Source organism: Hansschlegelia zhihuaiae (genome assembly GCF_004103825.1).
GTDB classification, from domain to species: domain Bacteria; phylum Pseudomonadota; class Alphaproteobacteria; order Rhizobiales; family Methylopilaceae; genus Methylopila; species Methylopila zhihuaiae.
Genome location: NZ_RYFI01000017.1, coordinates 56692 through 111552 on the forward strand (window position 1 = coordinate 56692; position 54861 = coordinate 111552).

Sequence of the window (54861 nt, forward strand, 5' to 3'; positions counted from 1 at the left end):
CGCTCAGGAACCAGGTGCCGCCGCCCGTGATCGACGAAATGGTGCGGATCGTCTCCTACGACGTCGACTTCAACCGGCCGGTCGGCGCGGGCGACGGCTTCGAGGTGTTCTTCAGCGATCCCAACGAGCAGGGGGGCGACGGCGAGGTCGCCTTCATGTCGCTGAAGCTCGGCGACGAACAGCGCCGTTTCTACCGGTTCGAGACCGACGACGATGGGCTCACCGACTTCTACGACGAGGCCGGAAAGTCGGCGAAGAAGTTCCTGATGAGGAAGCCGATGACCGGCGGCGTGATGCGCTCGGGCTTCGGCTTCCGCCGCCACCCGGTGCTCGGCTATTCCAAGATGCACACCGGCGTCGACTGGGCGGCGCCGACCGGCACGCCGATCGTGGCCTCGGGCAACGGCGCGGTCGAGAAGGCCGGCTGGATGAGCGGCTATGGCCGCCAGGTCGTCCTTCAGCACGCCAATGGCTACGAGACCACCTACAACCACATGTCCGGCATCGCGCGCGGCGTTCAGCCGGGCGCGCGGGTGCGGCAGGGACAGGTGGTCGGCTATGTGGGCTCGACCGGCCTCTCGACCGGCGCGCACCTCCACTACGAGGTGATGATCAACGGCCGATTCGTGAACCCGATGACCGTGAAGCTGCCGCGCGGCCGCGAGCTCGACGGCGAGCTGCTCGCCAGGTTCGGCGAGGAGCGCGCGCGGATCGACGGCCTGCTCGGCCGCGGGCCGTCGACCGCGCAGAAGGCGACGCTGGCGAACGGCGGAGGGTAGGACGACAGATGCCTGCGCGCGTCAGCCCCCTCCACCGCTTCGCGCTCCCCTCCCCCGCTGACGCAGGGGAGGAGCAGAGGCGGCGCCGTGTGTGATCCTCCTCCGCATCGCGGAGGAGGGGGACCATGCAAAGCATGGTGGAGGAGGCGCGAGGCTCAACGTCGAACGCTTGACGCGACCTCTGGCCGTCACGCCGCCGCGGCGACCAGCCGCTCGCCGACCTGCAGCCCCGAGCCGACCGCGTCGACCGGCACCGTCGCGCCGTCCTTGACGTCGCCCGCGAGGATCAGCTCGGCGAGCGGGTCCTGCAGGTATTTCTGGATCGTCCGCTTCAGCGGCCGCGCCCCATAGGCCGGGTCGTAGCCCTTTTGGGCGAGCCAGTCGCGCGCCGCAGGCGTCATCTCCAGCGTGATCTTGCGATCCTCGAGCAGGCGCTTCAGCCGCTCGAGCTGGATGTCGACGATCGCGCCCATCTGCTCGCGCCGGAGCCGGTGGAACAGCACGATGTCGTCCACGCGGTTCAGGAATTCGGGCCGGAAATGCGCCCGCACCTGCCCCATCACCAGATCGCGCACCGCGTCGGTGTCCTCGCCCTCCGGCTGGTTGACCAGATACTCCGACCCGAGATTCGAGGTCATGATCAGCAGCGTGTTGCGGAAGTCGACCGTGCGCCCCTGCCCGTCCGTCAGCCGCCCGTCGTCGAGCACCTGCAGCAGGACGTTGAAGACGTCCGGATGCGCCTTCTCGACCTCGTCGAACAGCACGACCTGGTAGGGCCTGCGCCTGACCGCCTCGGTCAGCGCCCCGCCCTCCTCGTAGCCGACATAGCCGGGAGGTGCGCCGATCAGCCGGGAGACCGAATGCTTCTCCATGTATTCGGACATGTCGAGGCGAACCATCGCGCTGTCGTCGTCGAACAGGAACGCCGCCAGCGCCTTGGTCAGCTCGGTCTTTCCGACGCCGGTCGGCCCCAGGAACATGAACGAGCCGATCGGGCGATTGGGATCCTGAAGACCCGCCCTCGCCCGGCGGACTGCGGTCGACACCGCCTGCACGGCCTCGCCCTGTCCGACGACGCGCTTGGCTAGCTCGTCCTCCATGCGAAGGAGCTTGGCGCGCTCGCCCTCGAGCATCTTGTCGACCGGCACGCCGGTCCAGCGCGACACGACCTGGGCGATTCGGTCCGGGGTGACGACCTCCTCGACCATGGAGCCCGCCTCATTGGCGGCCTCCTCGGTCTCCTTCAGCTCGCGCTCGAGCTTCGGGATCACGCCATAGGCGAGCTCGCCGGCGCGCGCGAGGTCGCCGTGCCGCTGCGCGAGTTCGAGCTCGGTGCGCGCTCTGTCGAGATTCTCCTTCAGCGCCTGGGCGCGGCCGAGCTTGTCCTTCTCGTTCTGCCACTTGGCGGTGACGGCGCTCGCCTCCTCCTCGAGATCGGCGAGTTCCGCTTCGAGCCGGTCGAGCCGATCCCGGGAGGCCTGGTCGGTCTCCTTCTTCAGCGCCTCGCGCTCGATCTTGAGCTGGATGATTCGCCGGTCGAGCTCGTCGAGCGCCTCTGGCTTCGAATCGACCTGCATGCGCAGCCGGGACGAGGCCTCGTCCATAAGGTCGATGGCCTTGTCGGGCAGGAAGCGGTCGGTGATGTAGCGGTTCGAGAGCGTCGCGGCCGCGACCAGCGCCGAATCGGCGATCCGCACGCCGTGGTGCAGCTCGTACTTCTCCTTGATGCCGCGCAGGATCGAGATCGTGTCCTCGACGGTCGGCTCGGAGACGAAGACCGGCTGGAAGCGCCGGGCAAGCGCCGCGTCCTTCTCGACATGCTTCCTGTACTCGTCGAGCGTGGTCGCGCCGACGCAGTGCAGTTCGCCTCGGGCGAGCGCGGGCTTCAGCAGGTTGGAGGCGTCCATCGCGCCGTCCGCCTTGCCGGCCCCGACCAGCGTGTGCATCTCGTCGATGAACAGGATGATCTGGCCCGCGGCGGAGGTGACCTCGGACAGCACGGCCTTCAGCCGCTCCTCGAACTCGCCGCGATATTTCGCGCCGGCGATCAGGCTGCCGAGGTCGAGCGCGAGCAGGCGCTTCTCCTTGAGCGATTCGGGCACGTCGCCGTTGACGATGCGCAGCGCCAGCCCCTCGACGATCGCGGTCTTGCCGACGCCGGGCTCGCCGATCAGCACGGGATTGTTCTTGGTGCGGCGCGACAGCACCTGGATGGTGCGGCGGATCTCCTCGTCGCGGCCGATCACCGGGTCGAGCTTGCCCTCGCGGGCCACCGCCGTGAGGTCACGGGCGTAGCGCTTCAGCGCGTCATAGGCGTTCTCGGCCGTCGCCGAATCGGCGGTGCGGCCCTTGCGCAGCTCCTCGATCGCGGCGTTCAGCGACTGCGGCGTCGCGCCCGCGGCGGCGAGCGCCTTGCCGGCCTCGGTGTCCTTCTCCATCGCGAGCGCGGTGAGCAGCCGCTCGGCGGTGACGAACTGGTCCTTGGCCTTCTTGGCGAGCTGCTCGGCCGAATTGAACACCCGCGCGGTCGCGGGCGCGAGATAGAGGTTGCCGGCCCCGCCGCCCTGGACGACGGGGACCTTCTTCAGCGCGGCCTCCACGGCGAGCCTAGCGTCGGCCGAGCGGCCGCCGGCGCGGTCGATCAGGCCGGAGGCGAGGCCTTCCGGGTCGTCGAGCAGCACCTTGAGGATGTGTTCGGGCAAGAGCTGCTGATGCCCGGCGCCCGCCGCCGCCGACTGCGCCGACTGCAGGAAGCCCCGCACGCGTTCCGTATAGATTTCAGGGTTCATGACGTCTCCTTCCGAGCGCGCCGGCTTTCGCAGCCACCAAAATGGCCCACGCGGCCGACGCCTCAATCCTCGCCCGCCGTCCGGAGACGACGTCGCAGGTCCTCTTTTAGCGACCTGCTGGCGGCGATATGGGTGTTGCCATTGAGCCACAAAAGGGGATGGTAGGCGTCGCTTGTTCCCTGCGCTTTGATATTTGTCACAGGAGAGATCGTGCGTTCCGAAGGCCGCGTCGCAGCGCTCCGGCGCTTTCCCGTGAAGGGACTCTCGCCCGAAGCTCTCGACGCCGTTGAGGTCGAACCCGGCCGTCCGATCGCCGGAGACCGGGCCTACGCGATCGAGAACGGCCCCTCGGGCTTCGACCCCGAACGCCCGGCGAAGCTGCCCAAGGTCAAGTTCCTCTGCCTGATGAAGAACGCCCGGCTCGCGGGACTTGAGACCCGCTTCGACGCCGCGACCGGCCGTCTCGAAATCTCCCGCGACGGCGCGCTTGCGCTCTCGGCGGACCTCACCACAGAGGCAGGCCGCGAGAAGACGGCGGCATGGTTCTCGGATTTCATGGGCGAGGAGCGGCGCGGCCCGCTCAAGGTGCTGCCGGCGCCCAAGGGCCACACTTTCTCCGACACCTCGAAGGGCGTGCTGTCGCTCATCAACCTCGCGAGCGTCGCGGCGATCGAGGATTTTGCGGGCGCGCCCGTCGATCCGCTGCGGTTCCGCGGCAATCTCGACTTCGAAGGGTTCGGGGCCTGGGACGAACTCGAATGGGTCGGCCGCGACCTCCTCGTGGGCGAGGTCCGGTTCCGGGTCGTCGACCGCACAGTCCGCTGCGCCGCCACCGAGGTCGACCCGACGACGGCGGCGCGCGACATGCCCGTGCCCCGGCTTCTGCAGCAGCGCCTCGGCCACGCCGATTGCGGCGTCTATGCGCAGGCCGTCACTGCGGGCCGCATCGCGGTCGGGGCGCCGGTCCGGCTGGTCTGAGACGCTTGCGAGCCAAAGCAAAAGGGCCCGAAGCGACGCTTCGGGCCCCGAAATGGGCTGGAGCCTGACAGCGCGACCTCAGTCCGAAGACGTCTCGGGCTCCGGCTGGGCCGCGGTCTCGCCCGCCTCGTCCGAGGAGGGCGACCGGCCGTAGCGGCCGTAGCGGCGCCGGCGGCTGCGCGAGGGCGCGGCGCCGTCCTGGCCGCGCGGATCGCCGTCTTCCGACGCAGTCTCGACGGCTGCGGGCTCGGCGGCCGCGGGGGCGGTCGCCTCGGGTTCGGGCTGCGGCGCGGGGACTTCGGGCCGGGTCCGGGCCTGGACCGGCGCCTTCTCCTCGGGAGCCGGCTGGGCCGCCGGCTCGGGCGAGGCGCTCGCGCCGCCGCCGGTGATGAAGGCCGGCAAATCGCCGACGGAGGGCTGGTCGCCCATGCCGTTCACGCGCGGCCCGCGGTCCTGGCCGCGCTCTTGCCCGCGCTCCTGGACCCGATCGTCGCGCTCATAGGGACGATCGCCGCGGTCGGGGCGACGGTCGTCGCGACCGCCGCCCTCATGCCGGTTGGCGTCGTAGCGGTTGTCCGGCCGGCCGCCCTGCTGCCGGTTCGGATCGTTGCGGTCGTAGCGATTGTCCTGCCGGTTGTCGGGACGACCGTCCTGGCGGTTGTCGGGACGCCGGTCGTTGCGGTCGTAGCGCGGCTGCTGCTGGGGATAGCCGTTGTTCGGCCGGCCGCCATTCTGCTGGCGCGACTGCTGCGGCTGGTTGTTGGGCTGTCCGCCCTGCCCGGCCTGACCCTGGGGCGCGCCGTTCTGGCCCGCATAGGGCTGGCCGTTGGCCTCGCTCTGCTGCTCGCCGCCCTCCTCGTCGAAATCGACGTCGTTGAAGTCGTCGGCGTCGGCCCGCACGAAGGTCTGGTGCGGCTGGTACTGCGCCTGCGCGGCCGCCAGAAGGCGATAATAGTGCTCGGCGTGCTGCATGTAGTTCTCGGCGCCGACCGGGTCGCCCGCCGTCAGCGCGTCACGCGAGAGCTGGACGTATTTGTCCGCGATGGTGCCCGCCGTACCGCGGATCTTCACGTCCGGGCCGTTCGACTCGTAGGTGCGGCTGAGCGGGTTGGGACCCTTGCCGCCGCTGCCGCCGCCGCTGTTGCTCCCGCGGCTGCGACCGCGGATGCGCTTCGACTGTCCTTGCCTCATCGGGTTCAAAATCAGTTCTCGCCTTAAGCTAAGGATGCCCCGAAGGGCGATCGGACCGGGCTCGCCCGTCACGCGGCCTTCCGCGACGGCGTGGCCCCGCGCTCCCGCTCGGAAACGCCAAGGGCCCTCGCGCGTCTCGGTCGCCAAAACAGGCCTTGAAGGCCCGGTCCGGCGATCCGGCGTGATCGAAGCTTTGCGTCGATCTTCCAGAACCAGCCGCACCCTCGGGACGCGGCGGCGCCCTGAAATTTTTCATCCGCCGCTCACGGACGCCGCTCAGCGGCAGTCGGGCTCTGGATGATTCCGATCCGGAACATAGCCGCGCCGCTCTCGGATTCCAAGGCCTATTTGCCCGAGCCCCTGTGCGGCGCGCGAACAACCAGCGCGCGCTCCACCCCGGCGAGATCGCGGGCCGCGCGGATGACCGCAAGTCCCGACGCGACGGCGAGCTCGCCGACCGCGCCGGCCTGGCCGGCGCCGAGCTCCAGCACTGCCGCCCCGCCGGGCGCGAGCAGACGCGGCGCCTCGCGCAGGATCGCCCGGTAGGCGTCGAGGCCGTCGGTCCCGCCATCGAGGGCGCGGCGCGGGTCATGGGCCCGCACCTCGACGTCGAGCGCCGCGATGTCGTCCGTCGCAATATAAGGCGGGTTCGAGACCAGGAGGTCGAAGCGGGTCGCGACCGCCGCGGCCCAGTGGCCGGCAGCGAAGCGCGCCCGGCCTGCGAGGCCGAGCGACTCGGCGTTCTCCCGCGCGGTGTTCGCCGCCCCGGGAGACAAGTCCACCCCGAGCCCCCAGGCGTTGGGCAGCTCCGACAGGAGCGCCAGCAGCAGGCAGCCGGAGCCCGTCCCGAGATCGAGGACCGAGATCGCGCCGTCGGCGTCGCCGATCTCGGCGAGCGCGGCCTCCACGACGGTCTCGGTGTCCGGGCGGGGCGAAAGGGTTTCGGGAGACAGCGCGAAGCCCAGCCCCCAGAATTCCCGGCACCCGAGAATGCGGTCGACCGGCTCGCCCGAAAGGCGGCGATCCAGAAACGCGTCGAGCTGCGCGGATCGGAGGAGCGAAACCTCTGCTCCGCCGTCCGCCAGAAGCTGCGTCGGGCTGAGGCCCAACGCCTCCTGCGCGAGCGCTCGCGCCTCGAGCTCCGGCGTCGGCAGGCCCGCCTCGGCGAGCCGCAGGGCGGCCTTCCGCAGGACGTCGCTCCGCGTCACGCCGCCTGGTCTTCGGCCGCGAGCAGCCGCGCGCGCTGCTCGGCCGAGAGCGCGTCGATCAGCTCGCCGAGCGCCTCTCCCGCCATCACGGCGTCGAGCTTGTAGAGGGTCAGGCCGATGCGGTGGTCGGTGACGCGCCCTTGCGGGAAATTGTAGGTGCGGATGCGCTCCGAACGGTCGCCGGAGCCGACCTGGACCCGCCGCGCGTCGGCGCGCGCCGTGTCCACGCGCTCGCGCTCGATGTCGTAGAGCTTGGCGCGAAGCAGCGCGATCGCCCGCGCGCGGTTCCGGTGCTGCGAGCGCTCGTCCTGCACCGCGACCGCGATTCCGGTCGGCAGATGCGTCACGCGCACCGCCGACTCGGTCTTGTTGACGTGCTGTCCGCCCGCTCCTTGCGCGCGGAACACGTCGAAGCGCAGCTCGCTGTCGTCGAGCGCGACGTCGACCTCCTCGGCCTCGGGCAGCACCGCGACGGTCGCGGCGGAGGTGTGGATGCGCCCCGAGCCTTCGGTCGCGGGCACCCGCTGGACGCGGTGCACCCCGGACTCGAATTTGAGCCGTCCGAACACGCCATCGCCCGCGATCTCGGCGACGATCTCCTTGAAGCCGCCGACCGCGCCCTCGCTCGCGCTCAGAATATCGACGCGCCAGCGCTGTGCGTCCGCATAGCGCTGGTACATCCGGAACAGGTCGCCGGCGAACAGCGCCGCCTCGTCGCCGCCCGTGCCGGCGCGCACCTCCAGGATGACGCCGCGCTCGTCCGCCTCGTCCTTCGGCAGCAGCTCGAGCTGCAGCGCCTCGGCGGCGGCCGAAAGCCGTCCCCGCGCGTCGTCGCGCTCGGCTTCCGCGAGCGCGCGCATCTCGGCCTCGGTCGCGGGATCGGCGATCAGGCCGTCGAGATCGCGGATCTCGGCCTCGGTCGCGCGCAGCGCCCGGATGGCCTCGACCACCGGCTCGAGCTCGGCGCGCTCGCGGCCGAGCTTCGCCAGCTCGCCGCCGTCGGTGGTCGCGCCCAGCTCGTGCTCGACGGTCGCAAATCGCTCGAGGACGGCCTCGAGCCGGTCGGCGGACAGCGCGGAGCTCATGGGGCGACCTGCAGGCCCCGCTTCGCCGCGAAGGCCTCGATCTCGGCGCGGAGCGAGGCCTTGCCATCCGCACGGGCGATGAGCGGCGTCATGAAGGCGGCGAGCTCCGCCGCGTCGGCCTCGATCAGCGCGGCCTTCACCGGGCCGATCGAGGCCGGCGACATCGAGAGCGAGCGATAGCCGACGCCGACCAGCGCCAGCGCCTCGAGCGGCCGCGCGCCGATCTCGCCGCAGAGCGTCACGGGCTTGCCCGCCGCCTTGGCGCGGTCCGCGATACGGGCGAGGGTCCTGAGGAACGCCGGGCTCAGCGGATCGAAGCGCCCGGAGACGCGCGCGTTGCCGCGGTCGACCGCGAACAGGAACTGCATCAGGTCGTTGGAGCCGACCGAGACGAAGTCGACGCGCTCCAGCACCTCGTCGAGCTGGAACAGCAGCGACGGCACCTCGATCATGACGCCGACCTCGACAGAGGAGGGCGCCGGATGGCCGTGCTTCACCAGCCGGGCCAGCTCGCGGCGGACGATGTCGCGCGCGCCGTCGATCTCCGAGACGCAGGCCACCATCGGGAACATGATGCGGAGATCCCGTCCGCCGCCGGCGTTGAGCAAAGCGCGCACCTGGGTGCGCAGCAGCGCCGGCCGGTCGAGCCCGAGCCGGATCGCCCGCCAGCCGAGCGCCGGGTTCTCCTCGGGCTCGCGATGCATGTAGGGCAGTATCTTGTCGCCCCCGACATCGAGCGTGCGGAACGTGACGGGCCGGCCGTCCGCGGCGTCGAGCACGGCGCGGTAGAGCTGCTGCTGCGCCGCGGTCTTGGGCATCGAGGACGCCACCATGAATTGCAGCTCGGTGCGGAACAGGCCGATGCCATGGGCGCCGGTCTCTGCGAGATGCGGCAGGTCGACCAGGAGGCCTGCGTTCAGCAGGAGCTTGACCTCCGCGCCGTCGATGGTCGCGGACGGCCGCTCGCGCAGCGCGCGGTACTGCTCCTGCTTGCGCGCGCGGAACCGGACCTTGTCCACATAGGCGCGCTCGACGTCCTGGGTCGGGCGCACATGCACCTCGCCCGACACGCCGTCGACGATGATGGCGTCGCCCGACTCCACGAGGCCGGTCGCGTTCTCGATCTGCCCGACGGCCGCGATGCCGAGGGCGCGGGCGACGATCGCCACATGGCTCGACGCCGAGCCCTCCTCGAGCACGAGGCCGCGCAGCCTCGTGCGGTCGTAGTCGAGCAGGGCCGCCGGGCCCATGGACCGCGCCACCACGATGGCGTTCTCGGGCAGCTCGGCTGCGACCGGCGCCATGCCCTGGCCGGGCGCGGTCAGCTCGCGGAGGAGCCGATTCGCGAGATCGTCGAGGTCGTGCAGGCGCTCCCGGAGATAGGGGTCCGTCTGGCGCTGCATGCGGGCGCGCGTGTCGGACTGGACGCGCTCGACGGCGGCCTCGGCGGTGATGCCGGTCTGCACCGCCTCGTGCAGCCGCCGCCCCCAGCCGCGGTCGTTCGCGAACATCCGGAAGGCCTCGAGCACGTCGCGATGCTCGCCGGCGCGCGCCACCTCGCCGTCGTCGAGCAGCACGTCGATCGAGGCCCTGAGGCCCGCGAGCGCCGTGTCGAGGCGCTTGAGCTCGGCCTCGGTGTCCTCAGCGATGAAGGTCTTCACCACGACGCGCGGCTCGTGCAGCACGACATGGCCGAGCCCGATGCCCTCCGACAGCGCCGCCCCGCCCGCATGGGCCGGCCTGCGTCCGACCGGCTCGAGGCCGGTCTCGGCGCCTCCGAGCTCGCCGCTCGCGATCATCTCGGCGATCACCATGGCGGTGGTCTGGAGCGCCTCGATTTCCTCGTCGGAGTAAGTGCGGTGCGACTTGTTCTGGACGACCAGCACGCCGAGCGTGTTGCCGGCGCGCAGGATCGGCACGCCGAGGAAGGAGTGGAAGATCTCCTCGCCGGTCTCGGGCTTGTAGGAGAAGGCCGGATGCGCCTGGGCGTCCGACAGATTGACGGGCTCCGCCTCGTCGGCCACCAGGCCGACCAGTCCCTCACCCTTGTGCATGGTGGTGCGGTGCACGGCCTCGCGGTTGAGGCCCTCGGTCGCATAGAGCTCGAGGTCGCCGTCGACGCGCAGCACGTAGACCGAGCAGACCTCGGCCACCATGTTGGCGGCGATCAGCACGACGATGCGGTCGAGGCGCTCCTGCGCCGCGACCGGATCAGCCATGACCTCGCGCAGCCGGCGCAAAAGCACGCGCGGGCCGCCATAAGCGCCTCGCATCTTCCGCTCTCCGGATATTGGATCTGCGCCCGCGCGATAACCGCGAGGGTCAGCTTAGCGTCCGCGGTCGCCCGCGTAAAAGGCCGCGCTCAGGCCTTGTCGAGCCCGTATACCGAATGCAGCGTTCTGACGGCAAGTTCGGCGAAAGCCGTATCGATCAGCACCGAGATCTTGATCTCCGAGGTGGTGATCGCGCGGATGTTGACGCCGCGCTTGGCGAGCGCCTGGAAGGCCTGCGCCGCGACGCCGGCGTGGCTGCGCATGCCGATGCCGATGACCGACACCTTGCAGGCGTCGGCCTCGGTGTTGAGCGCCTCGAAGCCGATCTCGGCTTGTCTGGCGTTCAGGATGTCGATCGCCCGCGCCTGGTCGGACGTCGGCAGCGTGAAGGTGATGTCGGTGGTCTTGCCGTCCTCGGAGATGTTCTGGACGATCATGTCGACATTGATCGCGGCCTCCGCGAGCGGGCCGAACACGCCGGCCGCGACCCCCGGCCGGTCCTGCACCCGGCGGAGCGTGATCTGGGCCTCGTCCTTGGTGTAGGCGATGCCGGTGACGACCTGACTTTCCACGATTTCGTCCTCGTCGCAGATGAGCGTCCCGACCGGATGGCCGTCGGGACCCGTCTGGGCGGCGTCCGGCGCGTCGAAGCTCGATCGCACGAACACCCTGACCTTGTGCACCATCGCCATCTCGACGGAGCGCACCTGCATGACCTTGGCCCCGAGCGAGGCCATCTCAAGCATCTCCTCGAAGGCGATCTTATAGAGACGCTGCGCCTGCGGCACGATTCGCGGGTCGGTGGTGTAGACGCCGTCGACATCGGTGTAGATGTCGCAGCGGTCGGCCTTCACGGCCGCCGCCACCGCGACCGCGCTGGTGTCCGAGCCGCCGCGGCCGAGCGTCGAGATGCGGTTGTCGGGGCCGACGCCCTGGAAGCCTGCGATCACCGGCACCTGTTTGTCGACGAGGCGCGAGATCAGCGCCGAACCGTCGATCTCGGCGATCCGCGCCGCGCCATGCGCCGCGTCGGTCCTGAGCGGGATCTGCCAGCCCTGGAACGACCGCGCGGTGACGCCCATGCCCTGCAGCGCGATCGCCAGCAGCCCCGACGTCACCTGCTCGCCCGAGGCCACGATCGCGTCGTATTCCCGCGCGTCGTGGATCGCGGACGCCTCCCTGGTCCAGGCGACGAGCTGGTTGGTGGCGCCGGCCATGGCCGAGACCACCACGGCGACCTCGTGGCCGGCGTCAACCTCCCGCTTCACATGGGCGGCGACGTTTCGGATGCGCTCGACGTTCGCGACCGAGGTGCCGCCGAACTTCATGACGATGCGGGACATAGGACGCGAGAACAGCTTTCTGGACGGACGGGAGAACGGCCCGTTCCGAAGCGGCCGGGCGAAAAGGCGGCTATAGATAGCCGCGGGACATCCGCGACACAACGGCGGAGAGGAGACGCGAATGGCGGGACGTCAGCCGGGCCGAGCTGCGAGCCTCGACGCCGCGGAGGTGGCGCGTTTCGACGCGCTCGCGGGCCGCTGGTGGGATCCGGACGGCCCGATGCGGCCGCTGCACAGATTCAATCCCGCGCGGGTCGCGATCTTCCGCGACGCCGCCTGCGCCCGCTTCGCCCGCGACGCGCAGGGCATGCGCCCGCTCGACGGGTTGACCGTGCTGGACATCGGCTGCGGCGCCGGCGTGCTGGCCGAGCCGCTCGCACGGCTCGGCGGGGCGGTCACGGGCGTCGACCCCGCCCCGGACCTGATCGAAGTCGCGAAGGCCCATGCCGAGGAACATGGGCTCGACATCGCCTATCGGGCCACGACCGCCGAGGAGCTCGTCGCCGAGCGCGCCCAGTTCGACGTCGTGGTGGCGTCCGAGGTGGTCGAACACGTCGCCGACGTCGACGCCTTCGTGGGCACGGTCGGCAAGCTCGTGAAGCCCGGCGGGCTCGCGCTGTTCTCGACCATCAACCGCACGCTGATGGCCCATGCGCTCGTCATCGTGGGCGCCGAATACGTGCTGCGCTGGCTGCCGGTCGGCACCCACTCCTACGAGAAGTTCGTGACGCCCGCGGAGCTCCGCATCGCCGCCCGCGCGGCCGGGCTCGAGGTCTCCGACCAGCGCGGCATCAAGTTCGACCCGCTGAAGAACTGCTGGGGCCAGAGCGACGACATGTCGGTCAACTACGCGATGGCGGCGGCGAAGGCGGGCTGAGCGCCCGCCTCACCGCGCCGCCGCCGACTGCTCGACGGCCGTCGGCGCGGCGGCGGCCTCCGCCTCCTGGCTCATGCAGAAAACATGCGCCAGCAGCATCGGCGCGAAGGTCAGCGCCAAGAGACCGAACAGCACCTTGTGCGAATGCTCGCAGGCGCTCGGCATGTCCTCGCCGGACCGGGCCGGCGCGAAGATGTTCTTGAAGGTCATGGGGCTCGCCTTTCCGACCGGCCGCTGCGGCCGGTCGCGGGCGAACCCGATCAGACGATCAGGCGCGCCTTGCGCGAACGGCCGCGTGCGGCTCGGTCCATCGACTACTGTCGTCTGGCATGATCGTCGGGGTTCCTGTGACGCCTCGCGGCGCAAAAGCGCCGGGTCGGCCCGCGCGAAATCGCTCCGCGGAGCCTTCAAGTCAATGCGGTCCGGCGCAGGTCAGCCCTGCGCTCAGTTCATCTCGTCCGGGAAGGTCGGCAGCGGCTGGATCGCGACGCCTTCCTCGACCAGCGCCTTCGCCTCCTCGGCAGTCGCCTTGCCGTGCACCGTGCGGCGCTCGATCTCCTCGGCGTGCATCTTCCGCGCGATCTCCGGGAATTTCTCGCCGACGTCCTCGGAGTTCTTCGTCATATGCGCGCGGAGCTCGCGCAGCATTCCCCGCAGCTTCTGTTCGCGGTCATTGGTGAACGACATGTCCGGCGCAGAAGCCGGGAGTTCCTCCCGCGCGGGCGTTCCCGCCGGCTCCGCCGCGCCTTTGAGCCTCACCGAAGGCGCCATCAGCGCCTTTCCGATCTTGGCCGACCCGCAGGACGGGCAGGACAGCAGCCCGCCGCCGGCCTGGGCGTCGAAATCGCCGGACGAGCGGAACCAGCCGTCGAAGCCGTGGCCGGCGTCGCACACGAGACTGTAGCGGATCATGGATTGACGTCGTGCAGCATGGCGGGCGCGCTTGGCAGCGGCTGGACCGCGAAGCGGCGCCCGTTCTCGAGCGAGGGGATGCGCTTGCGGATGTCGGGCGACTTCGAGACGTCGATCTCGGCCATGATCACGCTCGGCTCTTCTCCGCCCTCGGCCAGCACCCGGCCCCAAGGGTCGACGATCAGGCTGTGGCCGTAGGTCTCGCGGCCGTCCTCGTGGCGGGCGCCCCGCGCGGCCGCGATCACGAAGGCGCCGTTCTCGACCGCCCGCGCCCGGAGCAGCACATGCCAATGCGCCTCGCCGGTCTTCCTGGTGAAGGCCGCGGGCGAGGCCAGCAGCTCGGCGCCGTTCTCAGCGAGCGCCCGGTGCAGGGTCGGAAAGCGGACGTCGTAGCAGATGGTCAGCCCGAGCCGCCCCCAGGGCAGGTCTACGACCACGGCCTGCTCGCCGGCGCGGTAGGTCTGCGACTCACGCCAGCTCTCGCCGTCCGGCAGGTCGACGTCGAACATGTGGATCTTGTCGTAGCGCGCGACGATCTCGCCCGAGGGATCGATCACGAAGGCGCGGTTGGCGGCGCGCTCGCCCTCGAGGCGGATCGCGAGCGAACCGACATGGACCCAGACCTTGAGCACGCGGGCGAGCTCCTGGAACGCCGCGAGCGCCGGATCCGCCTCCTCGGGCAGGATCCGGTCGAACAGTTCTTCGCGCGAGCGGACCAGGACGTTGGTCATCTCTGGCGTCTGCAGATAGCTCGCGCCGCCCGACGCCGCCTCCCGCGCGAGCCGCACGGCCTCGTCGACATTGGCCGCGACCGTCATGCCGGAGCGCATCTGCAGGCAGGCCGCGACGAAGCGGCGATCGGTCATCGAGCCGGTCACGCGGCGAGCATCGGGTCGAGGCCGCCGGACCGGTCGAGGGCGTAGAGGTCGTCGCAGCCGCCGACATGCCGGCCGTCGATGAAGATCTGCGGCACCGTCATCCGCCCCCCGGCCCGCTCGATCATCTCGCAGCGGCGGTCGGGCTCGCGGCCGATGTCGATCTCCTCGAACGACACGCTCTTGGCCTCGAGCAGGTCCTTGGCCATGTGGCAATAGGGGCAGGCGGACCGCGTGTAGATCGTGACTGACGGCATCCGGGCCTCGGGTCGAGGGACGCTTCGCGAAGCCCGACGATATAGACGGTCACCCGTCGTTCACAACCACGGCGAAAGACAGGACGTCGACGGAGGTCGCGCCGGCGCGTCTCAAAAGCCGCGCCAGCCGATCGACGGTCGCGCCGGTGGTCACCACGTCGTCGATCAGCACGACCCGTCGGCCCGCCGCCGCGGCCCGGTCCGCGACCCGAAACGCGCCCGAGAGGTTGTCGGCCCGCTGGGCGGCGCTCAGCCCGACCTGCGGCCGCGTCGCCTTCACGCGCTCGACGGCGTCGAGGCGGAGCTTGGCCTTCGAGAGCCGGGCGATTTCCCTGGCGAGCAGCGCCGACTGGTTGAAGCGGCGGCGCCACAGCCGGCCGCGGTGGAGCGGAACCGGAATCAGCACGGCCTCGCGGTCGACGAGTTCGTGGCCGGCACGCGCCATCATGGCCCCGAGCGGACGGGCGAGATGGACGGCGTCGCCATATTTCAGCCGGTGGACGAGCTCCCGCGCCGTTCCGTCGAAGCGCGCGACCGCACGCGCCCGCTCGAAGGCCGGCGGCTTGGCGATCGCGGCGGGCGACAAGAGGCCCGGTCCGAAATCCGCCGGGAACGGCGTGCCGAGCCGTTCGCAATAGGGCCGCTCGATCAACCTGAGCCCGCCCCAGCAGGCGACGCAGAGCGCGCCGGCCTCGGCCACGGGCCGCTCGCAGGCGAGGCATTGCGGCGGCAGCACGAGGCCGAGCCCGAAGCGCCCGGCGCGACGCAGCGCCGAGGCCAAAACCGCGGCGCGCGCGGCGAGGCCTTGCGGCGCATCGTCCTCCATCGCGCCGAGGGGCATCGAAACCGCGCTCCGGCTGGTCTAAAGCAGGCGTCGAACTGATGTCCGCACGCCGCACGGGAGCCGTCAATGGAGATCGTCAACGCGATGCTGGGCCGTTTCGTCCATGTTGGGTCGCTGACCATCGTGGACGCGGCCGGCCGCAGCCACGTCCTCAAGGGCGACACGCCAGGCCCCGAGGTGACGCTCAAGCTTCACGACAAGAAGCTGCATCATCAGCTCTTCCTCAATCCGGAGCTGAAGACCGGCGAAGCCTATATGGACGGGACCCTGACCATCGAGCAGGGCACGATCCGCGACCTGCTCACGCTCTATGCGCTGAACCGCAAGAACCTGCGCGCCCAGCCCATCCAGAAGACGATGCGCGCCTGGGTGAAGCGCATGCGCGGCTTCCTGCCGAAGAACGACGCCGCGCGCTCGAAGAAGAACGTCGAGACCCATTACGACCTGTCGAACGAGATGTACCGGCTGTTCCTCGACGACGGGCTGAACTACTCCTGCGGCTATTTCCGCACGCCGGACGACACGCTCGAGGAGGCGCAGGTCAACAAGCTCCGCCACATCGCAGCCAAGCTCGACCTGAAGCCCGGCCAGCGGGTGCTCGACATCGGCTCGGGCTGGGGTTCGATGGCGATCTATCTGGCCGAGGCCTGCGACGTCGAGGTGCTTGGCGTCACGCTGTCGACCGAGCAGCACGCGCTCGCGACCGAGCGGGCCGCGGCGCGCGGGCTCTCCGACCGGGTGAAGTTCGAACTGCGGGACTATCGCGACGTCGAGGGCTCGTTCGACCGGATCGTCTCGGTCGGCATGTTCGAGCATGTCGGCCTGCGCAACATCCCGGAATTCTTCATGAAGATCCGCTCGCTCCTGACCGAGGACGGCGTCGCGCTCTTACATTCGATCGGCCGCAAGGGCGGCCCGGGCTCCACCGGCGCCTGGGTGAAGAAATACATCTTCCCCGGCGGCTACGCGCCGGCGCTGTCCGAGACGATGCCCGCGATCGAGGCCTCGAAGCTCTGGGTCACGGACGTCGAGATCTGGCGGCTGCACTACGCCCAGACCTGCCTCGCCTGGGGCGGCCGTTTCGCGGCCAACCGCGACAAGGCCGCGGCGCTGCTCGGCGAACGCTTCTGCCGGATGTGGGAGTTCTATCTGCTGATCTCGGAATTCTCGTTCCGCTACGGCAAGCACATGGTGTTCCAGATCCAGCTGACCCGGAACGTCGACGCTTTGCCGCTCGCCCGCGACTATATGGGCGAGACGGAGAGGCGGCTTGAGGAGCGGGAGAGGGCCGCACGGCCGGCGCCCGCCCAGACGCAGGTTCAGGCGGCGGGCTGAGGGCCGCGCCTGCGCCGATGTCGGACGTCCCCAGCCTCGTCGACCGCGCCGCGCTGAAGCGCGCGAGACGGCGCGCCCGGGCGGGCGGCGGCGATGACTTCCTGATCGCGCGCGTCGCCGAAGACGTCGCGGACCGACTCGCCGCGACGCTCAGGCCGTTTCCGCGCGCGCTCGACCTCGCGACGCCCGGCCCGCGGGTCGCCGATGTCCTCCGCGCCCGGCCCGGCGCATCGCGGGTCGTGCGCGCGGCCTTCGAGGAGGGCGACGGCGGCGATCTCGTCTGCGACCCGCAGGCCCTGCCCTTCGCGCCGGAAAGCTTCGATCTCGTCGTGTCGGGGCTCGCGCTGCACTTCGCCGACGATTTGCCGGGCGTGTTCGCCCAGGCGCGCCGACTGCTCGCGCCCGACGGACTGTTCCTCGTCGCGATTCTCGGCGGCGACACGCTGACCGAGCTGCGCCAGTCCTTCGCGGCGGCCGAGGCCGAGGTCGAGGGGGGCCTGAGCCCCCGCGTCCTGCCTTTCGCCGACGTCCGCTCGATCGGCGCGCTGCTCCAGCGCGCCGGCCTCGCGCTTCCCGTCACCGACGTCGACAAGGTCACGGTCCGCTACGGCCATCCGCTCGATCTGGCGCGCGATCTCCGCGCCTGGGGCGCGACCAACGTTCTCGCCGAGCGCAGCCGCCGGCCGCTTCGCCGCGCGACGCTCGCGCGCATGACCGAGATCTACGCCGAGCGCTTCTCGGACCCCGACGGACGGGTGCGCGCGACCTTCGAGATCATCTGGGCGTCCGGCTGGGCGCCGCATTTATCGCAGCAGACGCCGCTGAAGCCCGGCAGCGCGAAAGCGCGCCTCGCCGACGCGCTTGGGGTCCACGAGCGGACGCCGGGCGGAGATTGAAGACGCTCCCCATCATGCCCGGGCTTGACCCCGGCATCTATCTGAGCGGCGCATCCGCGCCCGATGGATCGCCGGGTCAAGCCCGCCGATGACGACTTGTTCTGATCGAACCGGCCCTAGTTCCGCGTGGCCTCTTCGACCTTGTCGTAGAAATTGGTCTTGAGCGAGGAGCCGATAGCGTAGACCGTCATCGCCGCCGCGATCGAGATGCCGACCGCAATTAGCGCATATTCGATCGCGGTCGCGCCGCGTCGATCGCGGCCGAAATCGCCCAAAGCGCGGCGCATGATGCGCGTCATGCCAGCCGTCATCAGCCCGCCCCTTGCGGCCGTCCGGGGCCTCGCGCTCAGAGCAGGTCGACGAGATGCGCGATGAGCGGCTCGTCGGCCGGCGGCATCGCGAGGTCGCGGAGCTTGTCCGGGCGGACCCAGCGCGTCGCCTGGCCCTCGCGTCCCGTCACGACCCCCGTCCAGCGCCGGCACACGTAAAGCGGCATCAGCAGATGGAACTGGTCGTAGGCGTGGCTCGCGAAGGCAAGCGGCGCAAGACATGGCTCCTCGACCGCGACGCCGAGCTCCTCGGCCAGTTCCCGGATCAAGGTTTCTTCCGGCCGCTCCCCCGGCTCGACCTTGCCGCCGGGAAACTCCCAGAGCCCGGCCATCGTCTTGCCTTCCGGCCGCTGCGCGACGAGCACGCGGTTGTCCGGGTCGACGAGGGCGCAGGCGACGACGAGGACAAGCTTCGAGGTCACGTCCGCGCCGCCATGATCGTCGGCGAGCCGTTAAGGTTCCGTTCCGAATTGCGCGCGATCACGAGCGATAATCGGCGTTGATGGCGATGTAGCCTTCGGTCAGGTCGCAGGTCCAGACGCGCGCAAATCCCTCGCCGAGGCCGAGATCGACGCGGATGTCTATCGCTTCGTTCTTCATGTAGGCCGACGCCTCGGCCTCGCTGTAGTGCGGGTCGCGCTCGCCTTTGTGAGCGACCCGCAGCTCTCCGAACCGGATCGTCAGGAGGTCGCGGTCGGCCGGTTCGCCGGCCTTGCCCACCGCCATCACCACCCGGCCCCAATTGGCGTCCTCTCCCGCGATCGCGGTCTTCACAAGCGGCGAATTGGCGATCGACAGGGCGACCTTGCGGGCCGAGGCGTCGCTCTCGGCGCCCGCGACCTCGACGGTGACGAACTTCCGGGCGCCCTCGCCGTCGCGGGCGACCAGCTGGGCGAGCTCGACGGCGAGCTCCTCGAGCGCGGCCGCGAAACCGGCGGCCTCCGGGTCGTCGGCCCCGCGGATGGCCCGGTTCCCGGCCTCCCCGGTCGCGAAGGCCAGCAGCGTGTCGGAGGTCGAAGTGTCGCCATCCACCGTCACGCAGTTGAACGACTTCGCCGCCGCGCGCGCGAGCAGCTCGTGCAGCGCGTCCGGATCAATCGCGGCGTCGGTCGCGATGAAGGACAGCATCGTGGCCATGTCCGGCGCGATCATCCCTGCGCCCTTGGCGATGCCGTTGATCGTCACCTTGACGTCGCCGATCTTCGCGGTGCGCGTGGCGAGCTTCGGAAACGTGTCGGTGGTCATGATGGCCCGCGCCGCCGCCTCCCAGGCGTCCTCCGTCACGCCGGCCGCGAGCCTGTCCATCACGCCAGCGAATTTCGAGGCGTCGAGCGGCTCGCCGATCACGCCCGTCGAGCACAGGAAGATCTCGTCCTCCGAACACCCGAGGGCCTTGGCCGTAAGCTCGGCGGTCAGCCTGGTGGCGGCGCGGCCGTTCGCGCCCGTGAAGGCGTTGGCGTTGCCGGAATTGACCACCAGCGCCCGGATCCTTCCGCCGTCGATCCGCTCGCGGCACCATTCGACCGGCGCCGAGGGGCAGCGCGAGCGGGTGAAGACGCCCGCGACCGCGGTCCCGGGCGCGAAGCTCGCGAGCAGCACGTCGGTCCGGCCCTTGTAGCGGATGCCCGCCTCCGCGGTCGCCAGCGCGACCCCGCGGACCAGCGGCAGCTTCGGGAAGGACTTCGGCGCAAGCGGCGAGACTTCTGTCGACATCGGCGTGAACGGCTCCCCGTTTCAGGGGCTCGTCCTTAGCGCCTCGTCGCGACGATTGGAATGCAGGCGCGTCCGCCTCACGGCGCGAGCAGGCGCTCCAGATAATCGAGCTCCTCGCGGGGACGGTCGGCCTCGCCGAGGCGCTTTCTCAGCTCCTCGAGCACGCGGCGGGCGCGCTGGGCGTCGATCTCGCCCGGCACTTTGGTCGCATCGCCGTCGCTCTCGCGACGCCGAACGGGGCGGCCGAGCGGGTCGTCGTCGCGGCCCTCCTCGCCGTTCTGGGCGCCCTGCTGGCCCTCTTCGCCCTGCTGGCCAGGCTGCCCTTGCCCCTTCTGCATCGCCTCGGCCATCGCCTGCGCGCCCTTGCGCAGCTGCTCGAGCGCCTTCTGCTGGTGGTCGAGCGCCTGGCCGGTCTGGCCCTGACCGAGCGAGCCTTGCGCTTCGCCCATGCTCTTGCCGGCCTCGCCGAGCGCGTTCTTTCCATCCTGGCCGCCCTGGCCTTCCTGCCCGGGCTGCTGGCCTTCGCCCTGCTCGCCGCCCGGCTGCTGGCGGCCCTGCCGCTGGCCCGGCTGCTGCTGACCCTCGCCCCGCTGGGCCTGCTCGCCCTGCTGACCCTGCTCCTTCATCATCTGGTCGAGGCGGTCACGTAGCTGCTTCTGCTGCTCGGCGAGGTCGCGCATGCGCTGCTCGCCTTGGCTGCCCTCCTGCTGCTGCTGGCGGCGGCCCTGCTGGCCGCGCTGGTTGCGCTGCTGGCGCTCGTTCTGCCGGTATTGCTGAAAAGTCTGGTCGCGCAGCTTGCCCTGCTCGCGGATCATGTCCTGCAGCTTGTTGAGCTGCTGCTGCTGCGCCTGGGCGTTGGGGTCGGCCTGCTGGCGCTGGGCGTTCTGCAGATTGTCCAGCATGTTCTTGAGGTCGGCGAGCGCCTGTTTGGCGGCGTCCTTGGCGCCGGACTGCGCGAGCTTCTCCATCTTGTCGACCATGTCGCGCAGGTCCTGCGGCCGGACCGCCTTGCCGCGCTCGCCGGGCTGGGCCTGCTGCTGGCCGGGGTTGCGGCGCTGCTGCTCGGCCATCTCGCGCATGAATTTCTCGAGCGCGGCACGGAGGTCCTGGGTGAGCTTCTTGATCTCCTCCTCGGAGGCGCCGTTCTCGAGCGCCTTGCGCAGCGCCTCCTCGGCGGCGCGAAGATCGCGCTCGGCCTCCGGCAGGTCGCCGTCCTCGATCCGGAGCGCCACCTCCCAGAGATAGTCGGCAGCTTCCCTGAGCTCGTCGTCCGAGACCGCGATCTCCAACCGGCGATAGGCGGTGGTGACGCCGAGATAGACGCTCGCCTCCTTGATGAACTCTTCCGGAAACATCGCGAGCGCGCGGATAGCGGTCAGCACCCGCGGCTTTGCGTTGGCGTCCATTGCGAGGATGCGGCGCTGCTCGACCAGCGCGCGGGCGAGCGGCTTGGTGAAGCTGCGAGCTGGAAGCCGCATGTCGATCGACTTCGACAGCCCCTCCTGCCCGGCCTCGTCGCGGGCGGCGAGCGTCATGACGGCTTCGGCCCCTGCGAAGGGATGCTCCATCACGTCGAGCGGCGTGTCGGCCTTGCCGTCGCGCGCCTTGGCGCGCGGCAGGCCGAGCGGGACCTTGGGGGCCTCGTAGAGCGGCCGGCGCTCGGCGGCGGGCCCGTCGGTGGTCTCGCTGCGCGAGAAGCGCGGCGCCTTGGCCGCGGCCTCGTCCTTCAGAACGAAGCGGGCCTCGGCCGAGGCGACGCCGTAATCGTCGCGCAGCTCGTAGGGGATGATCGCGGTCCCGCGGGCGTTCAGCTTGAGCGGCCCCGTCAGCGCGATCGAGGGCGGCTCATCGGGGATGATGCGGAACCGCCAGACCCTGTCCGGCGCGCCGGCGGCCGCGACGCGCGCCTCGGCGTCGCCGGTCAGCTTGAAGCGGCGCTCGACCACGCCTTCCGGCGGCCGCCCTTCGACCGGGATCGCCTCGGCCGCGCCGGTCGCCGTCACCTCGACCGCGCCGCCTGAGCCGCGCACCACCAGGGTCGCGTTTTCGGGGACGGAGACGGCGTCCTGCTCGCCTTCGGGAATCGCCGCGGCCCTTGCGTCCGCGGAGTTTTGCCCAGCGCCGGCGGCGCGCGCGGTGAGGAAGATCGGCGGCCGGCCGGTATAGCCCGGCGGCGCGACCCAGGCGTCGAGCCGCGCCGGCGCGGTTTCGGCGGCGGGCGTCGTCCAGTCGAAGGCCGCGAGCACACGCGCCCCGCGGTCGGAGCCCGCGACAGCGAAGGCCACGACGGCGACGAGCGCGAGCAGGAAGCGCAGCGCGTAAGGGTCGCGCGCGGCGAGCCGCGGCGACGGCCGTCCCGCCTTGAGGCGGCCGGCGTCGCGCTCCATCCGCTCGCGATGGGCGGCCCAGAGCGCGCGCGTCATCGGGTCCTCGCCCGCGACCGAGGCCAGCCGGTCGTCGAGGCTGGTGGCGGGGCGATGCGCGACGCCGCTCGCGCGGTCCACGCGGCCGAGCGCCGAGCGCCGGTCGGGCAGCGCCGCACGGACCAGCGGCGCGAGGCTCGCGACGAAGGCGAGGCCGAAGGCGACGACGCCGGCGATGCGGCCTTGAGGAGGCAGCGCGTCCCAGACGCCGAACCAGGAGACCGCGAGGAACAGCGCGACGACGGCGGAGGCGGCCGCGATCCACGGCCAGACGCCTTCCCAGACAAGCGCGAGCCGCGCGCGGGCGACCACGCGCTCGATCAGGGCGCGGCCTCGTCCGTCCGTTCCGTCAGAACCCGTCAATCCGCCGGTTCTCCCGCAGCCCCGGCCCCGTCATGGAGTTACGAGCGCAAAGCTAGCATGGACCGCGCCGATGGCCAGCATGGGGCGGAGCCGGGACGTCACCGAGACGTGATGGGGGAGCTACCTTTATCACCCAATCAGATGGGGAAACTTAGACTGGTAAAGATCAGATTCGCTCTAATTTGAGTCGGCGCTGAGAAAATCAATCATCCTCATTACCTTCTCACGCTCATGCACCTCGTGAATCGACCACGCGCGCTCAAGCGAGCGCGCCAACGTCTCCAGAGGCCGAACGGCTTCTCTTACCTTGAAATGATATGCCAGATCGATCGCATCAAAACGAACCTTTGAATCTTCTGATAAAATCCATTCACAGATAACTAAATTAGCTAATATTCGATTTTCTTCATCGAAACGCCCATACATCGCCCACAATCGGCTCCGAATAATGTTTGGATCTTTGTAATGCTTTGAGTGCTCCTCTGCAGTTTGCCTGCAGACCCACATTCCGTTTCGGATGCCCTCTAAATCCATTCTCCCGTCCAAGAATTCTGGATTGGTCTCTTTTTCACAGCCACTCCGGCGTGCGGTCCTGCGCGAGCAGCTCCTCGACGCTTGGCCGCGGCCGCACCACGGCCATGCGCGCGCCGTCGACCAGCACCTCGGCCACGAGCGGGCGCGAATTGTAAGTCGAGGACTGCGTCGCCCCATAGGCGCCGGCCGACATCACCGCGAGCAGATCGCCCGCCTTCGGCAGCGGCATGTCGCGGCCCAAAGCGAGATAGTCGCCGGTCTCGCAGACCGGGCCGACGACGTCCGCGCGGACAAGAGGCTCGTTCCCGGCGGGCCGCCGGACCGGCCAGACCTCGTGATAGGCCTCGTAGAGCGTCGGGCGGATCAGGTCGTTCATGCCGGCGTCGACGATCACGAAGATCTTGTCGGCGCCTTCCTTCACATAGATCACGCGGGTCAGCAGCACGCCGGCGTTGCCGACGATCAGCCGGCCGGGCTCGAAGATCAGCCGCGCGTCGATCCCGCGCGTCAGGCGCCTGACCATGTCGGCGTAGTCGACGGGCAGCGGCGGCGCGGTGTGGGCGTCGCGATAGGGGATGCCGAGCCCGCCGCCGACGTCGACATGGCGGATCGCATGGCCGTCGCGCCTGAGTTCGCCCACGAACTCGACCAGCCGGGCGATCGCCTGCTCGAAGGGCGCGAGGTCGGTGATCTGGCTGCCGATATGCATGTCGACGCCCGCGACCTCGACGCCCGGCAGAAGCGCGGCCTCGGCGTAGACGGCGCGGGCGCGGGCGATCGGCACGCCGAACTTGGTCTCGGAGGAGCCGGTCGAGATCTTGGCGTGGCTCTTCGCGTCGACGTCCGGGTTCACGCGCAGCGCGACATGGGCCGTCGCGCCCTTGGCTGCCGCGATCTCGGACAGCAGCCGGAGTTCCGGCTCGCTCTCGACGTTGAAGCAGAGAATGCCGGCGTCGAGCGCCTGCGCGAGTTCGGCCGCCGTCTTGCCGACGCCCGAGAAGGTGATCCTGTCCGCCGGGCAGCCGGCGGCCAGCGCCCGCTTCAGCTCGCCGCCCGACACCACGTCCATGCCGCAGCCGAGCTTGGCCAGGAGGCTGAGCACGGCCTGGTTGGACAGCGCCTTGACCGCATAGCAGATCAGGTGGTCGACGCCGGAAAAGGCCTCGTCGAACACGCGGACGTGACGGGTCAGCGTGGCGCGCGAATAGACGTAGGTCGGCGTGCCCACTTCCTCGGCGATCGCCGCGAGCGCGACGTCCTCGGCGTGCAGCGCGCCGTCGCGATAGTCGAAATGATGCATCGGAACTTACGGCGACGTTTCAGGAGAAACCGTCATGCCCGAGCTCGCCTCGGGCATCCACGACTAAACGTCGAAGACGGCGTTTCACGATGAAGTCGTGGATGCCCGGCCTTCGGCCGGGCATGACGGCGGACGGGACGATGGTCAGTTCAGCAGGCCGTCGAGCACGAAGGGGCGCTTCGGCTTGACCGGCCGCTTCTCGGTCGAGCCGTCGGCCTTGGTCACCGTCTCCATCGGCGTGCCTTCCGGATAGTCCGGATCGCCCTTCTTGCCGCAGCCGCCGAGCGCGACGGAGGCGGCCAAAAGAGCGGCGACGGCGGCGGCGCGGGTCATCGGCACGGGGACGTGGTCCTTCGGATCGGGCGGCGCAGGTTTTAGATGAGTTTTGGCGGGGCCGATAGACGCGGTCGCACGCTGTGGGCCCAGAAGGAGCCTCGTCGTCCTCCAGCTTGACCGGAGGTCCCATCGTCGGCGTCGGGCTCAACGTCTGACCTGGATGGCGCGGTCAAGCCGGACCACGACGCTTTACGCCTGAACGCTCGCGCCCATCACCGCTTGCTCTCCCGGCCGAGCCTGCGGCGCCAGCGGGTGATCTGCGCCCGCACGTTCTTGGGCGCCGTGCCGCCATAGCTCACGCGGCTGCGCACCGAGTTGCGCACCCCCAGCACCTCGAACACGTCCTCGGTGACGCGGGGCTCGACCTCCTGCATGTCGGCGAGCGGCAGCCGCTCGAGCCCGACCTTCTTCTCCGCGGCCTTGGCGACGATCCGGCCGACGACGTGATGCGCCTCGCGGAACGGCATGCCGACCACCCGCACCAGCCAGTCGGCGAGGTCGGTCGCGGTTGCGTAGCCCGCGCCCGCGGCGCGGCGCATGGCGGCGAGGTCCGGCTCCATGTCCTCGACCATGCCGGCGGTCGCGGCGATCGACAAAGACAGCGTGTCGAGCGCGTCGAACAGGCCCTCCTTGTCCTCCTGCATGTCCTTCGAATAGGCGAGCGGCAGGCCCTTCATCACGGTCAGCATGCCGACCAGCGCGCCCACCACCCGGCCGGTCTTGCCGCGCACCAGCTCGGCGGCGTCCGGATTGCGCTTCTGCGGCATGATCGAGGAGCCGGTCGAGAACCGGTCGGAGAGCCGCACGAAGCCGAATTGCGGCGTCGACCACAGCACGAGCTCCTCGGCGAAGCGCGACAGGTGGCCGGCGCAGATCGCGGCGAGCGACAGCGTCTCCAGCACGAAGTCGCGATCCGAGACCGAGTCGAGCGAGTTCGCGGTCGGCCGGTCGAAGCCCAGCGCGCGGGCGGTGAAGTCGCGGTCGATCGGAAAGGAGGTGCCGGCGAGCGCCGCCGCGCCCAGCGGGCATTCGTTCATGCGCCGCCGCGCGTCGTGGACGCGGCCGCGGTCACGCCCGATCATCTCCACATAGGCCATCAGATGGTGGCCGAAGGTCACGGGCTGGGCGCTCTGGAGATGCGTGAAGCCCGGCATCACGTCGGCGGCGTGCTTGGCCGCCTTCTCGACCAGCGCCTGCTGCAGGCCGAGCAACTGCCGGTCGAGCCCGTCGAGCGCGTCGCGGACGTAGAGCCGGAAGTCGGTCGCCACCTGGTCGTTGCGCGAGCGGGCGGTGTGCAGACGCCCGGCCGACGGCCCCGCGAGCTCGGCAAGCCGGCTCTCGACGTTCATATGGATGTCTTCGAGGGCTCGCGAGAAGGTGAAGCGTCCGCCCTCGATCTCGGCCAGAACCTCGTCCAGACCCTTCTCGATCGCCGCGGCGTCCTCGAAGGACACGATGCCGGCCTCCGCCAGCATGCCGACATGGGCCTTTGAGCCGCGGATGTCCTGCGCGTAGAAGCGGCGGTCGAAATCGATCGAGGCGTTGATCGCCTCGAGCACGGCGTCCGGCCCTTCCGCGAACCGGCCGCCCCACATCGCGTTGCTCATCGCTTAACTTCCTTCCGGCGGCGGCCGGCGCATCGAGGTCAGACATGCCCGAACCGGCCGACGCCGCGCCTCAAGCAGCCAAGGGCCGTAGCCTCAAGCGGCTCCTGCTCGCGACCGGCCTCGCGGCGCTCGGTCTCGGCGGGCTCGCCCTATACGGCTTCAGCGGCGGCGACAAGGCTCAGGCCTGCGCGGCGAGCTCGGAGACGCTGGCCTCGATCAAGGCCGCGGCCAAAGGCGAGGTCGCGGCGGTCGCGACGCCCTCCTCGCCGCGCCCGCTGCCGCAGCTTTCCTTCAAGGACGGAAGCGGCGCCGAGATCGGCCTCGACAAGTTCCGCGGCAAAATCGTGCTGCTGAACCTCTGGGCCACCTGGTGCGCGCCCTGCCGCAAGGAGATGCCGGCGCTCGACAAGCTCGAGGGCGAGCAGGGCGGCGACTCGTTCGAGGTCGTGCCGGTGTCGCTCGATTTCGGCGGCCCGGAGAAGCCGCAGAAATTCCTCAAGGACATCGGCGCCCAGCGGCTCGCCTTCTTCCACGATCCGTCCGGCAAGGTGCTGCCGGCGCTGAAGACCGTCGGCCGCGGCACGGGCCTGCCCACCACCCTGATCCTCGACCGCGCGGGCTGCGAGATCGGCTACCTGCCGGGTCCGGCCGAATGGGCGAGCGAGGACGCGAGGTCGCTGATCAAGGCCGCGCTCGGGGAATAGGCGAGGAGCGAGGATCTCGCGCCGACGTGCTGCTTGCTTCGAGACGCCGTCCTGACGGACGGCTCCTCAGCATGAGGAGGCCCGTGCTTGTCATCCTCCACATTCCTCATGCTGAGGAGCCCGCGTCTTCGCGGGCGTCTCGAAGCACGCAGCACAGGCGTCCCAAAGGCGCCTTCAACCGCGCCCTGCCGTCACTCCGCATCCGCGAGCGGGTGCAGGTCCCTCACCATCGCCCGCGCCCGCTCGTCGAGCACGTGGGTGTAGATCTGGGTCGTGGCGATGTCGGCGTGGCCGAGCATCTGCTGGACGGCGCGCAGATCCGCGCCGTTCTGCACCAGATGGCTCGCGAAGGCGTGGCGCAGCACATGCGGGCTGATCCGGTCGGCCGACAACCCGGCGCGCGCCGCCGCCTCCTTGAGGTCGCGGGCGAACACCTGGCGCGTGACGTGGCCGCTCTCGCCGCCGGCGGGAAACAGCCAGGGGCCCTCGGCGCCCTTGCCGGCCTCGCCGAGCGCCGCGAGGTAGGCGGTCATGGCCTGCTTGGCGACCGGGGTCAGCGGCGCGAGCCGCTCGCGTCCGCCCTTGCCCTTGATCGCGACCACCGAAGCCGCGGGCCGCGCCGCCGCGCGCGGCAGCCCGACGAGCTCCGAGACGCGCAGGCCCGCCCCATAGGCGAGCTCGAGCAGACAGACGAGCCGCGCGGCCCTGAGTTTCGCGCGCGGCGACGGCTCGGGTCCGGGATCGCCGGCTGCGGCGATCAAGGCCTCGAGCTCCTCGACCCGGAGCGTCTTGGGCAGCGGCCGGCCGCGTCGGGGGCCCTCCAGCGAGGCGGTCGGGTCGTCGGCCCGAAACCCGTCGGCGTAGAGGAACTTGTGGAGCTGCCGGACGGCCGAGAGCTTGCGCGCCGCCGACGACGCCTTGAAGCCGCGGTCGGCGAGGTCGGCGAGATGCGCCCGGACGTCGTCGGGTCCGGCGTCCGAGGGCGAACGGCCGCGCGCGGCGAGGAAGGCGGCGTAGTCGGACAGGTCGCGCTCATAGGCCGCGAGCGTGTTGGCGGCGGCGCCGCGCTCGGCGCTCGCCATCTCGAGGAAGGCCTCGATCTCGCGTCTCGCGCGCTTCGAAGCGCTCAACGGGGCTGCGGACCTTCCGCCGCGGCCTCGGCGCCGGCGCCGGCGGTCTGCGAATTGCGCGCGGCGGCCGTCGCAGGCGGCGGCTTCAGCCGCTGCGACGGGATCGTCACCGTCATCTCGCGCGTCTGCGGCGTCACGAAGGTGGCGAGCGAATAGAGCGTCGCGAAGACCGCGGCCGCGAGCGCGGCGAGTACGGTCAGAAAACGCATCAAGCTCGGCATGTCGCACCGCCTGGTTCGCCGGCATGGCACGCGCCCCGGTCGAGAGGACCACGGGGCCGCTCGCGCCGCAACCATCCGGCATTGTATAAGGATAAGCTTTAGGAATAGGTTGCGCGCCTCACGCGCCCGAGCGCGATTTTCATGCGAGCCTATGGCCGGGATACAACATCTGATTGAGGCGCCGTCGCGCGCCGAGACCGACGCCCAGACCTCCCGCTCCGGGCCGGAGGGCGATGTCGCGGCGAGCGTCCGCAGGGCGCTGGGCGGCCGCTCCATCGCGCTGGTCGGCATGATGGGCGCGGGCAAGACCTCGGTCGGGCGGCGCCTCGGCCAGGCTCTCTCCCTGCCCTTCGTCGACGCCGATAGCGAGATCGAGGCCGCGGCCGGGATGACGATCCCGGAGATCTTCGAGACCCATGGCGAGCCTTACTTTCGCTCCGGCGAGGCCCGCATCATCTCCCGGCTGCTCGAGACCGGCCCGCAAGTGCTCGCGACCGGCGGCGGGGCGTGGATGAACCCCGAGACCCGCGCCCGGATCTCCGAGTCGGGCGTGTCGGTCTGGCTCAAGGCCGACGTCGAGGTGCTGCTGCGCCGGGTGAGGAAGCGCGGCGGCCGCCCGCTGCTGGCCTCCGCCGACCCCGAGGCCACGTTGAGGCGGCTCGTCGAGGAGCGCTATCCCACCTACGCGCTCGCCGACATCGTCATCACGTCGCGCGACGCCCCTCACGAGCGCACCGTGGCCGAGCTGATCGAGACGCTCGCGGCGAAGCTGTCGGGTCCGGCCGCCGGAGCCCGACGGGCATGACCCGCATGGTCGAGGACATCGAGCGGGTCTCGGTCGGGCTCGGCGAGCGGGCCTACGACATCCTGATCGGCCCCGGACTGCTCGCCGGCGTCGGCGAGGCGGCGGCGAAGCTCGGCGCCCGCGCAGTCGGCGTCGTGACGGACGAGACCGTCGCCGGACTGCACCTGCCCACAGTCGAGCGCTCCCTCGCCGGGGCGGGACTGGCCTTCGACACCGTGCGCGTCCCGGCCGGCGAGGCCTCGAAATCTTTCGACATGCTGGCGCGCGTCGTCGACGGCCTGCTGGCGGCGAGGATCGAGCGCGGAGACCTCGTGCTCGCGCTCGGCGGCGGCGTGGTGGGCGACCTCGCGGGCTTCGCGGCCGCGATCCTGCGCCGCGGCGTCCGCGTCCTTCAGGCGCCCACGAGCCTGCTGGCGCAGGTCGACTCCTCGGTCGGCGGCAAGACCGGGATCAACTCGCCGCGCGGCAAGAACCTCATCGGCGCCTTCCACCAGCCGAGCCTCGTGCTCGCCGACACGGCGACGCTCGACACGCTGCCCGAGCGGGAGCTGCGCGCCGGCTACGCCGAGGTCGCGAAATACGGACTGATCGACGACCCGGACTTCTTCGCCTGGCTCGAGGCCAATCCCCGCGCCGTGTTCTGCGCCGGGCCCGACCGCATCCGCGGCATCGCGACAAGCTGCCGGGCGAAGGCCGCGGTGGTGGCGCGCGACGAGCGCGAGACCGGCGACCGCGCGCTGCTCAATCTCGGCCACACCTTCGGTCACGCGCTTGAAGCGGACGTCGCCTATGACAGCGCCAGACTGGTGCATGGCGAGGGAGTGGCGATCGGCATGGCGATGGCGTTCCGCTTCTCGGCCGCGCTCGGGCTCTGCCCTGAGGAGGACGCCGCGCGCGTCGAGCGTCACCTCTCTGCCGTCGGCCTGCCCATACGCGTTTCGGCGATCCCCGGCCCGATCGGCGGCGCGGAAGCGCTGTTCGCCCATATGCAACAGGACAAGAAGGTTTCGCGCGGCCGCCTCACCTTCATCCTCGCCCGCGGCGTCGGCAAAAGCTTCGTGGCGCGCGACGTCGATCCTGCCCGGGCGCTCGACTTCCTCCGCCGCGAGCTCGCCCCTGCGGCATAGTCGAACCATTCAAGGCCCCGCCTTGCTTCGGCGCCGCAAAAGGCCTTATGTCGACTTGCTCCCCTGACAAATTACATCGTTTCACTGTCGATCATCAGCGCGAACGAAGCTCCATGCCCTCAGGTCTCTCGACGCATTTGAAGCGGCTCGAAGCGGAGTCGATCCACATCATCCGGGAGGTCGCGTCGGAGTTCCGCAACCCGGTGATGCTCTACTCGATCGGCAAGGACTCCTCGGTGATGCTTCATCTCGCGATGAAGGCGTTCTACCCGTCGAAGCCGCCCTTCCCGCTGCTCCATGTCGACACGACGTGGAAGTTCCGCGAGATGATCCAGTTCCGCGACGAGACCGCCAGGCGCCTCGGGATCAACCTGATCGTCCACATCAATGAGGACGGCGTGAAGCGCGGCATCTCGCCGATCGCGTCGGGCTCGAACGTCCACACCCAGGTCATGAAGACCGAGAGCCTCAGGCAGGCGCTCGACAAGCACGGCTTCGACGCAGCCTTCGGCGGCGCCCGGCGCGATGAGGAGAAGAGCCGCGCCAAGGAGCGCGTGTTCTCGTTCCGCACCGCGAACCACACCTGGGACCCGCGCAACCAGCGGCCGGAGCTCTGGAACCTCTACAACACGCGCGTGAAGCAGGGCGAGTCGATCCGCGTCTTCCCGATCTCGAACTGGACCGAACTCGACGTCTGGCAGTACGTCCAGGCCGAGGACATCCCCGTCGTGCCGCTCTACTTCGCGGCCCAGCGGCCGGTGCTCGAGCGCGACGGCACGCTCATCATGCGCGACGACGAGCGCCTGCCGCTGCTGCCGGGCGAGACGCCGCAGATGCGGCTGGGCCGGGTCCGCACCCTGGGCTGCTATCCGCTGACCGGCGCGATCGAGAGCGGCGCGGCTTCGCTCGACGACATCATCGCCGAGATGCTCGCCTCCACGACCTCCGAACGGCAGGGCCGCCTGATCGACAGCGACGAGGCCGGCTCGATGGAGAAGAAGAAGCGCGAGGGATATTTCTGATGGCCCAGCCGCTCGCCGCTTCCCTCGCCTCGACCGCCGCGATCGCCGAGGCCGCTTCCGAGAAGTCGCTGCTGCGCTTCATCACCTGCGGGTCGGTGGACGACGGCAAGTCGACCCTGATCGGCCGGCTGCTCTACGACACCAAGCTGATCTTCGACGACCAGCTCGCGGCGCTCGAGAAGGACAGCCGCAAATACGGCACCACCGGCCCCGCGATCGACCTCGCGCTGCTGGTCGACGGGCTCGAGGCCGAGCGCGAGCAGGGCATCACGATCGACGTCGCCTACCGCTATTTCGCGACCGCCAAACGCACCTTCATCGTGGCCGACACGCCGGGCCACGAACAATACACCCGCAACATGGCGACCGGCGCCTCGACCGCCGGCCTCGCGGTCATCCTGGTCGACGCCCGCAAGGGCGTGCTGACCCAGACCAAGCGGCACTCCTTCATCTGCTCGCTGCTCGGCATCAAGAACATCGTTGTGGCGATCAACAAGATCGATCTCGTGGACTACAGCCACGTCGTGTTCGCCGAGATCGAGGAGGCCTATCGCGACTTCGCCGAGCAGCTCGACTTCGACTCGATCACCCCGATCCCGATGTCGGCGCTGACCGGCGCGAACGTCACGACGCCCTCCGAGGACCTGCCCTGGTATTCCGGCCCGACCCTGCTCGAGCATCTCGAGGAGGTCGACGTCGACACCGACCTGCGGCTCAAGCCCTTCCGCTTCCCCGTGCAATGGGTGAACCGCCCGAACCTCAACTTCCGCGGCTTCTCGGGCACGCTCGCCTCCGGCGAGGTGCGGCCCGGCGACCCGGTCGTGGTGTCGTCCTCGGGCAAGTCGAGCCGCGTCGCGAGCATCGTCACGATGGACGGCGAGCTCGACGTCGCCGAGGCCGGCGACAGCGTGACCATCACGCTCGAGGACGAGGTCGACATCGCGCGCGGCGACGTGCTGGCGCCGCCGACCGCCCGCCCCGAGGTCGCGAACCAGTTCTCCGCCAAGCTGATCTGGATGGAGGAGGAGCGCCTGTTTCCCGGCCGCTCATATCTGCTCAAGCTCGCGACCCGCACGGTCCCGGCGACCGTGACGGGGCTGAAGCACAAGATCGACGTCAACACGCTCGACGAGCTCGCGGCCAAGACGCTGGCGCTGAACGAGATCGCCGAGGTCAACATCGAGACCGGCGCGGCGATCGCCTTCGATCCCTATTCGGACAACCGCGAGACCGGCGCCTTCATCCTGATCGACCGCGAGACCAACGCGACCGCGGCGGCCGGCATGGTGCTGCACGGGCTTCGCCGCGCGACCAACATCCACCGGCACGCCACCTCGGTCGACCGCGCGGCGCGCGCCCGCATCAAGCGCCAGAAGGCCGCGGTGCTCTGGTTCACCGGGCTCTCGGGCTCGGGCAAGTCGACCATCGCCGACCTTGTCGAGCAGAAGCTCGCGGTGCGCGGCCAGCACACCATGCTGCTCGACGGCGACAACATCCGCCATGGCCTCAACAAGGACCTCGGCTTCACGGACGCCGACCGGGTCGAGAACATCCGCCGCGTCGGCGAGGTGGCGAAGCTCTTCGTCGACGCCGGCACGCTGGTCATCTGCTGCTTCATCTCGCCCTTCGAGGCGGAGCGCGCCCTGGTGCGCGAGCTCGTCGGCGAGGGCGAGTTCGTCGAGGTGTTCGTCGACACCCCGCTCGAGACCTGCATCGCGCGCGACCCCAAGGGGCTCTATCGGCGCGCGCTCGCGGGCGAGATCCCGAACTTCACCGGCGTCTCCTCGCCTTACGAGCGGCCCGACAACGCGGAGCTGGTGCTCGCGACCGCCGACGCCGACCCCGACGCGCTCGCCGAGCGCGTCGTCGCCGAGATGATCTCGCGCGGCCTGATCGAGGCCTAAATCGTCATCGCCGGGCTTGACCCGGCGATCCATCGGGCGCGGACGCGCCCGCATTTGATGCCCGGGTCAAGCCCGGGCATGACAAAAGCGCCGGTGACGTCCCGTTCACCATCCGGCCTCCGGTCCGCCATCCGTTAACCCGCCCGACATCTGCGTTTCGCCACCTTCCTCCGCGAAGCTTTGGGCGGAGCGACGGGGCGCGACGCGTGATCAAGATGGCGCTGGCCGCCGGCCTTCTGACGGTCGGGGCGGCCTATATGGCGACGGGACTGATCGAGGACGCGCTTCCGGCGCGGCCTGAGCGGACGGCCGCCGCGCCGCCGTCCAGGCTCGAGGAGGCGCGGCCCGGCCATGTGTCGCTTTCCGCGGGTCCCGACGGCCATTTCCGGGTCGACGCCACGATCGGCGGCCGCCGCGTGCCGATGCTGGTCGACACCGGCGCGACCGTGGTGGCGCTCTCCTACGAGAACGGCGAGTCGCTCGGCCTTGTCTCCGGCGGCGACCGGTTCGACGCCCGGGTCGCGACCGCGAACGGCTCGGTCGGCGCCAAACGGGTGGTGCTGCGCGACGTCCGCATAGGCTCGGTCAAGGTCGACGACGTCGCCGCGGTCGTGCTGTCGCCCGGCGCCATGGACGGCGCGCTGCTCGGCATGAGTTTTCTCGGCCGCCTGCGCCGCATCGAGAGCGCGCGGGACCGCCTGGTGCTGGAGCGCTGAGCCGGCCGGCCGCTTCGATCAGGCCGGCAGCTCCCCGATCGCCCGAAGGCGCGCGGCGTCACGCGCCGGCGGCGCGCCGAACAGGCGGGCGTATTCGCGGCTGAACTGCGAGGCGCTCTCATAGCCGACCGCATAGGCGGCGCGCGCCGCGTCGTCATTCGCGATCAGCAGCGTCCTAGCCTGCTGCAGCCGCAGCATCTTCTGGTACTGGAGCGGACTGAGGGCGGTGGCCGCCTTGAAATGGCGATGGAACGACGCCGCGCTCATGCCGGCGCCTCTCGCGAGCGCGTCGATCCGCAGCGGCCGGTCGAACCCGGAACGGATCTCGGCGATGGCGCGCCGCACCCGCGACAGCCGGCTGTCGGCGCGGGCGAACTGGCGCAGCACGCCGCCCTGCGGCCCGCGCAAGAGCCGATAGAGCAGCTCCTGCTCCGCGAGCGGCGCGAGCGCCGGAACGTCCTCCGGCGCCTCGAACAGTTTTGCGATCCTGAGCCAGACCTCGAGCAGTTCGGCCGTGACCGGGCTCACCCCGAACGCCGGCGCGGCGATCTCCGGGCCCGGGGCCACATCGGTCAGCAGCGAGGCGAGCTTGCCGGCGTCGATCCTGAGGGCGAGCACGACATAGGGCTTTTCCGGCGTCGCCTCGATCACCCAGCTGGTCACCGGCAGGTCGAGCGAGGCCAGGAAATAGTTGGCGGCGTCGTAGCGCAGCACCTTGTCGCCGATCGTCACGCGCTTGGCGCCCTGCAGCACGAGGCAGAACACCGGCTCGTAGAGGCTCGCAGCCGGCAGGGTCTCGCCGCAGTGCATGCCGATGACGACGCCCGGCACCGCCGTCTCGCTCAACGGACCGTCGGCGTGGCGGAGGGCGCGCGCCCTGAGTTCGTTGAGCAATGTCTCCATGGCAGCAATGTCGCGCGCGGCCGCGCCCCGGACAAGGCTGCGCGGCGAAGTCCCGCCCCTGAGAGGAATAGGCAAGCGGTTGCGAGAATCCGGCGCGCGCCCCGCCGGATGAGCGCCCACATGCCGACCGCCGCCGGGACCCTCCCGACGGAAGTCCACGAAGGAGCACATCATGACGAACGCCTTTGGCGCTCATTCCACGACCGACGAGGTGCTGGCGGGCGTCGATCTTTCGCACAAGCGCGTCCTGGTCACCGGCGTCTCGGCCGGGCTCGGCGTCGAGACCGCGCGGACGCTGGCCGCCCATGGCGCCGAGGTGGTGGGCGCCGCCCGCGACCTCGACAAGGCGCGGCGCGCGACCGAAACCGTCCGCGCCGGGGCCGCGAAGCGCGGCGGGCTCGAACTGGTCGAGCTCGATCTCGCCTCGCTCAGAAGCGTGCGCGCCTGCGCCGACGCCCTGCTCGACGACGGCCGGCCCTTCGATCTCGTGATCGCCAACGCCGGCGTGATGGCCTGCCCGAAAAGCCAGACCGCCGACGGCTTCGAGACCCAGTTCGGCACCAACCATCTCGGCCACTTCGTCCTCGTGAACCGCATCGCTCCGCTGATGAAGCAGGGCGCGCGGCTCGTGAACCTCTCCTCGGCCGGCCACCGCTTCTCCGACGTCGATCTCGACGACCCGAATTTCGAGCGCACCCCTTACGAGGAGTTCGTGGCCTATGGCCGCTCGAAGACCGCCAACATCCTGTTCGCCGTCGAGTTCGACCGCCGCCACAAAGAGCGCAGGATCCGGGCGACGGCCGTCCATCCCGGCGGCATCCGGACGGAGCTTTCCCGCCACATGACCGAGGAGGCCCTGACGGCGCTGATCGACGGCATCAACGCCTCCAAGCCCGAAGGCGCGCCCGACTTCGCGTTCAAGTCCATCCCGCAGGGCGCCGCGACCTCGGTCTGGGCCGGAATCGTGGCCTCCGCGGACGAGGTCGGCGGGCGCTATTGCGAGGACTGCCACGTGGCCGAAATCACGCAAGGCGAAGGCCTGCGCGAAGGCGTCCGCTCCTACGCCCTCGACCCGGCGCGCGCCCAGGCGCTCTGGGCCAAGAGCGAGGAGATGGTCGGCGAGCGGTTCTGACCGCTCGGGCGGCGGGATCGGGCGCGCACGTGCCCGGTCCCGCGCGCAGACGGAGCCGGTTGCCGGCGGACGGATGTGGGCGAGTCGTCGTCCGCAGGCGACATCGACTGCGGACGCGCGAGACCATGACGGCGAGAGACCCCGTCCCCGGCCAAGGCCCCTCCCCTCCGAGCTAGTAGCAGTCTTCTATCTAAGCCGTGATCGCCAGTTCGGAGAAAGGTATGAGCTCGAGGTTGGCCGCGTGAAGGCGGAACACTCGGCTACGGGCGACGCCCGCGCAGAAGTCGCGCACCGTATGTCCAAGCCGGATCTCGCGACGACCCTCGCAGGAGGCGCCCTGAGGGCCGGGCGGCCGAGCTTGAGCCAACGGATTCGGGCCCTGCGGCCAGATCTATTCTGAAGAGAGCACGGGGCCGGTTGAACGTGCGATCGTCTTCGGCGCTCCTTTCATATGAAAATATTCCTTGACATTCGCCTCCATCCATGCTCCAATTTCACCACCCTTTCCCGTTGAGGAAGGCGTGTCCGGACCGGCCGGCCATGCGGGCGAGGGGCGGCGCCTGCGCCTGCGAGCACCGGAGCTCGCGGTCCCGGGACGCCGGCCGCTGGGGCGGGAGATTCTTCGGCGAGGCGCGAATGCCTGGTCTTCGAATCGACCGTTCTGGAAGCCGCCCGTCCCGCATTATGACGGGACCGCGCCATCGAGGCGCCTTAAGGGCGGACCTTGGGACTTATCCCCTGGGGCCGTGCCGGAGCAGTCGGCGAAGCGGCCGGTGAGAAGACGTCGCGCGCGGGGCGCCGGGCGACCGGATCGCCGACCAGAACTGCGGCATGTGGTGGCCCGGCGTCCCGCGCCTTCCACTGATCTCTTTGTTGCGTGACCAGAGCAGGTTTAACGACGAAGGCCCGATCCGGGCCGGCGGCCGGAGAGGCGCGTCCGTCCTTCGCCCTTGCGAGGAGAATTCGGGAAAGACGGCGTCCGTCGCCCCCTCCACCGCTTCGCGGTCCCCCTCCCCCGCTGCGCAGGGGAGGAGCGGAGGCGGCGCCGGACAGGTTCCTCCTCCGCTTGCGGAGGAGGGGGACCATGCGAAGCATAGTGGAGGAGGCGGGAGGGCGCCGCCCTTCGAGGCCGGCCCGCCGCGTCAAAAGCCCCCGCTCCCCGCGCGGAGAAGGCGCGCTTTGAAGGCGGGTCGCACACGGCACGCCGACGGACGCTCCGCGCATATCCCGGCCTTGAGCCGGGACCCATCGGGCACGAACCGCGCCGACGTGGTCGCCCGCGCGACGAGCCTCTTCTCTGCAACGGCCGAGCCGAATGGGTCCCGGCTCAAGGCCGGGACATCGGCGGCGGAGCTCGCGGGAGAGCGGAAGGCGGCTTGAAATTCACGCGCCTCCGGTCGACTTTGCCGCGGCCCGCCATTCCGCCCCCGTGAGGATCGCCACGTGTCAGCCGACCTGAGCCCGCTCGCCGGAAAACCCGTCCCGGTCGAAAATCTGGTCGACGTGCCGAAGCTCGTCACGGCGTTCTTCACCGCCCGGCCCGACATGGACGACCCGGCGCAGCGCGTCGCCTTCGGGACCTCGGGCCATCGCGGTTCGTCGCTCGACGGCGTCTTCACCGAGAGCCACATCGCGGCGATCGCCCAGGCGGTTTGCCGGCAAAGGGCCGAGGCCGGAATCGACGGCCCGATGTTCCTGGGCATGGACACGCACGCGCTGTCAGAGCCCGCGCATGCGGTCGCGCTCGAGGTGCTGGCCGCGAACGGCGTCGAGGTCCGGGTCGCGACGGGCGCGCGCTTCACGCCGACGCCGGCGGTGAGCCACGCGATCCTGACGCACAACCGGGGACGGACGTCCGGCCTCGCCGACGGGCTCGTGATCACGCCCTCGCACAATCCGCCCGAGGATGGCGGCTTCAAATACAATCCGCCGAATGGCGGCCCGGCGGGCGCCGAGACGACGGGCTGGATCGAGAAGGCCGCCAACGCGCTGATCGAGGGCGGCCTGAAGGACGTCAAGCGCACGCCTCTCGCCCGCGCGCTGAAATCGCCGAACGTGAAGCCGCATGATTTCCGGGCGGCCTATGTGGCCGACCTCGAAAACGTCGTCGACATGGCGGCGGTCCGCGCCGCGGGCGTCCGGATCGGCGTCGATCCTCTGGGCGGCTCGAGCCTCGAATACTGGGCGCCGATCGCGGAGCGCTACGGCCTCGACCTCACGGTCACCAATGAGGCGGTCGACCCGACCTTTCGCTTCATGACGGCGGACTGGGACGGCAAGGTCCGGATGGACTGCTCAAGCCCTTACGCCATGGCGAAGCTGATCGAGCTCAAGGACCGCTTCGACGTCGCCTTCGCCAACGACCCGGACGCGGATCGCCACGGCGTGGTCGCGCCGTCCGTGGGACTGCTCAACCCGAACCACTATCTCGCGGCCGCGATCGCCTATCTCGCGAAGCACCGGCCCGATTGGCCGGGCACCGCCGCCGTCGGCAAGACGCTGGTGTCGAGCGCGGTGATCGACCGGCTCGCGGCCTCGCTCCGCGTCAAGCTGATCGAGGTGCCGGTCGGCTTCAAATGGTTCGTCGACGGGCTGGTCGACGGCTCGCTGTTCTTCGGCGGCGAGGAGAGCGCCGGCGCCTCCTTCCTGCGGCGCGACGGGACCGTCTGGACCACCGACAAGGACGGGCTGATCCTCGGCCTGCTGGCGGCCGAGATGACGGCCGTCACGGGCAAGGACCCGGGCGAGCTCTATCAGGGTCTCACCGAGGAGCTCGGCGCGCCCGTCTATGAGCGGATCGACGCGCCCGCGAGCCCGGAGCAGAAGGCGCGGCTGAAGAAGCTCGCGCCGGGCGACGTGCCGGGCGAGACCCTCGCCGGCGAGCCGATCCGCGACCGCCTGACCGCCGCCCCCGGCAACGGCGAGGCCTTCGGCGGCGTGAAGGTCACGACCGAGAACGGCTGGTTCGCGGCGAGGCCCTCGGGCACTGAGAACGTCTACAAGATCTATGCCGAGAGTTTTCTTGGCGCGGACCACCTCCGCCGCATCCAGGAGGAGGCCAAGGCGATCGTGGCCAAGGCGATCGGGGGGTGAGGGCGCCTGCCTCGCCCGCTCAGAACGCCGGCAGACCGGTCTGGGCGCGGCCGAGGATCAGCGCATGGACGTCGTGCGCGCCCTCATAGGTGTTCACCGCCTCGAGGTTCTGGGCGACGCGCATGACGTGGTAGTCGTCCGCGATTCCGTTGCCGCCATGGATGTCCCGCGCCTCGCGGGCGATCGTGAGCGCCTTGCCGCAATTGTTGCGCTTGATCAGCGAGACCGCCTCCGGAGCAAGACGGCCCTGATCCATCAGCCGGCCGGCCCTGAGCGCGAGATGCAGGCCGAGCGTGATCTCGGTCTGCATGTCCGCGAGCTTCTTCTGGACGAGCTGCGTCTGGGCGAGCGGACGGCCGAACTGCTTTCGGTCAAGCGCGTACTCCCGGGCCGCATGCCAGCAGAACTCCGCAGCCCCCATCACGCCCCAGGCGATGCCGTAGCGGGCGCGGGTGAGGCAGGCGAACGGCCCTTTCAGACCCGAGACGTTGGGCAGCAGCGCGTCCTCGCCGACCTCGACGCCGTTCATGGCGATCTCGCCGGTCGGCGAGGCCCGAAGCGCCAGCTTGCCCTCGATCGCAGGCGTCGACAGGCCCTTCAGGCCCCGCTCCAGCAGGAAGCCCCGCACCGCGCCGCCATGCGCCTCCGACTTCGCCCAGACCAGCAGCAGGTCGGCGATCGGGGAATTGGTGATCCACGTCTTGGTCCCGGTCAGGCGGTAGCCGCCCGGGATGCGTTCAGCCCATGTGCGCATCGCCGCGGGATCGGAGCCGGCGTCGGGCTCGGTCAGGCCGAAGCAGCCGATGGTTTCGCCGCTCGCGAGCTTCGGCAGCCAGCGCTGGCGCTGCGCCTCGTCGCCGAATGCGAAGATCGGGCGCATCACGAGCGAGGACTGCACGCTCATGGCCGAGCGGTAGCCGGAGTCGACCCGCTCGATCTCGCGCGCCGCGAGCCCATAGGCCACATAGCCGAGGCCCGCGCCGCCGTAAGTCCCGGGCAGCGTCGCGCCGAGCAGGCCGAGCGCTCCCATCTCGGTCATCACGGCGCGGTCGAAGCTCTCGGTCCGGTAGGCGTCGCGGACGCGCGGCATCAGCCGGTCCTGCGCGTAGGCCCGGGTCGCGTCCCGCACGGCGCGCTCCTCCTCGCGGAGCTCGCCCTCGAGATCGAACGGGTCCGCCCAGTCGAATTCGGGGCCGGACGCGTCTTGCGGCTGCGGTGCGCTCATGCCGGCCGTCGCTCCGATCCTTGCCGTGCTCCGCAGTCGCATATCGGGCGACGCCGGCCAGCGGAAACCCGCCGCCTTCCCGGCGGCGCACGACGCGTGCTAGGTCGCGCGACGCCCTGGCCCAGCTGAAAGTCCGCAATGCCCCGCACGGTTCTCGACGTCACACGGCTGCTGACGCGCGCCGCCCATCCGGTGGCGACCGGGGTCGACCGCGTCGAGCTGGCCTACGCCCGGCGCGCGCTGGCCCAGCCGGAGGGTCGCGCCGGCTTCTGCGCCATCGTCGGGCGGACGGCGGCGCCACTGCCCTATTCGCGCGTCGCGGCCTTCATCGGAGCGCTCGACGCCAAATGGCGGAGCGGCGGCGGGTCGCATGTAGCGGCTCACGCGCTCGCCGCCAGGCTCGGCGCGTCTTTTCCGGCCGAGGACGCGACGCCAGGCGGCGCGGACGACGCCAGGCGGCTCGCGCTCAGGCTCCGGCTCGACGCTCTGGCGACCACGCGCCGCCCGGCCGTCGCGGCAGGAGACGCTTACGTCCATGTGAGCCACATCCGACTGGACCGGCCAGCCGTTTTCGAGGCGCTGAAGCGCCGCGGGGCGCGGATCGCGATGCTGATCCACGACCTGATCCCGATCCGCTTCCCGGAATATGGCCGGCCCGGCGAGGACGCACGGCACCGTCGCCGCATGACGACGGCGCTCGACGTCGCGACGACGCTGATCGCCAATTCCGCCGAGACGGCCCGCGACCTTTCGGCCTTCGCGACCGAGATCGGGCGAACGCCGCCCGCGATCCTGATCGCGCCGCTCGGCCTCGAAACCGGATTCGCGACCGAAGGGCCGACCCTGAAGGCGACGAAGCCCTATTTCGTCACGCTCGGCACGATCGAGCCGCGCAAGAACCACCTGCTGCTGCTCCATATCTGGCGACGGCTCGCCGAGCGTGCGGGAGACGAGACGCCCGCCCTCGTCGTCGTCGGACGTCGCGGATGGGAGAACGAGATGGTGGTGGATCTTCTGGAGCGGTCGCCGCCGATTCGCCGGCACGTGATCGAGGCCAACGACCTGCCCGATGCGGCGCTCGCTGCGTTGATCAAGGGCGCGCGGGCGCTGCTGTTTCCGAGTTTCGCCGAGGGCTACGGCCTGCCGCTCGCGGAAGCGTTGGCGCTCGGCGCTCCGGTCATCGCCTCGGACCTGCCGGCGTTCCGCGAGATCGCGGGGGACCGGATCGAGACGCTGGACCCGCTCGACGGTCGGGCCTGGGAAGAGGCCGTGCTGGCCTTCGCCCAGAATCCTTCGACGCGGCGTGACGCCGCGATCCTGCGCGCCCACGGGTTCGAGCCGACGAGCTGGGATGATCATTTCCGCATCGTCGGCGGGGCTGTCGGCCTCGGCTGACGCCGGTCGTCGGGCAGAGAATGCGGCGGCGAGCCAGGCTCGCCGCGCGTCAGGCGGTATGGTCGCGGATGCCGTAGAACACCAGCACGCCGATCGCCCAGGCGACGGTCGAACAGACCAACACCAGCAGCACCATCTGCAGGCGCGCCGGATAAAGCGAATCCTCCGGCAGATACGGCTCGACATAGGTCGCGAGATAGCGGGACTGCTGCTCGGCCCTCATCCGCGCGGCTTCGACCGCCGTCGTCGCCGCTTCATAGGCCTTTTGCGCGAATTCGCGCTCGGTCTCCAGCCCCTCGAACTCGTTCAGGGAGGCGGACATGAGCTCCCGCTGACCGGAGTTCTGCAGCGAGCCGATCTTGGCCCGCTCCTGTTCGATCTGCGAGCGCAACGCGTCGGCCGTCTGGCGCAACACGCGCACGGACGGCGAATCCTTGTTCAGGAACGCCGTGCGGCCGGCGATATCCGCCTCCTGCTTGGCGAGCTCCTGCTCAAGACCCGCGATCAGCGTGCTTTTGGCCGTGGCTACGGTCATCGGGTCGGTCTGACCCTTTCGGTCGCGATAATCCTGCACGGCCTTACGAGCCATTTTCAGCCGAAGCTCGGCGCGCGCCTGCTCCTGCTTGGCGAGCGCGATCGCGTCCTCCCGCGCGCGCTCCGAGAGCTTGTTGACGAGCTTCTCGCTTTCCCGAACCGTTTCGCGCGCGATCCTGAGCGCTTCCTCCGGGGAGAACGCACGAACCGTGAAGGTGATGGTGCTCGAAATCGGCTCGAAATAGTTCCACGACACGGAGTTCCAATAGGTCGTCAGGTGCTCGAGCGTGTCCTCGAAGTCATAGGGGCGGTATTTCGCGACGAAATCGGCCTTGTCGCTGGTGTAGACCCCGCGCAGGTCGAGCGTCCGTTGGAGATTGCCGACGAGCTGCGAGCTCTCGATGAACTGCGAGACGATATAGCTGTCGGAGGTCGTGCTGGTGGCCGCCACGCCGAGGCCCGTCAGCATGCTCAATGCGTCGGCCGGCGAGGCCATGTCGTCAGCGCCGCGCACCGCGAACCGCGCTTCGGCGACATACTGGGGAGCGGCGATCAGGCCGTAATAGATCGAGGCCAGCACGGTCGGCAGTCCGATCGCGAGCAGCGCCGAAATCTTGATGAGATTGGTCTTGCCCTTGGCCGTCGCGGGGCTCGCCGCCCGCACCGGACGCGGCGCCTCGGGCCCCAGAGGCGCTCGGCCCGGAAGCTCACGACGCGGCATCGGCACGACTGTGTTGGCCTGCTGCCCGGGAGCCGTCGGCACGGGGGCGGGCGCTGACGCGGCCATAGCGCGTTGAAGTCGGCGCGCCGCGCGGCCGCCCACCGTCGACTCGGTCCGCTCGCCGCCCCCTTGGGGCTGCGACGCGTTCGCCCGTTCGGCGCGCGCTTCCCGGCGCGAGCCGACCTCGCCGGCAAGCTTCGCCGGCCCCGCCTCAGCGAGGCTTTTCAAGATCGACCGCGCTCTGGCGCCGAGCGGAACGTCGCCGCCGATTGGGGTCGCGCGATTTTCTGACATTGCGGGTGCGCGCCTCGTTGTCGGCGATCTGGCGATACGCCTCGGCCGCCTCGGTGAAATCAGTATAGAACGTTAGCGAACCTTGGTCGAGGACCAATCCCGCGTCGCAATATCCAGCGACCATTTCGGGCCTCGTCGTGGCCCAGACGACGGTCGCGTCCGCCGTCCGGTCGGCGATCGCCGCGTCAATCTTGGCGACGGTCTCGGGCGGCGCGTTCGGCAGCTTCTCGTCGACGAAATAGTGGTCGAACTGAAGCGCGAGGGTAAGACCCAGCTGCAGCGCCTTTCGGTCGACGGCGAGGTAGTTGCCCAGCATCTTGCCGCGAACGGCCCGCACGCCGCTGAGCTCGATCGCGATCCGGGCCACCTCGTCCGCTTCCACCCCGTAGACGCGCGCGAGGAAGGTGGCGTTCTGGCGGAGCGTCGCCCTGGAGTCCGTGAAGTTCGAATAGTCGAACGGCCAGCAGGGTTTGCCGATGCGGCGCACCGCGCCCTTGTCGGGATCGACCACCCCGGACAGCAGGCGCAACACCATGGTGTTGGCGCTGCGGTCGGCGCCGAGCAGCGCGATCCTGCCGCCGACCGGGATCTCGACGCTGACGTCCTTGAGGACCCATTCCTCGTTCTGGTCCGGCCTGCGATGCTCTTTCCAGACGTTGTGAAGCTCAAACATCGCGCCCGCCACGTCGTTGGGCGCAGGCTGGAGCCCGAAAGCCGCTTCGCATCGCGGCCTTCGGCGCTTCGAGCGGATTTGATCGGACGAGCGTCAAGTCGGATTGACCGTCGGCGCGAGACGCTAAAGGGCGGAACGGCATCGTCCCCGAAAGGCCCGATGATATCGGCGAGATCATGGCCCGCCACGGACGCAGGTCAAGCGCAACGGGCGGGCGCCCGCGGCGCTTCAGGCCGAAAGTCTTGCGTCGCCGCATGAGAGAGCGTCCGCGACCGCGGCGCGGATCTGGTCAAGAGAGAACGGTTTGGTGACCACGTCGTGGATGAGGGCGTCGAGATTCGCGGCGCGCTCGCGCTGGTCGGCGTAGCCGGTCATCAGCAGGATCGTCATGGCCGGACGTTCGCGCGCGGCCGCGAGCGCGAGCGCGATGCCGTCCATCACCGGCATGCGGATGTCGGTGAGCAGCAGGTCGAAGCCCTCCGGCTCGGCCGTCAGCTTGTCGAAGGCGTCGGCGCCGTCGATCGCCGCCGTCACCTGATGGCCGTCGAGTTCGAGCGCCCGCTTGACGAAGGCGCGCACGGCGTCCTCGTCGTCGGTCAGCAGAATGCGCGCCATCGGCCGCCTCCCTCAACTCGCTTCGTCGGCGTCGACCTCGACCACGCCGACGAAAGGCAGTTCACGATAGGCGTGGGCGACATCCATGCCGTAGCCCACGACGAATTGGTCCGGACAGCGAAAGCCCACGAGATCGGCGTCGATGCGGACGGCTCTCTTGTGCGGCTTCTCGAGAAGGACGCAGCTCAGCACCCTGCGGGCGCCGCGCGCGGCCATCAGGTCCTTGGCGAACGCCAGCGTGCGGCCCGACTCGAGGATGTCGTCGACCAGCAGCACGTCGCGGCCCGCTATGTCGCTGTCGACGTCATGCACGATCCGGACGGCGCCTGTCGACGCCGTCTGGTCGCGATAGCTCGACAGCGAGATGAACTCGACCTCGGGCGCGAGACCCGCGGCGTGCAGCGCGCGGATCAGGTCCGCGGCGAACACGAAGCTGCCCTTCAGAACCGCGACGACCAAAAGACGCTCGGTCCCGAGCGCCGCTATTTCGCGCGCGAGATCAGCGTTCCGCTTGGCGATCGCTTCCGCGGAGAACAGCACGTTGACGCGGCGGCCCATCGGCCCTCCAGTTCAAAATCAGCGGGCCGCCGAGGCGACCAGGTCCCGACGCGCGAGGAAGCGCACGGCGATGCCGCGGCCGTCGGCCGGCGGCGAAGCGAGGCGAGCCCGGAAGGCGGCGCTTTCGCCCGGCGCCAACTTGGCGCGCGCCGCCACCGTGGTCCAGGCATAGAGTTCGCGATCGCCGCCGCCCGTGACGGCGAGACGCAGGCGCGGCACGTCGACCGCCTCGCGGGAATCATTGCGCACCACGCCGGTCACCAGCAGAAGCGGCACCCCCTCCTCGATCTCCTCGACGGATTTCAGCTCGTCGATCGAAAGCCCGCGGACGTTCACGGGCAGCCCAACCGCGGCGTAGAGCGAGGCGAGCGACGGCGCGGCGCGCACCAGCGCGACACGTTCTCCGACCACGATTCCGCAGGCCGCGACTCCGAGCGCCGCAGCGACGGCGACAGGCCGCACCTTCAGGATAATCCTACGGCTCGGCCGTCGCGCGCGACGCGGCGCCGCCGTGCTCGGCAATCGGCTGCGGGGAGCGAACCAGCGCCGAGCGCCCACGGCCGCCTCGGCCTGGCCGGCGTCCGGAGCCGCCCGCTGTCGCTCGGCTTCTACGCTGTCGACCGCGTCGATGAAATGCGCGTCCTCGAGGCTCGGGATCGGATCGAGCTCAACTTCCGGGGCGCCCGGCGCGATGAGCTCGGGTTCGGGTTCGGGGCTCGCGAACCACTGCGTGCGGCAGCGCGCGCAACGGACTTTCCGGCCGCCCCCGAGGGTCTCGGGGCTGATGCGGTAGCTCGCCTCGCAGGATGGGCAGGTTATGGTCATGGCGTCCGATCGGGCGCGCCGGCGCGAGCGGGTTTCGGGCGCACCGGAGAGGCGTCGTCCACGACCTCGCCACTTTATCGTTAATGGCTCGTTAAAATCTCCCCGCCACAAGGGGGGCTACGCTCTTGATCGTCGCTGGAGGCGCCGCCGATGCTGCGATTCGAGAATGTCGGCCTGCGCTACGGCCTCGGCCCCGAGGTGCTGCGCGACCTGACCTTCGAGATCGAGCCGAATTCGTTCCAGTTCCTGACGGGACCGTCGGGGGCGGGCAAGACCTCGCTGCTGCGCCTGATGTTCCTCGCGCTGAAGCCCACGCGGGGCCTGGTCAGGATTTTCGGCCGCGACATCCTCACTTTGCCCCAGCGCGAATTGCCGTCGCTGCGCCGCCGGGTCGGCGTGGTGTTCCAGGACTTCCGGCTGCTCGACCACATGACGACCTATGAGAACGTCGCGCTCCCGCTCCGCGTCGCGGGCCGCGAGGAGGCGAGCTATCGGGCGGAGGTCGTGGAGCTCCTCGGCTGGGTGGGACTCGGCGAGAAGCTCGACGCGCTGCCTCTCGTGCTCTCGGGCGGCGAAAAGCAGCGCGCCGCGATCGCCCGGGCGCTCGTCGCCCAGCCGGAGCTGCTGCTCGCCGACGAGCCGACCGGCAATGTCGATCCGCAGCTCGCCCGCCGCATCCTCAGGCTGTTCGTCGAGCTGCACAAATCCGGCACCTCCGTGGTCATCGCGACCCACGACATCGCCCTCATGGACCTGGTGGACGCGCGCCGCCTGGTGCTCCATGACGGCCGCCTGCACGTCTACGAATGACCGCCCGGCAAGGCGCGGCGCCCGCCGACCGGCGCCCGAACCCTGCACCTTCCGCGGCCGCCGCGCCGCAAGTCCGTGAGCAGTCGAAGCCCGTCAGGTCCCCCCAGCGGCGGCGGCTCGGCCCGATCGTGCCGGCCTCCTCGGTGTCCGGCCGCACCCTGATGATCGTGATCGCGATCATGACCTATCTCGCCTCGCTCACCGCGGGCGGCGTCGACCTGACGCGGCGCACCGCCGCCGGCTGGGAGCGCGACGTCGTGCGCGAGACCACGGTGCAGATCCGCCCCGCAGAGGGCCGCGACCTCGACGCCGCCGCTGCGACCGTCGAGCGGCTCGCCCGCGCGACGCCCGGCGTCGCGGACGTCCGCGCCTATTCGGACGCCGAGACCGCCCGTCTGCTCGAGCCCTGGCTGGGCTCCGGGCTTTCGCTCGCGGAGCTTCCGATCCCGCGGCTCGTGGTCCTGAAGCTGGCGGAGGACGCGGCCTTCGACCCGGTCGCCTTCAAACGGACGCTGGAGCGCGAGGCGCCGGGCGCGACGCTCGACGACCACCGCCGCTTCCTCGACCGGCTGGTCGCCATGGCGCGCGCCGTGGTGTGGTTCGGCGTCGCGGTGCTCGCGCTGATGCTCGCCGCGACCGTGCTGTCGGTGGTGTTCGCGACCCGCGGCGCGATGGCGTCGAACCGCGACATCGTCCAGGTCCTGCATTTCGTCGGCGCGCGCGACAGCTATATCGCCCGGCAGTTCCAGAGCCGATTCCTGCGGCTCGGGCTGAAAGGCGGGCTGGTCGGCGGAGCGGCCGCGATCGTGACCTTCCTGATCGCCGAGCTCATGACCTCGCAAGGCGTCGGCAGCGCGACCGTAGACCAGATGGATGCGCTGTTCGGCGCCTTCGAGATCGGCGCCTCGGCCTATGCCGGGGTGGTGGCGATCGTGCTTTTGATCGCGCTTCTGACCGCCGTCACCTCTCGCGTCACCGTCTACCGGGCCTTGCGGGCGATGAACCGGTGACGCTCGATGTGGCGCGCCCACAGGGCCCCGCGGCCGCGCTTGCCGCGTTTCGCCGCAAGGCGCAGTGTGCCGATGTGAACCGACATGTCGCACATGGCGTCGCAAGCTGATTCTTCCTCCGAGCTCGCCGGAACAAAGACCGCGGAACGGCGCGGTCCGTCGACCTTTCGACGGGCCGCGCTGGCGTCGTTCGCGCTCGGCGTGGCGTGCGCCGCGATCGCCTTCGCCGGCTTCCTGAACTTCGTCAGCCTCGTGCCCGTCGGCGAACAGCCGACACCCACGAAAAGCGACGGCATCGTGGCGCTGACGGGGGGAGCGGAGCGGCTCTCGGACGCCCTCCGGCTGCTGGCCTCGGGCCGCGGCCAGCGCCTGCTGATCTCGGGCGTTCACCCCGAGACGACCGAACGCGAGCTGGCCCGGGCGCAGCCCGATTATCTCGCCTTCGCGCGCTGCTGCGTCGACCTCGGACGGCGTGCGCTCAACACGGCGGGCAACGCGGTCGAGACGCGGCGCTGGGCCGTCCGCCACGGCTTTCGCTCGCTCATCGTGGTGACTTCGGGCTATCACATGCCCCGCACGATGATGGAGCTCGCCCGCGAGATGCCGAACGTCGACCTGATCCCCTACGCGGTCTCGACCGAGCGCCTGCGAGGCGATTCCTGGTGGCGGGACTACCAGACCACGCGCGTCCTCGCGGCCGAATACGTCAAATATGTCGCGGCGCTGGTCCGGGTCCGCCTGGCGCCGAGGCTCGCCAAGACCGAGACGGTCGAAAGCCGGGACCACGCGCCCGGGTCGGGCTCCTGACGATTCCGTCGACGATGCGGAACGCCCACGAGGGCGCCGCCCCAAACGCCGCGCCGCGCGCCGGACGCCGCGTCAAAGGGCGCGCGGTCGTCTTCGACGTGGCGATGGCGACGCTGGTCTGCGTGGTGGCGCTGGTCACGGGTCCAGCGGCGCTCTTCCTGCGCCGCGACCGGGTGGCCGGGATCGCCAAATGGTGGTGCCGCGCAAATCTCTGGCTGTTGCGCCGCATCGTCGGGATCGAGCTGGAGATCCGCGGCGTCGAACACGTCCCGACAGGGGCCGCGCTGGTCGCGGCCAAGCATCAGTCCGCGCTCGAAACATTCGGCATGATGCCCTGCCTGCCCGACCCCGCCATCGTGCTGAAGAGAGAGCTCACGTGGCTGCCGTTCTTCGGCTGGTTCCTGCTGCGCATGAAGATGATCGCGATCAACCGTGCGACCGGCGCCGAGGCGCTCGCGCAGATACTGTCGCAGGCTGGCGAGGCCGCGGCCGAGGGCCGGCAGATCGTCATCTATCCGGAAGGCACACGACGCAAGGTCGGCGATCCGCCGCGCTACAAGCAGGGCGTCGGCCACCTTTACGACCGCCTCGGCCTCCCCTGCGTCCCCGTGGCGGTCGACACCGGGATCTTCTGGCCGAAGGGGACGATCGAGCGGCGCCAGGGCCGCGCCGTGGTGGAGTTCCTGGAGCCGATACCGGCAGGACTGGGCCGCGACGTCTTCCAGCGGACCCTGCGGGAGCGGATCGAGCAGGCGACCGGGGCCCTTATCGCCGAAGCCGAAGGACGGGCGCTCGAGTCCCCCGCGCCACAGTCGGGAAGCATGTCGAACTCACAACCTTGACATGCGGTAAGTAGAAACCCCTAGTTGACATCTTCCGGTCGCGTGGTGATTCGCCATGATTCGGCAGACGTCAGACCAAGCTCTTCTCAGGGCCGTGGCGGAGCTCGCCCCCGCGCACACGTCTCCTGAAGACGACGGGCTCGCGCTCGTCGCGCGGGAGGGCGACTTCGACGATCGCTATCGGGTCTGGCGCGGTCGCTCCGGCCGCAAATATCTCGTGACCGTGATGCCTTTAAGCGACGCCATGCGCGCCGAGAACGCCGTCGTGCTGCTCGTCGCGCTCGACGACGAAGGCGGCCGCCGGATCCTCTGGGCGGGCGAGAGCGGCCAGCCGACGCCGGGGCTCGAGCTGTCGCCTGGCGTGGCGCTCGAAGCCCACGCGCATCTTCTCGCGCGGACCGCCTGCCGTCGCCGGACGGCGATCGACGACCTCGTCAACGGCGCGCAGTCCTATTCTTCGGTGCTGACCGTGAGCGCGGCGGCGAGCCACGCCAAGGTCGGGTCGACGACGCCGAGGCGGTCGAGTTCGCGAGCCGTGTTCACGACATAATCCGGATTGGGACCCGCGAGCCCCACGCTGCCGGAGATCCGGCTCAAGGTCTCTTCCGGCGACAGCAGTCCGACATATTGTGGGTGGTCGCGGTCAACCACATAGGCGACCGCCTCGACCCTGCGGCCGTCCGCGAGGGTCGCGGACAAGACCGTCTCGAGATAGACATGGGTGACGAGCTCGCGCTCGCGGAGATAGGCGAGCACGCTGTCAGCATGCGCGGCCTCGACGCGGAACGCGACGCCCTGGCAGGAGCCTCCCTGGTCGAGTCCGAGCACCAGTCCCGGCCGCTCCGGCGTGCCCCGGTGGCGGTGCGACTCGATGCAGAGCGCGCGGTGATAGCCGTCGACGCTCGCGGGCGCGTGCTCGACGGCTTCGAAGCCCGGGCGCCACATCAGCGACCCATAGGCGAACACCCACAGGTCGGAGGCGGTCGGCGCCCCGGCGCCGCACAGTTTGGGGCCTTTCTTCATTCGGCCGCTCGCATCGGGCGCGAATCGCCCCGACGCTTGACGGCGCGGGACGCGCATGTCTCGGCTAACAGTCCGCCGGCGCGCCGACAAGATCGGTCGCCGCACCGCAACATAGCGCTTCACAGACTTCATGACGGACGCACCCTCGCCCGCGCCTCAGCCGTCCCGCCGCGGCGGCCTGCGCGTCTTCGCGCCGACCGCCGCTTTGCTTGTCCTCGCGTTCGCCTGGACCGGCTTCTGGTTCTTCGCCGCCGACCGGGCGGGCGACGCGGTCGACGTCTGGCTGAAGCGCGAGGCGCGCAGCGGCCGGGTCTATGATTGCGCCGAGCGCCGCATCTCGGGCTTCCCGTTCCGCATCGAGCTCGAATGCACCAACCCGACCGCCCGGTTGCCGGGCGACGGCGGCGAGGTGACGGCGAGCGCGCCGCGCTTCGTCGCGGTCGCGCAGGTCTACGACCCGAAGCGGCTGATCGGCGAGCTCACTGGGCCGGTCGCGATCACCGGCGCGGACGGCTCTCGCGCGGATCTGGCCTTCTCCCTCGCCCAGGCGAGCGCGCGGATCGAGGGCGAGCGCGTCGAGCGCGGCTCGATCGCGGTCACCGCGCCGCGCCTCGTCGTCGACCAGACGGAGATCGGCACGGCGCGATCCGTCGAGGCGCATCTGCGCCGGGCGCCCGACGGCGAGGCGGGCGCTTACGACGTCGCAGCCGCGCTCGACGCGGGGGGCTCGCCGGCGCTCGACATGGTCCCGCTCGGCGCTGGACCGGTCACCCTCGAGTTCCAGGGGCGGGCGACCGGACTCGACGACCTCAGGCCGCGCCCGACCTCGGAGCGGCTCAGGGCCTTCGCCGAAGCCGGCGGCCGGCTGAAGGTCGCGGTCGCGAAGGCGACCCGCGGCGACGTCGCGGCCGACGCCAAGGGCGATCTCTGGCTCGATGTGCAAGGGCGCGCCAATGGCGCGCTCGACGTCACGGCGCGCGGGATCGACGGTCTGGTCAAGTCGCTGTTCGCGGGCGACGAGGGCGGCGCGCTGTCGTCGCTGCTCGGCGCCAGCGCGAAGATGCTCGGACGCAGGGCCGAGCTCGACGGCCGGCCGGCCACGACCTACCGGCTCCCCCCCCACAAGGGCCGCGTCTCGCTCGGCCCGATCCGCCTGACGCGGCTGCCACCGGCGTTCTGAGCCTTTAGAGCCGCGTAAGCCCCCGCGTCTTGGCGGCCGCGTCCAGGAAGCCCTTGGTGGTGGCGAACAGTTCCGGCACCTCGAGCAGGAAGGCGTCGTGGCCCTTGTCGGTCGCGATCTCGACGAAGGAGACGTTGGCGGCCGCCGCGTTCAGGGCGTGCACGACCTGGCGCGCGCCCTCGGTCGGGAACAGCCAGTCGGAGGTGAAGGAGACCACGCAGAACCGCGTCTTCGTGCCCATGAAGGCGTTGGCGAGCGAGCCCGCGTCGGCCGCGAGGTCGAAATAGTCCATCGCGCGGGTGACGTAGAGATAGGAATTGGCGTCGAAGCGTTCGACGAAGCTCGCGCCCTGGTGGCGCAGATAGCTCTCGATCTGGAAATCGGCGTCGAAGCCGAAGGTCCGGGCGTCGCGGTCCTGCAGATTGCGGCCGAACTTGGTCTGGAGCGCGGGCTCCGACAGATAGGTGATGTGCGCGGCCATCCTTGCGACGGCGAGGCCCTTTCGCGGGGTCGCACCCTCGACGAGGTAGCGGCCCTCCCGCCAGTCCGGATCGGCGGTGATCGCCTGCCGCCCCACCTCGTGGAACGCGATGTTCTGGGCGGAATGCTTGTGCGCGGTCGCGATCGGCAGCGCGGAGAACACGCGGTCCGGATGGCGCGCCGCCCATTGCAGGACCTGCATGCCGCCCATCGAGCCGCCCGCGACGCAGAACAGCGTCTCGATCCCGAGATGATCGATCAGCATCGCCTGCGCGTCGACCATGTCGCGGATCGTGACCAGCGGCAGATCCAGCCCGTAGGGCTCGCCGGTCGCGGGATTGGTGGAGGCCGGGCCCGTCGTGCCCATGCAGCCGCCGACGACGTTCGAGCAGATGACGAAGAAGCGGTCGGTGTCGATTGGCCTGCCCGGCCCGACCATGGTCGACCACCAGCCGCGCTTTCCGGTCACCGGATGAAGGTTCGCGACATGCTGGTCGCCCGTCAGCGCGTGGCAGACGAGGATGGCGTTCGACTTCTGGGCGTTGAGCTCGCCATAGGTCTGGTAGGCGATGCGCAGCGGGGCGAGCGTCGAGCCGGATTCGAGCTGCAGCGGCCGGTCGAGCGTCACGACCGGCGAACGCGGCTCGTCGGCCTCGCGGCGCGCCGCGGCGTTGATCGACAGCTCGAGCGTCGTCTGGTTCATGGACGAAGGGTGAAGCGCCGGGCGGCGCCTGTGTCAATCTCTTGCGGAGGCCGGAGCGCCCGGCCCGTTCAGCACGGCCGCGCATTGCGCCGGCATGCGAGCAAGCGTGAGCGGCGGCGCGGGCTTCGGCGGGACCTTGGGCGGGGTCGGGAACAGGCGGCCGGGGGTGAACCACCAGTCCAGCGCCTTGCCGCAGCCGTCGCCGGGCACGACGTCCGCCTGGCTCTTGCACTGGGCGTCGCCACCGGAGCAGCCGAGGCGGACGTGATAGTGGTAGTCGTGACCCCAGACCGGCCGCACCTTCTGCAGCCAGGCGCGGTCATTCCCGGCGTCCGTGCAGAGCCGTCGCTTGATCGCCGGGTTGACCAGGACGCGCTCGACCTCCGGGTCCTGGGCGGTGATCTTCAACACCTGCAGGGTGTTCTTTGTGTAGTACTCGTTGAGGTCGATGCGGTTGGCGGCCACGATCGTGGTCGACATGATCTGTTCGCGCGCCGGCATGGTCATGGCGGCGGTCGGCATGGGCCGCAGCCAGACGTCGACGTCGAGCCCGATCTGGTGCGAGGCGTGGCCCTTCAGCATCGGGCCGCCGCGCGGCTGCGACATGTCCCCGATCAGCAGCCCCGGCCATGAGGTCTGGGCGGCGACCTTCTTGGACAGCCGCTGCACGAAGGCGACCAGCTTCGGCCGCCCATAATACCGGTTGCGCGACGGGCGCATGACCTGCCAGGTCGGCCCGCTCAGGGGCAGCGGGACGCCGCCCGCGAGACAGCCGTTCGAATAGAAGCCGATCGAGGCGTCCCTGCCGACGCTCGGCGTCTCGACGCGGCCGAACAGTTCCTTGGCCGGCGTCGACGCCGTGACGGATGAGAGCGGCGGCGTGGAGTAGCCCGGCGGCGTGACGTCCTGCGCGAAGGCGGGAGACGAGGTCATGACCCAGCATGCCGACAAGACGATCGATGCCAGATGCGGCCATAGGACCCCTCGAAGCGCGCAGCACGCGGACGGTAGCCGCGTCACATCCTCGCCTCCGTCCGCCGGACCTCGATGGCGTCCCAGGTCATGGCCGCGACGTCGGGACCGCCGAGCCGCTTGACCGCGCGGATGCCGGTCGGCGAGGTCACGTTGATCTCGGTGAGGAAGCCGTCGATCACGTCGATGCCCACGAAGACGAGCCCGCGGCGCTTGAGCTCGGGGCCTATGGTCTCGCAGATCTCGCGCTCGCGCGACGTCAATTCGGTGGTCTGCGCCGCTCCGCCGCGGACCATGTTGGAGCGCAGGTCGCCGGGCGCCGGCACGCGGTTGACCGCGCCGGCGAACGCGCCGTCGACCAGCAGGATGCGCTTGTCGCCCTTCGAGACGGCGGGCAAGAATTTCTGGACCATCCAGGGCTCGCGGAAGCTCGTCGAGAAAAGATCGATCAGCGAGCCGAAATTGAGGTCGTCCGAGGTCAGCCGGAACACCGCCGCGCCGCCATTGCCATAGAGCGGCTTGACCACGATGTCGCCATGCTCGGCGCGGAACGCCTCGATTTCGGCCTTGTCGCGCGTGACCAGCGTTGGCGGCATCAATTGCGGGTAATCGAGGACGAAGATCTTCTCCGGCGCGTTCCGCACATGGGCCGGGTCGTTCACGACAAGCGCGCGGGGATGCACGCGCTCCAGCATATGGGTCGTGGTGACATAGGCCATGTCGAAGGGCGGGTCCTGCCGGAGCAGCACCACATCGGCCTCGTCGGCGAGCGAGATCCTGGTCTCGTCGCCGAGCCGCGCATGGTCGCCGACCTCGTCCCTGACGGTCACGGGCCTGACGCTCGCGAACACGTCGCGGCCGATCTGGGAGAGCCGGTCCGGGGCGTAGACGCAGAGCTCGTGGCCGCGCGCCTGCGCCTCCAGCATGAGCGCGAAGGTCGAGTCCCCTCCGATGTTGATCCGTTCGATCGGATCCATCTGCACAGCGACGCGGAGCTTCATGGCAGGCCTTAAAATCCGAAGGCGTTTTGCAGGTGGCGCGGCAGGCGGCCGGGCGCGACGAGCACGACGTCGAAGGTCACGACATATCCCGCATAAGCCGGCCGTCGCGCAAGGAAGGCCTCCGCGCCGCGGCGGATGCGGGCCTGCTGGCGCGGCGTCACGGCCGCGGCCGCGGCCGCGAAATCCGCG

The 54861-nt window shown here is 70.2% G+C and carries 53 protein-coding genes (2 of these 53 cut by a window edge); 20 read left to right on the forward strand and 33 right to left on the reverse strand.

The window, feature by feature from the left end:
- Positions 1 to 779, forward strand: partial view of a M23 family metallopeptidase gene (locus EK403_RS16695; protein ID WP_245479751.1) — the end only. It extends 1168 nt beyond the left edge of the window; the window shows 779 of its 1947 coding nt (coding positions 1169–1947); the start codon falls outside the window, past its left edge; its stop codon occupies positions 777 to 779.
- A gap of 188 nt (positions 780 to 967) precedes the next feature.
- Here EK403_RS16695 and clpB read toward each other — a convergent pair whose 3' ends face one another.
- Positions 968 to 3568: an ATP-dependent chaperone ClpB gene (gene clpB / locus EK403_RS16700; protein WP_128778603.1), complete on the reverse strand. Its 2601-nt coding sequence runs from the start codon at positions 3566 to 3568 to the stop codon at positions 968 to 970.
- A 210-nt stretch (positions 3569 to 3778) separates the two neighbouring features.
- Here clpB and EK403_RS16705 point away from each other — a divergent pair, with 210 nt between their 5' ends.
- Positions 3779 to 4546, forward strand: coding sequence for an MOSC domain-containing protein (locus EK403_RS16705; protein ID WP_428979622.1), 768 nt, complete (start codon positions 3779 to 3781; stop codon positions 4544 to 4546).
- A gap of 78 nt (positions 4547 to 4624) precedes the next feature.
- Here EK403_RS16705 and EK403_RS16710 read toward each other — a convergent pair whose 3' ends face one another.
- The 5 genes from EK403_RS16710 to EK403_RS16725 form a co-directional block, all read right to left on the reverse strand.
- Complete coding sequence (locus EK403_RS16710; RefSeq protein ID WP_128778604.1) at positions 4625 to 5737, reverse strand: DUF4167 domain-containing protein; 1113 nt, start codon at positions 5735 to 5737, stop codon at positions 4625 to 4627.
- 344 nt (positions 5738 to 6081) lie between these two features.
- Positions 6082 to 6945, reverse strand: a complete 864-nt coding sequence (gene prmC / locus EK403_RS23335; RefSeq protein ID WP_245479752.1) for a peptide chain release factor N(5)-glutamine methyltransferase — start codon at positions 6943 to 6945, stop codon at positions 6082 to 6084.
- Positions 6942 to 8030 carry a peptide chain release factor 1 gene (prfA, locus tag EK403_RS23340; RefSeq protein ID WP_245479753.1) on the reverse strand — a complete coding sequence of 363 codons (1089 nt, stop codon included), beginning with the start codon at positions 8028 to 8030 and terminating at the stop codon, positions 6942 to 6944. The genes prmC and prfA overlap by 4 nt, the downstream gene beginning before the upstream one ends.
- Positions 8027 to 10303, reverse strand: coding sequence for a phosphoenolpyruvate--protein phosphotransferase (ptsP, locus tag EK403_RS16720; RefSeq protein ID WP_128778605.1), 2277 nt, complete (start codon positions 10301 to 10303; stop codon positions 8027 to 8029). The genes prfA and ptsP overlap by 4 nt, the downstream gene beginning before the upstream one ends.
- 89 nt (positions 10304 to 10392) lie before the next feature.
- The gene (locus EK403_RS16725; protein ID WP_128778606.1) at positions 10393 to 11646 is read right to left on the reverse strand and encodes an aspartate kinase; all 1254 of its coding nucleotides are present in this window, start codon (positions 11644 to 11646) and stop codon (positions 10393 to 10395) included.
- A 121-nt stretch (positions 11647 to 11767) separates the two neighbouring features.
- On the opposite strand from EK403_RS16725, the gene ubiG reads away from it, so the two are divergent.
- Positions 11768 to 12523, forward strand: coding sequence for a bifunctional 2-polyprenyl-6-hydroxyphenol methylase/3-demethylubiquinol 3-O-methyltransferase UbiG (gene ubiG, locus EK403_RS16730; protein WP_128778607.1), 756 nt, complete (start codon positions 11768 to 11770; stop codon positions 12521 to 12523).
- Between the two features lie 9 nt (positions 12524 to 12532).
- Here the strand turns inward: ubiG and EK403_RS16735 are convergent, their stop codons facing one another.
- From EK403_RS16735 to EK403_RS16755, 5 genes are all read right to left on the reverse strand, one after another.
- A complete protein-coding gene (locus EK403_RS16735) occupies positions 12533 to 12733 on the reverse strand; it encodes a hypothetical protein (RefSeq protein ID WP_128778608.1) in 201 nt (66 codons plus the stop codon).
- Between the two features lie 234 nt (positions 12734 to 12967).
- Positions 12968 to 13435, reverse strand: a complete 468-nt coding sequence (locus EK403_RS16740) for a DUF1178 family protein (protein ID WP_128778609.1) — start codon at positions 13433 to 13435, stop codon at positions 12968 to 12970.
- Entirely contained in the window at positions 13432 to 14301 is an 870-nt protein-coding gene (locus EK403_RS16745; RefSeq protein ID WP_128778610.1) for a carbon-nitrogen hydrolase family protein, read from the reverse strand. Before EK403_RS16745 ends, EK403_RS16740 begins: the two co-directional genes overlap by 4 nt.
- Positions 14302 to 14309: 8 nt before the next feature.
- Positions 14310 to 14567 carry a glutaredoxin 3 gene (gene grxC / locus EK403_RS16750; protein WP_128778611.1) on the reverse strand — a complete coding sequence of 86 codons (258 nt, stop codon included), beginning with the start codon at positions 14565 to 14567 and terminating at the stop codon, positions 14310 to 14312.
- A gap of 49 nt (positions 14568 to 14616) precedes the next feature.
- Positions 14617 to 15408, reverse strand: coding sequence for a ComF family protein (locus EK403_RS16755; RefSeq protein WP_128778612.1), 792 nt, complete (start codon positions 15406 to 15408; stop codon positions 14617 to 14619).
- Positions 15409 to 15477: 69 nt separating this feature from the next.
- Here EK403_RS16755 and EK403_RS16760 point away from each other — a divergent pair, with 69 nt between their 5' ends.
- Positions 15478 to 16746 carry an SAM-dependent methyltransferase gene (locus tag EK403_RS16760; protein WP_128778613.1) on the forward strand — a complete coding sequence of 423 codons (1269 nt, stop codon included), beginning with the start codon at positions 15478 to 15480 and terminating at the stop codon, positions 16744 to 16746.
- A gap of 17 nt (positions 16747 to 16763) precedes the next feature.
- Complete coding sequence (locus tag EK403_RS16765) at positions 16764 to 17642, forward strand: methyltransferase domain-containing protein (protein WP_128778614.1); 879 nt, start codon at positions 16764 to 16766, stop codon at positions 17640 to 17642.
- Positions 17643 to 17758: 116 nt separating this feature from the next.
- Here EK403_RS16765 and EK403_RS16770 read toward each other — a convergent pair whose 3' ends face one another.
- The 8 genes from EK403_RS16770 to argH form a co-directional block, all read right to left on the reverse strand.
- Positions 17759 to 17941 carry a Flp family type IVb pilin gene (locus EK403_RS16770; RefSeq protein WP_342633791.1) on the reverse strand — a complete coding sequence of 61 codons (183 nt, stop codon included), beginning with the start codon at positions 17939 to 17941 and terminating at the stop codon, positions 17759 to 17761.
- 47 nt (positions 17942 to 17988) lie between these two features.
- On the reverse strand, positions 17989 to 18393 hold the full coding sequence (locus tag EK403_RS16775; protein ID WP_128778615.1) for a (deoxy)nucleoside triphosphate pyrophosphohydrolase: 405 nt from the start codon (positions 18391 to 18393) through the stop codon (positions 17989 to 17991).
- A 58-nt stretch (positions 18394 to 18451) separates the two neighbouring features.
- Positions 18452 to 19684, reverse strand: a complete 1233-nt coding sequence (argJ, locus tag EK403_RS16780) for a bifunctional glutamate N-acetyltransferase/amino-acid acetyltransferase ArgJ (protein WP_128778616.1) — start codon at positions 19682 to 19684, stop codon at positions 18452 to 18454.
- Between the two features lie 77 nt (positions 19685 to 19761).
- Positions 19762 to 22470, reverse strand: coding sequence for a TIGR02302 family protein (locus tag EK403_RS16785; protein ID WP_128778617.1), 2709 nt, complete (start codon positions 22468 to 22470; stop codon positions 19762 to 19764).
- Between the two features lie 177 nt (positions 22471 to 22647).
- Complete coding sequence (locus EK403_RS16790) at positions 22648 to 23004, reverse strand: hypothetical protein (RefSeq protein ID WP_128778618.1); 357 nt, start codon at positions 23002 to 23004, stop codon at positions 22648 to 22650.
- Positions 23005 to 23038: 34 nt separating this feature from the next.
- Positions 23039 to 24304, reverse strand: coding sequence for a diaminopimelate decarboxylase (gene lysA / locus EK403_RS16795; RefSeq protein WP_128778619.1), 1266 nt, complete (start codon positions 24302 to 24304; stop codon positions 23039 to 23041).
- Between the two features lie 144 nt (positions 24305 to 24448).
- The gene (gene lptM, locus EK403_RS16800; protein ID WP_128778665.1) at positions 24449 to 24637 is read right to left on the reverse strand and encodes an LPS translocon maturation chaperone LptM; all 189 of its coding nucleotides are present in this window, start codon (positions 24635 to 24637) and stop codon (positions 24449 to 24451) included.
- A gap of 215 nt (positions 24638 to 24852) precedes the next feature.
- The gene (gene argH, locus EK403_RS16805; RefSeq protein WP_128778620.1) at positions 24853 to 26247 is read right to left on the reverse strand and encodes an argininosuccinate lyase; all 1395 of its coding nucleotides are present in this window, start codon (positions 26245 to 26247) and stop codon (positions 24853 to 24855) included.
- A 44-nt stretch (positions 26248 to 26291) separates the two neighbouring features.
- Between argH and tlpA the strand changes: the two genes are divergently transcribed.
- Positions 26292 to 26951 carry a thiol:disulfide interchange protein TlpA gene (tlpA, locus tag EK403_RS16810; protein WP_128778621.1) on the forward strand — a complete coding sequence of 220 codons (660 nt, stop codon included), beginning with the start codon at positions 26292 to 26294 and terminating at the stop codon, positions 26949 to 26951.
- 191 nt (positions 26952 to 27142) lie between these two features.
- Here tlpA and EK403_RS16815 read toward each other — a convergent pair whose 3' ends face one another.
- Complete coding sequence (locus EK403_RS16815; RefSeq protein ID WP_128778622.1) at positions 27143 to 28081, reverse strand: site-specific tyrosine recombinase XerD; 939 nt, start codon at positions 28079 to 28081, stop codon at positions 27143 to 27145.
- Positions 28078 to 28302: a hypothetical protein gene (locus EK403_RS16820; protein WP_128778623.1), complete on the reverse strand. Its 225-nt coding sequence runs from the start codon at positions 28300 to 28302 to the stop codon at positions 28078 to 28080. Before EK403_RS16820 ends, EK403_RS16815 begins: the two co-directional genes overlap by 4 nt.
- A 151-nt stretch (positions 28303 to 28453) precedes the next feature.
- On the opposite strand from EK403_RS16820, the gene EK403_RS16825 reads away from it, so the two are divergent.
- The 5 genes from EK403_RS16825 (at position 28454) to EK403_RS16845 (ending at position 33876) form a co-directional block, all read left to right on the forward strand.
- Positions 28454 to 29107, forward strand: a complete 654-nt coding sequence (locus EK403_RS16825; RefSeq protein WP_128778624.1) for a shikimate kinase — start codon at positions 28454 to 28456, stop codon at positions 29105 to 29107.
- A complete protein-coding gene (gene aroB / locus EK403_RS16830; RefSeq protein ID WP_128778625.1) occupies positions 29104 to 30234 on the forward strand; it encodes a 3-dehydroquinate synthase in 1131 nt (376 codons plus the stop codon). The genes EK403_RS16825 and aroB overlap by 4 nt, the downstream gene beginning before the upstream one ends.
- Positions 30235 to 30347: 113 nt before the next feature.
- Positions 30348 to 31256, forward strand: a complete 909-nt coding sequence (cysD, locus tag EK403_RS16835; protein WP_128778626.1) for a sulfate adenylyltransferase subunit CysD — start codon at positions 30348 to 30350, stop codon at positions 31254 to 31256.
- The gene (cysN, locus tag EK403_RS16840; protein WP_128778627.1) at positions 31256 to 33160 is read left to right on the forward strand and encodes a sulfate adenylyltransferase subunit CysN; all 1905 of its coding nucleotides are present in this window, start codon (positions 31256 to 31258) and stop codon (positions 33158 to 33160) included. The genes cysD and cysN overlap by 1 nt, the downstream gene beginning before the upstream one ends.
- Before the next feature lie 215 nt (positions 33161 to 33375).
- Entirely contained in the window at positions 33376 to 33876 is a 501-nt protein-coding gene (locus EK403_RS16845; RefSeq protein ID WP_245479758.1) for a retropepsin-like aspartic protease family protein, read from the forward strand.
- An 18-nt stretch (positions 33877 to 33894) separates the two neighbouring features.
- Here the strand turns inward: EK403_RS16845 and EK403_RS16850 are convergent, their stop codons facing one another.
- Positions 33895 to 34779, reverse strand: a complete 885-nt coding sequence (locus EK403_RS16850; RefSeq protein ID WP_128778629.1) for an AraC family transcriptional regulator — start codon at positions 34777 to 34779, stop codon at positions 33895 to 33897.
- A gap of 172 nt (positions 34780 to 34951) precedes the next feature.
- On the opposite strand from EK403_RS16850, the gene EK403_RS16855 reads away from it, so the two are divergent.
- Both EK403_RS16855 and pgm read left to right on the forward strand, forming a co-directional pair.
- Entirely contained in the window at positions 34952 to 35911 is a 960-nt protein-coding gene (locus EK403_RS16855) for an SDR family NAD(P)-dependent oxidoreductase (protein ID WP_128778630.1), read from the forward strand.
- A 1443-nt stretch (positions 35912 to 37354) separates the two neighbouring features.
- Positions 37355 to 39004: a phosphoglucomutase (alpha-D-glucose-1,6-bisphosphate-dependent) gene (gene pgm / locus EK403_RS16860; RefSeq protein ID WP_128778631.1), complete on the forward strand. Its 1650-nt coding sequence runs from the start codon at positions 37355 to 37357 to the stop codon at positions 39002 to 39004.
- 19 nt (positions 39005 to 39023) lie between these two features.
- On the opposite strand, the gene EK403_RS16865 is transcribed toward pgm, so the two are convergent.
- Positions 39024 to 40229 carry an acyl-CoA dehydrogenase gene (locus EK403_RS16865; protein ID WP_128778632.1) on the reverse strand — a complete coding sequence of 402 codons (1206 nt, stop codon included), beginning with the start codon at positions 40227 to 40229 and terminating at the stop codon, positions 39024 to 39026.
- Positions 40230 to 40367: 138 nt separating this feature from the next.
- On the opposite strand from EK403_RS16865, the gene EK403_RS16870 reads away from it, so the two are divergent.
- Positions 40368 to 41624 (forward strand): glycosyltransferase family 4 protein, encoded by a 1257-nt coding sequence (locus EK403_RS16870; protein ID WP_128778633.1) that lies wholly within the window; start codon positions 40368 to 40370, stop codon positions 41622 to 41624.
- A 49-nt stretch (positions 41625 to 41673) separates the two neighbouring features.
- Here the strand turns inward: EK403_RS16870 and EK403_RS16875 are convergent, their stop codons facing one another.
- The 5 genes from EK403_RS16875 to EK403_RS16895 form a co-directional block, all read right to left on the reverse strand.
- The gene (locus EK403_RS16875) at positions 41674 to 42921 is read right to left on the reverse strand and encodes a KpsE/RkpR family capsule polysaccharide export protein (RefSeq protein ID WP_128778634.1); all 1248 of its coding nucleotides are present in this window, start codon (positions 42919 to 42921) and stop codon (positions 41674 to 41676) included.
- A gap of 169 nt (positions 42922 to 43090) precedes the next feature.
- Positions 43091 to 43846, reverse strand: coding sequence for a P-loop NTPase family protein (locus EK403_RS16880; protein ID WP_128778635.1), 756 nt, complete (start codon positions 43844 to 43846; stop codon positions 43091 to 43093).
- 228 nt (positions 43847 to 44074) lie between these two features.
- The gene (locus EK403_RS16885; RefSeq protein WP_128778636.1) at positions 44075 to 44461 is read right to left on the reverse strand and encodes a response regulator; all 387 of its coding nucleotides are present in this window, start codon (positions 44459 to 44461) and stop codon (positions 44075 to 44077) included.
- A gap of 12 nt (positions 44462 to 44473) precedes the next feature.
- Complete coding sequence (gene hpt / locus EK403_RS16890) at positions 44474 to 45019, reverse strand: hypoxanthine phosphoribosyltransferase (protein ID WP_128778637.1); 546 nt, start codon at positions 45017 to 45019, stop codon at positions 44474 to 44476.
- Between the two features lie 18 nt (positions 45020 to 45037).
- Positions 45038 to 45844, reverse strand: a complete 807-nt coding sequence (locus EK403_RS16895) for a zinc-ribbon domain-containing protein (protein ID WP_128778638.1) — start codon at positions 45842 to 45844, stop codon at positions 45038 to 45040.
- 150 nt (positions 45845 to 45994) lie between these two features.
- Here EK403_RS16895 and ftsE point away from each other — a divergent pair, with 150 nt between their 5' ends.
- From ftsE to EK403_RS16920, 5 genes are all read left to right on the forward strand, one after another.
- Complete coding sequence (ftsE, locus tag EK403_RS16900; protein WP_128778639.1) at positions 45995 to 46654, forward strand: cell division ATP-binding protein FtsE; 660 nt, start codon at positions 45995 to 45997, stop codon at positions 46652 to 46654.
- The gene (locus tag EK403_RS16905; protein ID WP_128778640.1) at positions 46651 to 47664 is read left to right on the forward strand and encodes a cell division protein FtsX; all 1014 of its coding nucleotides are present in this window, start codon (positions 46651 to 46653) and stop codon (positions 47662 to 47664) included. Before ftsE ends, EK403_RS16905 begins: the two co-directional genes overlap by 4 nt.
- Positions 47665 to 47757: 93 nt before the next feature.
- A complete protein-coding gene (locus EK403_RS16910; protein WP_128778641.1) occupies positions 47758 to 48471 on the forward strand; it encodes a YdcF family protein in 714 nt (237 codons plus the stop codon).
- Between the two features lie 14 nt (positions 48472 to 48485).
- Positions 48486 to 49313 carry a lysophospholipid acyltransferase family protein gene (locus EK403_RS16915; RefSeq protein ID WP_128778642.1) on the forward strand — a complete coding sequence of 276 codons (828 nt, stop codon included), beginning with the start codon at positions 48486 to 48488 and terminating at the stop codon, positions 49311 to 49313.
- Between the two features lie 55 nt (positions 49314 to 49368).
- The gene (locus EK403_RS16920; protein WP_128778643.1) at positions 49369 to 49863 is read left to right on the forward strand and encodes a hypothetical protein; all 495 of its coding nucleotides are present in this window, start codon (positions 49369 to 49371) and stop codon (positions 49861 to 49863) included.
- On the opposite strand, the gene EK403_RS16925 is transcribed toward EK403_RS16920, so the two are convergent.
- Positions 49764 to 50336 (reverse strand): gamma-glutamylcyclotransferase, encoded by a 573-nt coding sequence (locus tag EK403_RS16925; protein WP_128778644.1) that lies wholly within the window; start codon positions 50334 to 50336, stop codon positions 49764 to 49766. The genes EK403_RS16920 and EK403_RS16925 overlap by 100 nt on opposite strands.
- 130 nt (positions 50337 to 50466) lie before the next feature.
- Here EK403_RS16925 and EK403_RS16930 point away from each other — a divergent pair, with 130 nt between their 5' ends.
- Positions 50467 to 51516, forward strand: coding sequence for a DUF2125 domain-containing protein (locus EK403_RS16930; protein ID WP_128778645.1), 1050 nt, complete (start codon positions 50467 to 50469; stop codon positions 51514 to 51516).
- A gap of 4 nt (positions 51517 to 51520) precedes the next feature.
- Here the strand turns inward: EK403_RS16930 and metX are convergent, their stop codons facing one another.
- The 4 genes from metX to EK403_RS16950 form a co-directional block, all read right to left on the reverse strand.
- The gene (gene metX / locus EK403_RS16935; RefSeq protein WP_128778646.1) at positions 51521 to 52699 is read right to left on the reverse strand and encodes a homoserine O-acetyltransferase MetX; all 1179 of its coding nucleotides are present in this window, start codon (positions 52697 to 52699) and stop codon (positions 51521 to 51523) included.
- Positions 52700 to 52732: 33 nt separating this feature from the next.
- Entirely contained in the window at positions 52733 to 53632 is a 900-nt protein-coding gene (mepA, locus tag EK403_RS16940) for a penicillin-insensitive murein endopeptidase (RefSeq protein WP_128778647.1), read from the reverse strand.
- 83 nt (positions 53633 to 53715) lie between these two features.
- On the reverse strand, positions 53716 to 54672 hold the full coding sequence (gene gshB / locus EK403_RS16945) for a glutathione synthase (protein WP_128778648.1): 957 nt from the start codon (positions 54670 to 54672) through the stop codon (positions 53716 to 53718).
- Positions 54673 to 54680: 8 nt separating this feature from the next.
- On the reverse strand, positions 54681 to 54861 hold the 3' portion of the coding sequence (locus EK403_RS16950; RefSeq protein ID WP_128778649.1) for a YraN family protein. Its footprint extends 182 nt past the window's final position; only the last 181 of its 363 coding nucleotides appear in the window; its start codon lies off the right edge, out of view; the stop codon is at positions 54681 to 54683.

Bases quoted from the DNA above. Each gene is read 5' to 3' on its own strand.
- lptM (WP_128778665.1), bottom strand. From the start codon at position 24,637: ATGACCCGCGCCGCCGCCGTCGCCGCTCTTTTGGCCGCCTCCGTCGCG.
- EK403_RS16910 (WP_128778641.1), top strand. From the start codon at position 47,758: ATGGCGTCGCAAGCTGATTCTTCCTCCGAGCTCGCCGGAACAAAGACC.
- EK403_RS16865 (WP_128778632.1), bottom strand. From the start codon at position 40,229: ATGAGCGCACCGCAGCCGCAAGACGCGTCCGGCCCCGAATTCGACTGG.
- EK403_RS16895 (WP_128778638.1), bottom strand. From the start codon at position 45,844: ATGACCATAACCTGCCCATCCTGCGAGGCGAGCTACCGCATCAGCCCC.
- cysD (WP_128778626.1), top strand. From the start codon at position 30,348: ATGCCCTCAGGTCTCTCGACGCATTTGAAGCGGCTCGAAGCGGAGTCG.
- EK403_RS16710 (WP_128778604.1), bottom strand. From the start codon at position 5,737: ATGAGGCAAGGACAGTCGAAGCGCATCCGCGGTCGCAGCCGCGGGAGC.
- EK403_RS16845 (WP_245479758.1), top strand. From the start codon at position 33,376: ATGGCGCTGGCCGCCGGCCTTCTGACGGTCGGGGCGGCCTATATGGCG.
- argH (WP_128778620.1), bottom strand. From the start codon at position 26,247: ATGAGCAACGCGATGTGGGGCGGCCGGTTCGCGGAAGGGCCGGACGCC.
- EK403_RS16740 (WP_128778609.1), bottom strand. From the start codon at position 13,435: ATGATCCGCTACAGTCTCGTGTGCGACGCCGGCCACGGCTTCGACGGC.
- tlpA (WP_128778621.1), top strand. From the start codon at position 26,292: ATGCCCGAACCGGCCGACGCCGCGCCTCAAGCAGCCAAGGGCCGTAGC.
- prfA (WP_245479753.1), bottom strand. From the start codon at position 8,030: ATGAGCTCCGCGCTGTCCGCCGACCGGCTCGAGGCCGTCCTCGAGCGA.
- EK403_RS16925 (WP_128778644.1), bottom strand. From the start codon at position 50,336: ATGAAGAAAGGCCCCAAACTGTGCGGCGCCGGGGCGCCGACCGCCTCC.
- aroB (WP_128778625.1), top strand. From the start codon at position 29,104: ATGACCCGCATGGTCGAGGACATCGAGCGGGTCTCGGTCGGGCTCGGC.
- mepA (WP_128778647.1), bottom strand. From the start codon at position 53,632: ATGACCTCGTCTCCCGCCTTCGCGCAGGACGTCACGCCGCCGGGCTAC.
- EK403_RS16820 (WP_128778623.1), bottom strand. From the start codon at position 28,302: ATGCCGAGCTTGATGCGTTTTCTGACCGTACTCGCCGCGCTCGCGGCC.
- EK403_RS16725 (WP_128778606.1), bottom strand. From the start codon at position 11,646: ATGTCCCGCATCGTCATGAAGTTCGGCGGCACCTCGGTCGCGAACGTC.
- grxC (WP_128778611.1), bottom strand. From the start codon at position 14,567: ATGCCGTCAGTCACGATCTACACGCGGTCCGCCTGCCCCTATTGCCAC.
- EK403_RS16765 (WP_128778614.1), top strand. From the start codon at position 16,764: ATGTCGGACGTCCCCAGCCTCGTCGACCGCGCCGCGCTGAAGCGCGCG.
- EK403_RS16770 (WP_342633791.1), bottom strand. From the start codon at position 17,941: ATGACGCGCATCATGCGCCGCGCTTTGGGCGATTTCGGCCGCGATCGA.
- EK403_RS16790 (WP_128778618.1), bottom strand. From the start codon at position 23,004: ATGGATTTAGAGGGCATCCGAAACGGAATGTGGGTCTGCAGGCAAACT.
- argJ (WP_128778616.1), bottom strand. From the start codon at position 19,684: ATGTCGACAGAAGTCTCGCCGCTTGCGCCGAAGTCCTTCCCGAAGCTG.
- ptsP (WP_128778605.1), bottom strand. From the start codon at position 10,303: ATGCGAGGCGCTTATGGCGGCCCGCGCGTGCTTTTGCGCCGGCTGCGC.
- EK403_RS16880 (WP_128778635.1), bottom strand. From the start codon at position 43,846: ATGTTTGAGCTTCACAACGTCTGGAAAGAGCATCGCAGGCCGGACCAG.
- clpB (WP_128778603.1), bottom strand. From the start codon at position 3,568: ATGAACCCTGAAATCTATACGGAACGCGTGCGGGGCTTCCTGCAGTCG.
- cysN (WP_128778627.1), top strand. From the start codon at position 31,256: ATGGCCCAGCCGCTCGCCGCTTCCCTCGCCTCGACCGCCGCGATCGCC.
- lysA (WP_128778619.1), bottom strand. From the start codon at position 24,304: ATGCATCATTTCGACTATCGCGACGGCGCGCTGCACGCCGAGGACGTC.
- EK403_RS16915 (WP_128778642.1), top strand. From the start codon at position 48,486: ATGCGGAACGCCCACGAGGGCGCCGCCCCAAACGCCGCGCCGCGCGCC.
- EK403_RS16855 (WP_128778630.1), top strand. From the start codon at position 34,952: ATGACGAACGCCTTTGGCGCTCATTCCACGACCGACGAGGTGCTGGCG.
- EK403_RS16755 (WP_128778612.1), bottom strand. From the start codon at position 15,408: ATGCCCCTCGGCGCGATGGAGGACGATGCGCCGCAAGGCCTCGCCGCG.
- EK403_RS16735 (WP_128778608.1), bottom strand. From the start codon at position 12,733: ATGACCTTCAAGAACATCTTCGCGCCGGCCCGGTCCGGCGAGGACATG.
- metX (WP_128778646.1), bottom strand. From the start codon at position 52,699: ATGAACCAGACGACGCTCGAGCTGTCGATCAACGCCGCGGCGCGCCGC.
- ubiG (WP_128778607.1), top strand. From the start codon at position 11,768: ATGGCGGGACGTCAGCCGGGCCGAGCTGCGAGCCTCGACGCCGCGGAG.
- EK403_RS16885 (WP_128778636.1), bottom strand. From the start codon at position 44,461: ATGGCGCGCATTCTGCTGACCGACGACGAGGACGCCGTGCGCGCCTTC.
- EK403_RS16905 (WP_128778640.1), top strand. From the start codon at position 46,651: ATGACCGCCCGGCAAGGCGCGGCGCCCGCCGACCGGCGCCCGAACCCT.
- EK403_RS16930 (WP_128778645.1), top strand. From the start codon at position 50,467: ATGACGGACGCACCCTCGCCCGCGCCTCAGCCGTCCCGCCGCGGCGGC.
- EK403_RS16825 (WP_128778624.1), top strand. From the start codon at position 28,454: ATGGCCGGGATACAACATCTGATTGAGGCGCCGTCGCGCGCCGAGACC.
- EK403_RS16745 (WP_128778610.1), bottom strand. From the start codon at position 14,301: ATGACCGATCGCCGCTTCGTCGCGGCCTGCCTGCAGATGCGCTCCGGC.
- EK403_RS16760 (WP_128778613.1), top strand. From the start codon at position 15,478: ATGGAGATCGTCAACGCGATGCTGGGCCGTTTCGTCCATGTTGGGTCG.
- EK403_RS16870 (WP_128778633.1), top strand. From the start codon at position 40,368: ATGCCCCGCACGGTTCTCGACGTCACACGGCTGCTGACGCGCGCCGCC.
- hpt (WP_128778637.1), bottom strand. From the start codon at position 45,019: ATGGGCCGCCGCGTCAACGTGCTGTTCTCCGCGGAAGCGATCGCCAAG.
- EK403_RS16920 (WP_128778643.1), top strand. From the start codon at position 49,369: ATGATTCGGCAGACGTCAGACCAAGCTCTTCTCAGGGCCGTGGCGGAG.
- gshB (WP_128778648.1), bottom strand. From the start codon at position 54,672: ATGAAGCTCCGCGTCGCTGTGCAGATGGATCCGATCGAACGGATCAAC.
- EK403_RS16850 (WP_128778629.1), bottom strand. From the start codon at position 34,779: ATGGAGACATTGCTCAACGAACTCAGGGCGCGCGCCCTCCGCCACGCC.
- ftsE (WP_128778639.1), top strand. From the start codon at position 45,995: ATGCTGCGATTCGAGAATGTCGGCCTGCGCTACGGCCTCGGCCCCGAG.